Raw genomic sequence first — 56,179 nt, 5'->3', positions numbered from 1 at the left:
GCTGGCGTGCAATCAATATGTCGAAATTATAAACGACGGCGCGGCTTGCGGTGTGGCGGTGTGGCAGTGTTGGGTAAGCCGACCGAGGTTTATTCAGCGCCGTCGGTGGCGCGACGGGCGCGGCGACGCGCGGCCCAGCCAACCAGGCCCAGGCCGGCCAGCAGCATGGCCCAGGTGTCGGGCTCCGGTACCGGGCTGACTGCGCCTTCGCCTTCGCTGGCACCACCGCCACCGCCGCCACCGCCACCGTTGCGCAGGCTGCGCGCCTGATCATCCTGTTCTTGCGTCAGCGCTTGTGCCAGATTCTGGGCCTGCGCCAGTCGCCGCTTGGCGGCGCTCTCCGGGTCGAGGTCGTTCAAGTCGTCCGCCGACAGGGTTGGGTCGCGGCTTTCCGGATCTTCCAGGTGCATATCGGCAAACTGGGCGGGTTTTTGCTCGTCGCCCTCATGCCGTGCCGCGACTGCCGGCTTTTGCGCCGCGGCGGGGTCGATCTTGCTGATGCGGCTGACGTTGCCGCAAATTTTGGGGACCAGGATGCAATGCTCGCCCACGCAATAGACGGCGCCCGATTCATTGCGGGTTTCCGCCCATTTGTCGCGGGTCACGGTGCCACACACCGAGGCGGCACCGAAGTGCATGCTGCGGATGGTCGGGTTGTACTGGTTCTTGCCGCTGATGCTGTCGCGGGTGATGCTGACGGTGTCGTCCGACTGGTGCTCTTCCATGCGGCGCTTGAGCGTGCTGCGCACGGCGGCGGGAATGTCGGTATAGCGGTCGATGGCGGCCGCGGTGGTTCCAGTGTACGGATTGCGGCCGGGATGATCCCAGGAGCAGCTGGGTTGTATCGCGGCGGCTAAGGTTACTGCTAGTAATGCGGACATGATGGCGAACTTTCAAAAAGGGCGCTATCGCAGGGTTTGGGCGGCAAAGAATTTATTTATCGAAACTTGGATTTCCATATGATATTACAATTCGTAGATTGTTTGTTGAAAAAATAATGTAAGGCTCCGGGCTAGTGCATTGCAAGCAACACTTGCACCTTGGTAGTGCGTCGGTGACGGTATTGAGAAAACTTGCTCAAGTGGTTGTTTTCAGAGTAGAATCTCGGGTTGCTTGAATCTGATTTGAGCAATTCATCAGTTTTTATTTATTTTAAACACGCGAATCCGATCGACAAGGGTGCTCCTCCGGGAGTGACTGGTCGGATTCCAGAACTAACCCTGGAGTAAATTATGTCCGTAACTATGCGCGAAATGCTGGAAGCTGGTATCCACTTCGGTCACCAGACCCGTTTCTGGAACCCAAAGATGGCTCCTTTCATCTTCGGTCATCGCAACAAAATCCACATCATCAACCTGGAAAAAACCCTGGCGATGTATCAGGATGCGATGAAGCATGTTAAGCAAGTCGCCGCTTCCCGTGGCACCATCCTGATGGTCGGCACCAAGCGTCAAGCTCGCGAAATCATTGCTGCTGAAGCCCAGCGCGCAGGCGTTCCTTATGTTGACCAGCGTTGGCTGGGCGGCATGCTGACCAACTTCAAAACCATCAAAACCTCGATCAAGCGCCTGAAAGACATGGAAGCCGCTCTGGAGGACGGTTCGGTTGAGAAGCTGTCGAAAAAAGAAGCGCTGATGTTCCAACGCGAAATCGTCAAGCTGCAAAAATCGATCGGCGGCATCAAAGACATGGGCGGCGTTCCTGACGCTATCTTCGTCGTTGACGTTGGCTACCACAAAGGCGCCATCACCGAAGCCGCCAAACTGGGCATCCCAGTGATCGGCGTGGTCGATACCAACCACTCGCCAGAAGGCGTGCAGTACGTCATCCCAGGCAACGACGACTCGTCCAAAGCGATCACCCTGTACGCCCGCGGCGTGGCAGACGCGATCCTGGAAGGCCGTGCCGCTGCCGGTGCTGATGTGGTCGAAGCGATCAAAACCGCCGCTGGCGACGAATACGTCGAAGTCAGCGAACAGGCTTAATCGTTTCTGATTGGCTGTAAAAAAGGGGTGGCCCACAGCCCCCCTTTTTTTTGACATAACCACCCCCGAATACAGAATTACAGGAGAAACACATGGCAGCGATTACTGCAGCAATGGTAGGCGAACTGCGCGCGAAAACCGACGCGCCTATGATGGAATGCAAAAAAGCACTGACCGAAGCCGAAGGCGACATGGGTCGTGCGGAAGAGATCCTGCGCGTCAAGCTGGGCGGTAAAGCTGGTAAAGCAGCCAGCCGCATCACCGCTGAAGGCGTGGTGGCATCGTACATCGCCGGCGGCGTGGGCGCGCTGGTTGAAGTGAACTCGGAAACCGACTTCGTCGCGAAAAACGACGACTTCCTGAACCTGGCAGCGACCGCCGCCAAGCTGGTTGCCGAGCACAACCCTGCCGACGTGGCGGCCCTGCTGGCACTGCCAGCCGCCGACGGAAAAACCCTGGACGAAGTGCGTTCGGCCCTGATCGGTAAAATCGGCGAAAACATGTCGATCCGCCGCTTCCAGCGTTTCGAAACCACCGGCAAACTGGCTTCCTACCTGCACGGCGCGCGCATCGGCGTGATCGTCGAGTTCGAAGGCGCGGACGAGCAAGTTGGTAAAGACGTGGCGATGCACATCGCCGCGATGAAGCCAGTGTCGCTGTCGGCTGACCAGGTTCCTGCCGAACTGATCGAAAAAGAGCGTTCGGTTGCGCAACTGAAAGCCGACGAAGATGCGGCCGCCGCTGTCGCCGCTGGCAAACCAGTTCAGCCTGCCGACATCGTCGCCAAGCGTCTGGAAGGTTCGGTACAGAAGTACCTGAAAGAAGTGTCGCTGCTGAACCAGGCTTTCGTGAAAAACGACAAGCAATCGATCGAGCAGATGCTGAAAGAGAAATCGACCACCATCAAAGCCTTCACCATGTATGTGGTAGGCGAAGGTATCGAAAAGAAGGTAGACGACTTCGCCGCAGAAGTGGCCGCCCAGGTGGCCGCTTCCAAAGGAGCGTAATACAAGAAAACGGGCCGCGAGGCCCGTTTTTTTAAGCTGCCCAAGTAACACCCTGCAGTGCCCGGCGTTGGGCGAGGTATCATAAGCGCCGGCAAGCCTGACCCGAATTAACCCAACTTAGGAGCCCCGTCTCATGTCCAAACCAGCCTACAAGCGCGTACTCCTCAAATTATCCGGCGAAGCCCTGATGGGAGATGATCCTTACGGCATCAACCGCGGCACGATCGAACGGATGGTGGCCGATGTGGCCGAGGTCGCGAAACTGGGCGTGGAACTGGCGATCGTCATTGGCGGCGGCAATATCTTCCGTGGCGTCGCGCCCGGTGCGCAAGGGATGGACCGCGCCACCGCCGACTACATGGGTATGCTGGCCACCGTGATGAATGCGCTGGCCCTGGCCGACGCCATGCGCCATGTCGGCATCACCGCGCGCGTGATGTCGGCGATCGGCATCGAGCAGGTGGTCGAGCCGTATGTGCGCCCGAAAGCGTTGCAGTACCTGGAAGAAGGCAAGGTCGTGGTGTTTGCGGCCGGCACCGGCAACCCGTTCTTCACCACCGATACCGCAGCGGCCTTGCGCGGTTCGGAGATGAGCGCGGAAATCGTGCTGAAAGCCACCAAGGTGGACGGCGTCTACACCGCCGACCCGAAAAAAGACCCGAACGCCACGCTGTACAGCTCGATCAGCTTCGATGAAGCGATCGCCAAGCACCTGCAGGTCATGGACGCCACCGCGTTTGCGCTGTGCCGCGACCAGAAACTGCCGATCAAAGTGTTCTCCATCACCAAACCGGGCGCGCTGATGCGCGTCATCATGGGTGAGGATGAGGGTACACTGGTTCACGTTTAATCTAGAAATAACAGGAGAGCAGCAATGTCCGTAGCTGACGTTAAAAAGAGTGCCCAAGACCGCATGGTCAAATCGCTGGAAACCCTGCGCGCCGATCTGGCCAAGGTGCGTACCGGCCGCGCCCACACCGGCATCCTCGATCACGTGATGGTCGATTACTACGGTAACCCGACCCCGATCAACCAGGTCGCCAGCCTGACCCTGGTCGACGCCCGCACCATCGGCGTGCAACCGTTCGAGAAAAAGATGGCGGCCACCATCGAGAAGGCGATCCGTGACGCCGATCTGGGCCTGAATCCATCCTCGCAGGGCGACCATATCCGTGTGCCGACCCCGGCGCTGACCGAGGAACGCCGCAAGGAAATGGTCAAGCTGGTCAAGAGCGAAGGCGAAGACGCCAAGGTCGCGGTACGCAACATCCGCCGCGATGCCAACGAAGGTCTGAAAAAACTGGTCAAGGATAAAGCCATCTCGGAAGACGACGAGCGCCGCGGCACCGACGACATCCAGAAGCTGACCGACAAAGCCATCGTCGACATCGACAAGATGCTGGCCGAGAAAGAAAAAGAAGTTCTGACGGTGTAAAAACACGGGACGCCAGCATGGCAGCCCGCCGGTCATGCGTGTCGCGCAGGGCCGGCGGTGTCTGCTATGCTGGCGTCTTGTCTTTTTGCGTCACACCTGCAATACTTTACACTTTGGCACCAACGTTTTCATGAAATATACGAGTTCGACTACCGAGGTTCCAGACGCGCCCGCCGTGCCGCGCCATGTGGCCATCATCATGGATGGCAATGGCCGCTGGGCGACCAAACGCTTCCTGCCGCGTGTGGCCGGCCACGCCAAGGGCGTGGATGCGGTGCGCACCGTGGTTGAATCCTGCGCCCGCCGCGGCGTCGAGTACCTGACCCTGTTTGCCTTCAGCTCGGAAAACTGGCGCCGCCCCGAGGAAGAGGTGTCGCTGCTGATGCGCCTGTTCGTCAAGGCGCTGGAGGGCGAAGTCTCCAAACTGCACGCCAATAACATCCGGCTGCGCGTGGTTGGCGATCTCAGTCGCGCCGACCAGAAACTGCAGGACATGATCGCCGCCGCCGAGCGCAAGACCGCCGCCAACAGCCGCATGACGCTGACCATCTGCTTCAACTACGGCGGCCGCTGGGACATCATGCAGGCCATCGGCCAGATGGTGAAATCGCACCCGGGCGCCACCGACTTCTCCGAAGCGCAGCTGGCGCCGCACCTGGTCATGGCCTACGCGCCCGAGCCCGACCTGTTCATCCGCACCGGCGGTGAACAGCGCATCTCCAATTTCCTGCTGTGGCAGCTCGCGTATACCGAGCTGTTCTTCACCGACACCTACTGGCCGGACTTTTCCGCCGCGTGTCTCGACGAGGCGATCGCCTCCTACCAGCACCGTGAACGCCGCTTCGGCCGCACCGGTGCGCAACTGGCCGAGAAGGCAAGCTGATGCTGAAAACAAGGATTATTACCGCTGTGGTCTTGCTGGCGGTGCTGCTGCCGGTCCTGTTCTTCAACTATTTCCCTGCGTTTGCGCTGGTGGTCACGCTGTTTGTCGGCGCCGCCGTGTGGGAGGGGGCGCGCCTGTTCGGCCTGAAAGAGGGCACGGCGCGGGCGATCGGCTTTGTGGCCGGCCTGGCCTTTGTGGCGCTGATGTATTCCGCCAAGCCGGGCTCGGTCAACGCGCTGTACGGCGTGGCGGCGCTGCTGTGGATCATCCGCTACGCGCCGACGCTGGGCCTGGGCCTGCCGCCGCTGGGCGGCGCCGCCAACTGGTCGCTGGCGATCACGTTTACCTTCGCGCTGTTCGCCGCCTTCTTCGCGATTGTCGGCCTGTACCTGCATTCGCCGCTGTATTTGCTGTCGGTGATGGTGCTGGTGTGGATCGCCGACATCGGCGCCTATTTCTCCGGCAAGGCGTTCGGCAAGCGCAAGCTGGCGCCAACCATCTCGCCCGGCAAGTCGTGGGAAGGCGCGATTGGCGGCGCCATCGCGGTGCTGGCGATCGCCGTGCTGTCAGTGCTGGCCGCTGGCTCGGCCAGCTGGCTGCAAGACACCTTCGCCTACAAGCTGCACGCCCGTTTCGGCTGGGTGCCGACCCTGCTGATCCTGCTGGTGATCGTGATGTTCTCCGTCATCGGCGACCTGTTTGAATCCCAGCTCAAGCGCCGCGCCGGCATGAAAGACAGCAGCAATCTGCTGCCTGGCCACGGCGGCGTGCTGGACCGCGTGGACGCCTTGATCCCGGTGCTGCCGATGGCCGCGCTGGTCACGTCCTGGATCTGAAAGAATCATCATGCAACGTATTACCGTATTAGGCGCCACCGGATCGATCGGCGTATCCACGCTGGACGTGGTGGCGCGCCATGCCGACCGCTATGCCGTCTATGCGCTGTCGGCGCACAGCCGGGTTGACGAACTGGCCGCGCAATGCATCCAGTTCCGCCCGGCGCGCGCCGTGGTCGGCACCGCCGCCGCCGCCGACCGTCTGAGCGCGCTGCTGCGCGCGGCCGGCGTCAAGACCGAAGTGGAGTGGGGCGAGCAGGCGCTGTGCAGCATCGCCAGCGCCGCCGAAGTCGACAGCGTGATGGCCGCCATCGTCGGCGCCGCCGGCCTGGCGCCCACCCTGGCCGCGGCCCGCGCCGGCAAGAAGGTGCTGTTGGCGAACAAGGAAGCGCTGGTCATGTCCGGCCAGCTGTTCATGGACGCGGTGCACGCCTCGGGCGCGGTGCTGCTGCCGATCGACAGCGAACACAACGCCATCTTCCAGAGCATGCCGCAGTTTGGCGGCAAGATGCCGGCGGTGCGCGATCAAGCGGCCGGCGTCGCCAAGATTTTGCTGACCGCTTCCGGCGGCCCATTCCTGACCCGCGACGTCGCCACGCTGGACGCGGTGACGCCGGAGCAAGCCTGCAAGCATCCGAACTGGTCGATGGGCCGCAAGATTTCGGTCGACTCGGCCACCATGATGAACAAGGGGCTGGAAGTGATCGAGGCGCACTGGCTGTTCGGCGCCCCCGCCGAGCAGATCGACGTGGTGATCCATCCGCAGTCGGTGATTCACTCGATGGTGTCCTACGTCGACGGCTCGGTGCTGGCGCAGCTCGGCAATCCCGACATGCGCACCCCGATCGCCCACGCGCTGGCTTATCCGGAGCGCATCGCCTCCGGCGTGGCGCAGCTGGACCTGACCCAGATCGCCACGCTGCAATTTGAAAAGCCGGACTTCGAGCGCTTCCCGTGCCTGAAGCTGGCGTTCGACGCGCTGCGCGCCGGCGGCACCGCGCCGGCTTTGCTGAACGCCGCCAACGAGGTGGCGGTGCAAGCCTTCCTCGATTTGAAAATCGGCTTCCGCCAGATCGACCGCGTGATCGCACAAGTGGTCGACACGCTGCCGCACGGCGCCGCGCACAGCATCGAAGCGGTGATGGCGCAGGATGCCGCCGCCCGCGCCGCCGCCGAAGCCTGCATCGCCGGACTGTAATCATGAACTTCCTGTCCACCCCGCTGGCATTCATCCTGTGCATCGGCCCGCTGGTGGTATTCCACGAGCTGGGCCACTATCTGGTGGCGCGCTGGTGCGGAGTGAAGGTGCTGCGCTTCTCGGTGGGCTTCGGCAAGGTGCTGTGGTCGCGCCGCTTCGGCAAGGACCAGACCGAATGGGCGCTGTCGGCGCTGCCGCTGGGCGGCTACGTCAAGATGCTGGACGCCCGCGAAGGCAACCTCGGCGACCTGCCGGAGGCCGACCTCAAACGCGAGTTCACGCGCCAGAATGTATGGAAGCGGATTGCCATCGTGGCCGCCGGCCCGATCGCCAACTTCCTGGTGGCGATCGCGCTGTTTGCCGGCCTGTATATGCACGGCGTGGAAGAACCCAGCAGCAAGATCAGTGTGCTGACGCCCGACATGCCGCAAGCCGCCAAGGCCGGCCCGGCCGCCGGCACCGCTCACAGCGCCGGCCTGCACAGCGGCGATCTGGTGGTGGCGGTCAACGAGCAGCCGGTGCATGCCTGGTCCGAACTGCGCTGGCAGTTCATTCAGTCCGCCATCGACAAGCATGAAATCCGCCTGACGGTTGAGCGGCCGTCGCAGGGCCGGCTGGTGCTGACGCTGCCGGCCAGCGCCATGAGCGGCCTCGATCTGGAAGACGACGTGCCGGCCCAACTGGGCGTGGGCATTGCGCGGCTGGCGCCTATCGTCAACCGCGTGCTGCCGGGCAGTCCGGCCGAACGCGCCGGCTTGCGTTCCGAAGACGTGCTGCTGTCAATAGACGGCGCGCCGGTGACCGACGCCGGCGCCTTCATCGAAGCGGTGCAGGGCGCGCCTGAGCGCGCGGTCAAGGTCGAGGTGCAGCGCGATGGTCAACCGATCCTGGTCAGCGTGGTGCCGGAGGCGGCCAGCGCCGAGGCAAAAAGCGGCAAAGGAACTGTAACAGTCGGTAAGATCGGCGCCGAAATCGCAAACCGCCCGGATATGATCAAAGTGCCTTCTTCCCCTCTGGGCGCGCTGTCAAAAGGCGTGGTCCGGGTCTGGGATACTTGTACTATGACCTTGAAAATGCTGGGCAAAATGCTGACCGGCGAAGCCTCGCTGAAAAATGTCACCGGCCCACTGACCATCGCCGATTATGCCGGCCAGACCGCGCGGATGGGGGCGATCAGCTTCCTCAGCTTCGTCGCCTTCATTAGTGTCAGTCTTGGCATTATGAATTTGCTGCCAATTCCCGTTCTGGATGGCGGGCATTTGCTGTATTATTCGCTGGAAGTTTTAACTGGGCGTTCTGTGCCGGAGCGCGTCGGTGAAATTGCGCAGCGCCTGGGCATGGGGTTGTTACTGACTCTGATGCTGCTGGCGGTGTTCAATGACGTTGCCCGGCTGCTGTAGCTGTACTGTGTAGTTCTCGTTGATTGAGCCATTGAACCCGATGAAAAGATATTCTGACCGTATTACTTCAACTTCCTTGCGCCGCAGCCTGATTGGCGCCGCCGTCCTGGCACTGTGCAGCGGTAGCGCCATGGCGATCGATCCTTTCGTCATCAAAGATATCCGCGTCGAAGGGATCCAGCGTACGGAAGCCGGTACGGTCTTTAGCTATCTGCCGGTGCGCGTCGGCGAAACCTTCAACGACGACAAGTCGATCACCGCCATCAAGGCGCTGTATGCGACCGGTTTCTTCAAGGACGTCAAACTGGAGCAGGACGGCCAGGTGCTGGTGGTGCTGGTGGAAGAACGCCCGGCCATCGCCAAGGTCGACTTCAACGGCGCCAAGGAATTTGAAAAAGATACGCTGGTCAAGGCGCTGAAGGACATCGGCGTCGGCGAGACCAAGATTTTCGACAAGGCGTCGGTGGACCGCGCCGAGCAGGAACTGAAACGCCAATACCTGTCGCACGGCCTGTATGGCGTGAAAGTGGTGACCACGGTGACGCCGATCGAGCGTAACCGCGTCAACATCACCTTCGACGTCGACGAGGGCGACGTCGCCAAGATCAAAGAGATCAACATCGTCGGCAACAAGATCTTCTCGGACAAGGAACTGAAAGATCAACTGGCGCTGAACACCGGCGGCTGGTTCAGCTGGTACACCAAGGCCAATCAGTACTCCAAGACCAAGCTGACCGGCGACATCGAGTCGCTCAAGTCCTTCTATCTGAATCGCGGCTACATCGAGATGAACATCGATTCGACCCAGGTGTCGATCACGCCCGACAAGAAGGACATCTACATCACCATCAACATCACCGAGGGTGAGAAGTACAACGTCAAGGACATCAAGTTCGAGGGCGAGACCTTCGGCCGCGAGGACGAGCTGCGTTCGCTGGTGCTGCTGCACAAGGGCGAAGTCTACTCGGGCGAGCGCCTGACCGCCACCAACAAGCTGATCTCGGATCGCCTGGGCACCTTCGGCTACGCCTTCGCCAACGTCAACGCCAACCCGGACATCGACCGCGACAAGCGCGAAGTGTCGTTCACCTTCTTCATCGATCCGGGCAAGCGCGCCTACGTGCGCCACATGAACATCGCTGGCAACACCAGCACCCGCGACGAAGTGATCCGGCGCGAATTCCGCCAGTTCGAATCGAGCTGGTACGACGCCAACAAGATCAAGCTGTCGCGCGACCGCGTCGACCGTCTGGGCTACTTCAAGGACGTCACCGTCGACACCCCGGAAGCGCAGGGCACCTCCGACCAGGTGGACGTCAACCTGACCGTGACCGAACGTCCGACCGGTAACTTCCAGATCGGCGGCGCGTTCTCGCAGTCGGAGAAGTTCTCGTTCCAGGCCGCGATCCAGCAGGCCAACTTTGCCGGTTCGGGCACCACCGTCGGCATCGAGCTGAATACCTCGAAGTACAGCCGCACCATTTCGTTCTCGCAGACCGACCCGTACTACACCGACGATGGCGTCTCGCGCGGCTACGAAATCTATCTGCGCACCACCAAACCGCCGGCGGCCAACATCGGCAGTTACACCATTAAACAGACCGGCGGCCGCGTTACCTGGGGTGTGCCGTTCTCGGAAGTCGACACCGTGTTCTTCGGCGTCGGTGTGGAGCGTTCGAAGATCACCACCGACTCGACCTCGCCAACCCGCTTCCTGGAGTATGTGCGCAGCATCACCGGCATTTCCAGCGGCGTCGGCACCGCCGATGCGACCTCGATTCCGCTGACTGTGGCCTGGGCCCGCGACAGCCGCGACTCGGCGATGACGCCAACCATCGGCCGCTACCAGCGCGCCAACCTGGAACTGGACGTCATCGGCGACCAGAAATACTACCGCGCGGTGTATGAACACCAGTGGTACAAGCCGCTGACGCAGAAGATCACGCTGGCCCTGAAAGGCGAGTTTGACTACGGCCACGGCATCGGCAACAGCGATTATCCAGTGTTCAAAAACTTCTATGGCGGCGGTATCGGTTCGGTGCGCGGCTACGAAAGCTCGACGCTGGGCGCGGTCGACACCCGCTACGGCGACGCGCTGGGCGGCGCCTCGCGCCTGATCGGCAATGCCGAACTGCAGATGCCGTTCCCAGGCTCCGGCCAGGACCGCAGCCTGCGCTGGTTCGGTTTCCTCGACACCGGCCAGGTGTACCAGGAAGGCGAGAAAATGCGCGCTTCGCAGCTGCGCTATTCGACCGGTTTGGGCATCAGCTGGATTTCCCCGGTGGGTCCGCTGAAGTTGAGTTATGCTAAGCCTTTGAACGCCAAGTATGGCGACCGCCTGGAACGCTTCCAGTTCCAGATGGGCTCCGGCTTCTAATGCTGGAAAGTATCAATATTTACCTCGGAGAAATAAGTTGAAGACTGCATCCGCAACCCTGACCAAAACTCTTGCTGTACTTGCATTGGGCTGGTGTGCATTGGCGCCGGTGCAGGCCCAGACTTCGACGCCGACGTCGGCGTCGCGCATCGCCTGGATCAGCCCGGAGCGCATCTACAACGAATCCAAGCTGGCCAAGCTGGCCGAGGAAAAGTTGAAGGAAGAGTTCAAGAGCCGTGAAAAAGCCATGAACGAGATGGCCGGCCGCCTCAAAGCGGCATCGGAAAAGCTCGACAAGGATGCGCCGAGCCTGAACGAAATCGACCGCAACAAGCGCCAGCGCGACGTGATGGACCTGGACAAGGAATATCAGCGCCGCCAGCGCGAGTTTCGCGAAGACTTGAGCCAGCGCACCAACGAGGAGCGCCAGGCGATTTCGGAAAAGGCCACCAAGGTCATCAAGCAACTGGCGAATGTCGAAGGCTTTGACATCGTGCTGCAGGATGCGGTCTGGGCCAGCAACCGTATCGACATCACCGACAAGGTGCTGGCCGCGCTCGATAAAGATAAATAACATCGCATAGATTGGATCAACCCGATGGGCACTCGACTAGGAGCATTGGTCGAACGCCTCGGCGGTCAGCTGGCAGGCGACGCAAACCTGGAAGTCACCGGGATCGCGCCTCTGGCTGACGCTGGCGTTTCGCACATCAGCTTTCTCAGCAATAGCAAGCTGCGCGCGCAGGCGCTGCAGAGCAAGGCGGCGGCACTGATCGTGTCGGCCGCCGATGACGCATTTGTCGCCGCCGGTTACAGCGGCGCGCGCATCGTCGTCCCCAACCCCTACGTGTATTTCGCCCGCGCCGCGCAGTATTTCGAAGCGCTGACGGCGATCGTGCCTGCGGCTGGCGTACATGCCAGCGCCGTGGTGGCGGACAGCGCCCAGGTGGCGGCGTCGGCCCACGTCGGCCCGCGCGTGGTGATTGAAGACGGCGCCGTGATCGGCGAAGGCGCGGTGATTGGCGCCGGCTGCTTCATCGGCCGCGAGGCGGTGATCGGCGACGGCACGCAGTTGTTCGCCAACGTCACCTTCCATGCCTACTGCCAGATCGGCCAGCGCGGTATCATCCACTCCGGCGCGGTGATCGGCACCGACGGTTTCGGCTTCGCCAACGAGGGCGGCGTCTACATCAAGATTCCGCAGACTGGACGCGTGATGATCGGCGATGACGTCGACATCGGCGCCAACACCACGATCGATCGCGGCGCGCTGGCGGACACCATCATCGAAGACGGCGTCAAGCTGGACAACCAGATCCAGATTGGCCACAACTGCCACATCGGCGCGCACACGGCGATGGCCGGCTGCGTCGGCGTGGCGGGCAGCGCCAAAATCGGCAAGTACTGCACCTTTGGCGGCGCGGCCATGGTGCTGGGCCATCTGACCATCGTCGACAAGGTGCACGTCGGCTCCGGCTCGATGGTGTCGCGCTCGATCCTGGAGCCGGGGCAGTACACCGGCTTCTACCCATTGGCGAAAAACGCCGACTGGGAAAAATCGGCCGTGATTGTGCGCAATCTGTCGGCCATGCGCGATAAAATCCGCGCGCTGGAAAAAATCATCAAAACACGAACTGAAGACGAATCATGACCACTACCGAAACCTCCAAAACCATGGACATCTGCGAGATCAAGTCCTACCTGCCGCACCGCTATCCGCTGCTGCTGGTGGACCGCGTGCTCTCGTATGAAGAGGGCAAAACCATCACCGCCATCAAGAACGTGACCGTCAACGAAGAATTCTTCAACGGCCACTTCCCGCACAAGCCGGTGATGCCGGGCGTGCTGATGATCGAGGCGATGGCGCAAACCGCCGCGCTGCTGTCGTTCAAGACCATGAACCTGAAGCCGGACGAGAATTCGGTGGTGTACTTCGTCGGCATCGACGGCGCGCGCTTCAAGCGTCCGGTCGGTCCTGGCGACCAGCTGCGCATGGACGTCGAGATCCTGCGCAACGCGCGCGGCATCTGGAAATACAAGGCGGTCGGCACGGTCGACGGCCAGGTCGCGGTGGAAGCGGAACTGATGTGCACCATCCGCAGCGTGGCCGACGCTTCGCAGCCAGCGGGTCAGTAATCATGGCCAAGATCCACGCCACCGCCATCGTCGACAGCAAGGCCGAGTTGCACGAGAGCGTAGAAATTGGCCCGTACTCGGTGATCGGCCCGCATGTCAGCATTGGCTCCGGCACGGTGGTCGGTCCGCATGTGGTGATCGAAGGTCACACCACGATCGGCAGCGACAACAAGTTCTTCCAGTTCTCGTCGATCGGCGCCGCGCCGCAGGACAAGAAGTGGAACGGCGAGCCGACCCGCCTGACCATCGGCGACCGCAACACCATTCGTGAATTCTGCACATTCAACACCGGCACGGTGCAGGACAAGGGCGTGACTTCGCTCGGCAACGACAACTGGATCTCGGCCTACGTGCACCTGGCGCACGATTGCCAGGTCGGCAGCAACACCATCTTCTCGAACAACGCGCAGATCGCTGGGCACGTCGAGATTGGCGACTGGGTGATCATGAGCGGCTTCGCCAATGTGCACCAGTTCTGCAAGATCGGCGCCCATGCGTTTGTCGGCATGAGCACTTCGCTGACCCAGGACGTGCCGCCGTTCGTGCTGTTGAACGGGAATCCGGCCGCCGCGCACGGTGTGAATATCGAAGGCCTGAAGCGACGCGGCTTTACGCGCGAGCAGATCAACGGCATCCGCGCCGCCTACAAGATCATCTACCGCTCCGGTCTCACGCTGGAAGAAGCCAAGGAAGCGTTGATCGCTGAAGAGGCCAGCGTGCCGGCCGAGGTGGCGCTGCACATGCGCGCCATGCGCGAGTTCCTGGATACGGCGAGCCGTGGCATTGTCCGATAATCCAACCCCGGGCTGCGAGGGCGGCCTGGGGCTGTCCCTGGCCCTGGTGGCAGGCGAGCCGTCCGGCGATATGCTGGCGGCTCGTTTGCTTTCGGGCCTGCGTCCGCATCTGCCGCAAGCGCGCTTCCACGGCATCGGCGGCCCGAAGATGATCGAGCAGGGCCTGGAGTCGCACTGGCCGATGGACCAGCTGACGGTACGCGGCCTGCTGCCGGTGCTGCTGCGGTATCGCGAGCTGAAAGGGATTCAGAACCAGCTGCGCGACCAGTTGCTGGCCGAGCGTCCGGCCGCCTTCATCGGGGCCGACTATCCGGGCTTTAACCTCGGGCTGGAAGAGCAGCTGAAAGCGGCCGGCATCCCGACCGTGCATTACATCGGGCCGCAGATCTGGGCCTGGCGCGGTGGGCGCATCAAGAAAATCCAGCGCGCGGTGTCGCACATGCTGGTGGTGTTCCCGTTCGAGGAAGAGATTTACCGCAAGGCCGGCGTTCCGGTCAGCTATGTCGGCCATCCGCTGGCCGAGCTGATTCCGCTGACGCCGGACGTGGTGGCGGCGCGGCGCCAGCTTGGGCTGGCGGAAGACGCCAGCGTGGTCACCATCATGCCGGGCAGCCGCATGTCGGAGATCAAGTACAACACGGTGGCCTTCATGCAGGCGGCCAAACTGCTGCTGCAGCGCGATCGCACGCTGCGCTTCGTCGCGCCGATGGCCGGTGAGCGCCAGAAGCAGTACTTCCTGCAGTTGGTGGCGCAGGCCGGCCTGCAGGATATCGAGATCCAGCTGCTGGACGGCCAGTCGCATACCGCGATCGCCGCCGCCGACGCGGTGATGGTGGCCTCCGGCACCGCCTCGCTGGAGGTGGCGCTGTTCAAGAAGCCGATGGTGATCGCCTACCGCATGATGGAACTGGAATGGCAGATCCTGCGCCACTTCGGCTATCAGCCGTGGATTGGTCTGCCGAATATTCTGGCGCGCGAATTCCTGGTGCCGGAGCTGTTGCAGCACGACGCCAATCCACAGGCGCTGGCGGACGCGATGTGGAAGCAGCTGAGCGATGCGCCGCACCGCGAGCGTCTGGTGCAGCGCTTCACCGATATGCATCACAGCCTGCTGCGCAACAGCGCGGCGGAAAGCGCGGCCGCCGTGCTGAAAGTTATAGAGAGAACGAAGTGAAGAATCAAAACCTGGGCCTGTTCGATGACTTGCCGGAGTCGCCCGATGAAATCATCTGCGGCGTCGACGAAGCGGGACGCGGTCCCTTGGCCGGACCGGTGTTCGCGGCCGCCGTCATCCTCGATCCGACCCGTCCGATCGAAGGATTGCGCGACTCGAAAAAACTGAACGAGGCCAAGCGCGACATGCTGGCGCCGCTGATCAAGGCGCAGGCGCTGGCCTGGGCCATCGCGGAAGCGTCGGAAGAGGAAATCGACAAGTTGAATATTCTGCAGGCGTCGATGCTGGCGATGCGGCGCGCGGTCGAAGCGCTGAGCACTGTGCCGACGCTGGCCCTGATCGACGGTAACCGCTGCCCTGTGATGAAAATCCAGAGCATCGCCATCATCGGCGGCGACGACAAGGTCGAGGCCATCTCCGCCGCCTCCATTCTGGCCAAGACCGCGCGCGACGCCGCGCTGGTGACGCTGCACGGCCAATATCCGCAATACTGCTTCGACCAGCACAAGGGCTACGGCACCGCGCTGCACCTGGCGCGCCTGCGGGAGCATGGCGCCTCGCCGGTGCACCGCCGCTCGTTCGCGCCGGTGCGTGAGGTGATCGAAGTGTTCTCGCTGCGCGCAGGAGGACTGGCATGAAGACGATAAGCTCGCGCGACAACGCGCAATACAAGGAACTGGTCAAGCTGGCCGGCAGCCAGCAGGCGCGCCGCAAGGCCGGCCGCACGCTGCTGGACGGCGTGCATCTGTGCCAGTCCTACCTGCAATTGCGCGGCCTGCCGGAGCAGTGTGTGGTCGGCGAAAGCGCGCTGCAGAATCCGGAAGTGATGGACATCATCGGCCAGCTGGAAGCGCAGCGCGCGCACGTGCTGGCGCTGCCGGATGCGCTGTACAACGGCATCAGCCAGGTCGAGCATGGCGTTGGCGTGATGTTCCTGATCGCGACCCCGGAGCGCGTGGTCGACGCTCCGCTGAGCGTGTCGGCGGTGCTGCTGGATGGCGTGCAGGACCCCGGCAACGTCGGCTCTATTTTGCGCAGCGCGGCGGCGGCCGGCATCAAGCAGGTATATTGCAGTGCCGGTACGGCGTTCTGCTGGTCGCCCAAAGTGCTGCGCGCGGCCATGGGCGCGCACTTCGTGCTGGATATCTTTGAAAACGTCGATCTGGCGGACTTGATGCGCAATGCCCGCGTGCCAACGCTGGCTACCAGCGGCTATGCGGCGCAACGCCTGTACGACATCGACCTGCGTCAACCGGTGGCGTGGATTTTCGGCCACGAAGGCCAGGGCGTGGCGGACGATCTGCTGTCCGCCGCCACTCATAAAGTCGTGATTCCGCATCTGGGCCAGGTAGAGTCGCTGAACGTTGCCGCCTGTGCGGCAGTATGCTTTTTCGAACAAGTAAGGCAGAATCAGACGTAAATCACTACGGAGCCGTACATGGACATCGCGCAGTTGCACTTTCTGGTAGCCGAAGGAGATCAGGTACAGCGGCATGCGCTGGCCGATATCCTGGTCCACGTCGGCGTCGGACGGATCACGCAGGCGCCGGATGGCCACACCGCGCTGCGCTACTTCAACGCCGGCATCATGCCGGCGGTGGACATCGCCATCATCGATCTGGCGCTGCCTGGCATGGATGCACTGGAGCTGATACGCCGTCTGGGCGAGACGCGTTGCCGGGCTGGCGTAATCGTGGTCGGCGCGCAGTCGAACGCGGTGCTGTTCTCGGTGGAGACCATGGCCGCGGCCTACGGTGTGCGGGTGCTGGGCGCGATCGGCAAGCCGGTGATCGGCAGCCGCCTGGTCGCGCTGATCAACAACTATCTGCTACCGGACGACGGGCACGCGGCGCAAGAACAGGCGCCGTCCATGTCATTCGCCCAGGTGGGGCAGGGCTTGCAGGCGCGTGAATTCGATCCCTTCTTCCAGCCCAAGATTGAGCTGGAGACGGGGCAGGTCAAGGGACTGGAGATGTTCGCGCGCTGGCGTCATCCGCTGTATGGCGTGCTGGGACCGGCGTCCTTCATGCCGGCGCTGGAGGCGGCGCAGCGGGTCGATTTCCTCGACTGGACCATGATCGAAAAATCGGTGGCGGCTTGCCGCAAGCTGCACGACGAGGGCATACCGATTTCGTTCTCGATCAACGTCGATCAGGGCACGCTGGCGCATCCGCAGTTCATGGAGCAGATCACCAGCTGCCTGGCGCGCTATCAAATCATGGCCGACTACATCACCTTCGAGATGACCGAATCGGCGGTGCTGACCACTGATCCGCATTTCCTGGAACGGCTGCTGCGGCTGCGCATGAAGGGCTTTGGCCTGGCCATCGACGATTACGGCACCGGCCGCAGCAACCTGCAGCTGCTGGCGCGCATCCCGTTCTCCGAACTGAAGATCGATCGCAGCTTCGTCGACGGCGCCTCGCGCCGGCCGGCGATCAGCACCGTGCTGCGTTCCTGCCTCGGCCTGGCGCGCAGCCTGGACCGGCGTTCGGTGGCGGTCGGCGTCGAGACCAAGCAGGATTGGGACTTCCTGCAAGGGCTGGGCTGCACCTACGCCCAGGGCTATTACATCGCCAAGCCGATGCCGGTGGAAGAGTTCCCGACCTGGCTGGCCGACTGGCAGCACTTCTTCTGAGACCGATCAAACACCTGCCGCCGTAACCGTCGCAGACTAGCCCTCCAACCCAATGGAGGTGTGACATGGCTAAACGTAAATCCATGGGCGACAATGCCATCAACCGCCCACTGGACCGCGCGCGCGTGGATGACAGCGGCCGTGAACTGACCACCAATCAGGGTGTGCCGGTGGCCGATAACCAGAATTCCCTGAAGGCCGGCCTGCGCGGTCCGACGTTGATGGAAGACTTCATCCTGCGCGAGAAGATCACTCATTTCGACCACGAGCGCATTCCCGAGCGGGTGGTGCATGCGCGTGGCTCGGCGGCACACGGCTATTTCGAAAGCTATGAAGATCTGCGCGCCATCACGCGCGCCGCGCCATTCGGCGCAAAGGGCAAACGCACGCCGGTGTTCGTACGCTTCTCCACGGTGGCCGGCGAACGTGGCTCGGCCGACACCGTGCGCGATGTGCGCGGCTTCGCCACCAAGTTCTATACCGACGAGGGTAACTGGGATCTGGTGGGGAACAACATCCCGGTGTTCTTCATTCAGGATGCGATGAAATTCCCGGACCTGATCCACGCGGTCAAACCGGAGCCGCATAACGGCATGCCGCAAGCGGCCAGCGCGCACGATACCTTCTGGGACTTCGCCTCGCTCAGCCCCGAAACAGCGCACATGCTGCTGTGGCACATGTCCGACCGCGCCATCCCGCGCAGCTACCGCATGATGCAGGGCTTTGGCGTACACACCTTCCGGCTGGTGAATGCCAAGGGCGAATCAGTGTTCTGCAAATTCCACTGGATGCCGCTGGCCGGCACGCATTCGCTGGTGTGGGACGAGGCGGCGCGTCTGGCCGGCGCCGATCCGGATTATCACCGGCGCGACCTGTGGGAAGCCATCGACAGCGGCCAATTCCCCGAATATGAACTGGGCCTGCAGATCTTCAGCGAAGAACAGGCGGCGCAGTTCCCGTTCGATATCCTCGATCCGACCAAGATCGTACCGGAAGAGATGGTGGCGGTGCGCGCGGTCGGCAAGATGGTCCTGGATCGCAATCCGGATAACTTCTTCACCGAGACAGAGCAAGTCGCGTTCTGCGCCGCGCATGTGGTGCCGGGCATCGACTTCACCAACGACCCGCTGCTGCAAGGGCGGCTGCATTCATATATCGACACGCAGATCACGCGGCTGGGCGGTGCCAACTTCCACGAAATCCCCATCAACACCTCGCTGGCGCAGATCCACAACAACCAGCGCGACGGTTTGCATCGGCAGCAGATCAACCGTGGCCGCGTCAGTTATGAGCCTAACTCGCTGGCCGGCGGCTGCCCGTTCCAGGCCGGCGCGCGTGGTTTTGTCAGCGTGCCGGAACAGTCGCAGGGTAGGGAGGTGCGCGGCAAGCCGGAACTGTTTGCAGACCACTACGCGCAGGCACGCTTGTTCTGGATCAGTCAGAGCAACACCGAACAACGCCACATCGTCAACGCCTTCCGCTTTGAACTGACGCGCGTGCAGACGCCGGCCATCCGCGAGCGCGTGCTGGCCCTGTTGCTGAACGTGGATCGGGCGCTGGCTACTGCCGTGGCAGAAGGGCTGGGCATGTCGCTGCCGGCACCGCTGCCTCCCGCCACCGACCGGCCGCCATACGAGTATCCGCCATCGGCCGCGCTGTCGCTGTTCGCGCGGCCCGGCGCCGTTGGCATTCATACCCGCCGTGTGGCGCTGCTGGTGGCGCCTGGCGTGGATGGCACGCAGGTGCGCGCAATGTATGCCTCGCTGCTGGATGATGGTGCTGTGCCGCGCCTGGTGGGCGATCGTATCGGTCCGCTGGCCGCCGGTTCCGGCGCACCATTAGACGTCGAAATCAGCTTCGAGGCCGGACCGTCGGTGCTGTGGGACGGTGTGATCGTGCCGGACAGCGCCACTGCGCAAACCGAATGGCACGGCAACGTAGTGGCGCAGGAATTCGTCAAGCTGCAGTACCGCCACGCCAAGCCGCTGCTGGCCCTGGGCAGCGGCGGCGAGTTGCTGCGCGCCGCCAAAATCCCGCGCAAGCTGCCGCGCGGCGGCATTGCCGATCCAGGCGTGATCGAGGTCGAATCAGCCGATGCGGTGGAAGCGTTGGCGCGCTTCAAAGCGGTACTGGCCCAGCACCGCGTCTATGCCCGCGAAACCGACCCGCCGCGCGTTTAGCTGATCTTCAACTGGGCGATCGCCAGTGGAATGTAGCGGTCGCAAAATGCCTCCATGCTTTGAGTGCCGCTAAAGCGCTCAAACTGCCCATCCAGCGCCAGATGGGCGAAGCCATGCACCATCGACCACGCGGCCAGCATGGACGCCAGCAGTTCAGGGCTGATGTCATTGACGCCAGCCGCTGCGCACACCGCCTGCTGTAACGGCTCGAACGCCGCGATGGCCAGCGTCTTCAGATCGTCGGTGATGCGCAGCTTATCTTTGCGGAACATCAGGTGAAACAGCGCCGGATGATCGAACGCGAACTGGATGTAAGCGCGGCCGAGCACCTGCAGCTTGTCGGCTGGCGTGCGCGTGCCGGCGGCGCGCGCGACCAAGGTCTGCGTTAGCTCCGCAAAGCCCTGCATTGCCACGGCCGTCAGCAAACCCGAAGCGTCGCCGAAGTGATAGGCGGGAGCGGCCGGCGACACGCCTGCGCGCCGCGCCGCTTCGCGCAGGCTGAAGGCTTCGATACCTTGCTCCGTCAGCAGCGCGCGCGCACTGTCGATCAGCGCCAGACGCAGCTCGCCATGATGATATGTTTCGCGCGCCATGCAACGCTCCATTAATTTGACACTGTTTAGATTATACCTGTAGAATCATTTAAACAGTGTTTAAATAGGTGCATATGATGTCTCTTCGCTCGTTGTGGCTAGCCGCCTGCATGGTGTTTTCTCCGCTCGCATTCGCGACCGATTTTGACGCCTTGGACAAATACGTCCAGTCCGAACTTGAACGCGCGCACATGCCCGGCGGCGCGCTGGTGGTGGTGGACAGAACCGGCATCGTTCATCTGCAAGGCTTTGGCGTCAGCGGTCCGTCCGGTGCGCGGCCAGGGCCGGATACCATGTTCCAGATCGGCTCCAACGCCAAGTCGCTCACCGCGCTGGCCATCATGCAGCAGGTGGAGGCGGGAAAATTACAGCTCGATGCGCCGCTGCAGCGCTATCTGCCGTGGTTCCGCGTGGCCGATGCCTCAGCGTCGGCGCAGATCACTCTGCGCCATTTGCTGAACCAGACCAGCGGTCTGCCGCACAGCGAGGGGGAACAGGACTTTGCCGCCACCGATGACGGCGACGGCGTGCTGGAACGGCTCGTGCGCCAGCTGGCCGACGTCAAGCTGGCGTCGCCGCCAGGCCAGCGCTGGGCCTATTCGAACATCAACTTCGTGGTGCTGGGCTGCGTGCTGGAAGCCGTCTCCGGCGAGCGCTATGCCGACTACCTGCAACGTCACGTCTTCACGCCGCTGGGTATGGGGCACAGCGTCGCCAGCGAGCGTTTTCCGCCCGGCGCGGAGGTGGCGACCGGCCATCGTTACTGGTTCGGCCGTCCGGTGGCCGCCGATGGCTTGCCGTTTCCGCCGGTGCTGGCTCCTGCGGGCTATGTCTATTCGTCGGCGCGAGACATGGGCGGCTATCTGCGCGCGCACCTGGGCCGCAGCGCGGTGCTTGGGGTGGCGGGCCTGGACGAATTGCATCGCAAGGGCGCCAACACCGGTCAGCGCTACGGTTACGCCATGGGCTGGGCCACCGACAGCGAGCTCCCGGCCGTGCTGACGCACGAAGGCGGCACACCGGGCTACACCAGTGCCATGGGCATCAATGTGGAACAGGGGTGGGGCTATGCCTTGCTGCTGAACGGCTCGGACATCATGACCGGTGGTCTGGTCACCGACCTTGGCCCGCAGATTGCGAAGTTCATGAGCGGCCAGCAGCCATCCCCGCGTCCGGCCTCGCGCGCGCTGGCGCCGGCGGTGGCGATGCTGTGCGCACTGTTGGCGATACAAGTGATGGTCGCCTTGGTGATGCTGCACTTCCGCCGCTGGCTGGGGCGCGTCGCCTTCGCGGCGGCGGGGATCGCCGGCGTGGCGCTGGCTGGCGGGCTGCTGCTGGTGGTGCCGGCGCGGCAGCAAATCAGTCTGTCCGGCATCCTGCTGTTCGCGCCGGACGCCGGCTGGCTACTGGTCGCGAACGCGGTGCTGGCACTGGCCGGCGCCGCAGCGGCCATCCTTAGTATTCGCGCCGGTCGGGCTTGATTTCTTGCAGGATGGTGGTGGAGATCTCTTCGATCGACTTGGTGGTCGAGGACAGCCAGCGGATGCCTTCGCGCTTCATCATCGCTTCCGCTTCGTTGACCTCGTAGCGGCAGTTTGCTAGCGACGCGTATTTGCTGCCTGCGCGGCGTTCGTTGCGGATCTCGCTCAGGCGCTCGGGCGTGATGGTCAGGCCGAAAATCTTGTTCTTGAACTCGTACAGCGACGACGGCAGCTTGCCGCGCTCGAAATCGTCCGGAATCAGCGGGTAGTTGGCGGCCTTGATCCCGTACTGCATCGCCAGATACAGGCTGGTCGGCGTCTTGCCGGAGCGCGATACGCCAACCAAAATCACATCCGCCGAGGCCAGATTCTTGTGCGACTGGCCGTCATCGTGCGCCAGCGAGAAGTTGATGGCCTCGATGCGGTTCTTGTATTCCTCGCTGTCGACGATGTTGTGCGAACGGCCGATGGTGTGGGTCGACTTCACGCCCAACTCTTGTTCTAGCGGAGCAACAAAAGTCTGGAACATGTCCATATACATGCCCTTGCATTGCCGTATGACATCAGACAGCTCGGTATGCACCAGGGTGGAAAAAATGATCGGACGCTGACCATCAGTCGCAAACGCCTCGTTGATCTTGCGGACCGCGTCATACGCCTTGTCCAGCGTATCGATGAAAGGCAGCCGCACCTGGCGGAAGCGCAGCTCGAACTGGGTCAGCACCGAGTGACCAAAGGTTTCAGCAGTGATACCGGTGCCATCCGAGACGAAAAACACGGTTCGGGCAGAGGCAGGCAGGGTAGATCGTTGTTCTTGTGTCATGTAGAGTGGCTTATCGGTATTGTGAATCGTCAATTCGCGTCGCAGGCTGTAGAATGTGCGCCAACAGGATGCATTGTGCGTCACGACCACCAGAATAATCAAGAACATGGTTGTGCGCCCGCCGGAAAGATTTCTATCATCAAAAAGGTGTTTTTATGTCCAACGTAGCATTGAAGGAGCAAAACAACGAAGCGGTTTACGTTGCCTCGTTTGAAAACTTGCGGATGACGGATGTTGAATCCGTCGGCGGCAAGAACGCCTCGCTCGGCGAGATGATCAGCCAACTGGCAGGCGCCGGCGTGCGCGTGCCAGGCGGCTTCGCGACCACGGCCCAGGCGTTCCGCGACTTCCTGTCGCATAGCGTTGACGGCGGCAAGTCGCTGGCCGATCGCATCGCCGATCGCCTGGCCGATCTGAACATCGACGACGTCCGTTCGCTGGCGCAGGCCGGCGCCGAGATCCGTCAGTGGATCGTCGACACCCCGTTCCAGCCGCGCCTGGAACAAGAGATCCACGAGTACTACGCCAAGCTGGTGGCCGACTCGTCGACCGAAATGTCGTTCGCGGTGCGCTCGTCGGCGACCGCCGAAGACTTGCCGGACGCTTCGTTCGCCGGTCAGCAGGAGACCTTCCTGAACGTGGTCGGCATCGACAACGTGCTGGACGCGATGAAACACGTGTTCGCCTCGCTGTACAACGACCGCGCGATCTCGTACCGCGTGCACAAAGGCTTCACCCACGCCGAAGTCGCGCTGTCGGCTGGCGTGCAGCGCATGGTGCGCTCGGACCTGGGCGCCGCTGGCGTGATGTTCACCATCGATACCGAATCCGGTTTCAAGGATGTGGTATTCATCACCTCCAGCTACGGCCTGGGCGAGACGGTGGTGCAGGGCGCGGTGAATCCGGACGAGTTCTACGTCCACAAACCAATGCTGGAAAAAGGCAAATCGCCTGTGATCCGTCGTAACATCGGTTCGAAACTGATCAAGATGGAATTCACCGCCGAAGCCAAGGCTGGCCGCTCGGTGAAGACGGTTGACGTTCCGGTCGAACTGCGCAACCGTTACTCGCTGACCGACGACGAAGTGGTGGAACTGGCCAAATACGCCGTCATCATCGAGAACCACTACCAGCGTCCAATGGACATCGAGTGGGGCAAAGATGGCCGCGACGGCAAGCTGTACATCCTGCAGGCGCGTCCTGAAACCGTGAAGTCGCAGCAGAAGGCGACCGACGTGCAGCAGCGCTTCAAGCTGAAATCGTCCGGCACCGTGCTGGCCTCGGGCCGCGCGATCGGCCAGAAGATCGGCGCCGGTCCGGTACGCGTGATTCACGATCCGGCCGACATGGAGCGTGTGCAGCCTGGCGACGTGCTGGTGGCCGACATGACCGACCCTAACTGGGAACCGGTGATGAAGCGTGCTTCCGCCATCGTCACCAACCGTGGTGGCCGTACCTGCCACGCCGCGATCATCGCGCGTGAACTGGGCGTGCCTGCGGTGGTGGGTTGCGGCGATGCGACCGAGGTGCTGAAAGACGGCACCTTCGTGACCGTGTCCTGCGCTGAAGGCGATGAAGGCAAGATCTACGACGGCCTGCTGGAAACCGAAGTATCGGAAGTCTCGCGCGGCGAGCTGCCTAAGCTGCCGACCAAGATCATGCTGAACGTGGGTAACCCGCAGCTGGCGTTCGACTTCCAGGCCGTGCCTAACGGCGGCGTGGGTCTGGCGCGCCTGGAGTTCATCATCAATAACAACATTGGTGTGCACCCGAAAGCGATTCTGGAATACCCGAACATCGACGCGGATCTGAAAAAGGCCGTGGAGTCGGTGGCGCGTGGTCACGCTTCGCCGAAAGCCTTCTACGTCGACAAGCTGGCCGAAGGTATCGCCACCATCGCCGCCGCGTTCTGGCCAAAACCAGTAATCGTGCGTCTGTCGGACTTCAAGTCCAACGAGTACAAAAAACTGATCGGCGGTTCGCGCTACGAGCCGGATGAAGAAAACCCGATGCTGGGCTTCCGCGGCGCCGCACGTTACCTGGCCGACGACTTCGCCGGCGCATTCGAAATGGAATGCGCAGCGATGAAACGCGTGCGTAACGACATGGGCCTGACCAACGTCGAGATCATGGTGCCGTTCGTGCGTACCCTGGGCCAGGCCGAGAAGGTTGTGAACCTGCTGGGCAAGAACGGTCTGGTGCGCGGCGAGAACGGCCTGCGCCTGATCATGATGTGCGAAGTGCCATCCAACGCGATTCTGGCCGAGCGCTTCCTGGAGCACTTCGACGGCTTCTCGATCGGTTCCAACGACCTGACCCAGCTGACGCTGGGCCTGGACCGCGATTCCGGCATGGCGCTGCTGGCGGCCGATTTCGACGAGCGCGACGATGCGGTCAAAGCCCTGTTGTCGCAAGCCATCCAGGCTTGCCGCGCCCAAGGCAAGTACATCGGCATCTGCGGTCAGGGCCCATCAGATCACCCTGACTTCGCGGCGTGGCTGATGGAGCAGGGCATCGAATCGATGTCGCTGAATCCTGACTCGGTGATCGACACCTGGCAGAAACTGGCGTCGCTCCAGAAGTAATTGACGCACGCTGAAAATGGTATAGACTGGAGTTATCGAATTTAGTAGCAAAACACTCTATCAATACCATCTGTTCAGCAGTAAAAAAACCCTCGCAGCCCATACCGGGACGCGAGGGTTTTTTCATTTCGAAAGGAGAGCATCATGGCTGATTGGAGTTACTGGCTGGCGGCCGCCGGCGTGACAGTCATACTGGAACTGTTCAGCGGCACCTTCTACTTGTTGATGATCGCGATCGGGCTGACGGCCGGCGCCGTGGCCGCGCTGCTGGGATTCGGCGAGGCGGTACAACTGCTGGTGGCAGCCGTGGTCGGCGTGGCCGCCACGATCGCGCTGCGGCGCAGCCGTTATGGCCAACTGCAGCAGCGCGTGCAGGCCGAGCGCGATCCCAACGTCAACCTTGACATCGGCCAGACCGTGCATGTGCCGGCATGGCAGGATGGGGCGGCGCGCGTGATGTATCGCGGCGCGCTGTGGGATGTGGAACTGGAACCGGGTGCGCCCGCCGTGCCGGGGCCCTACACCATACGCGAGATACGCGGTAGCCGCCTGATCGTGGCGGCTTAAGATCAATCAACGGAGAATTACATGGACATCAGCATAGGCAACGTCACCTTCATTCTGTTTATTCTGGCATTGGTATTCGTTTTTAAAACCATCAACGTGGTGCCGCAGCAGCACGCGTGGGTGGTGGAACGGCTGGGCAAGTATCACGCCACGCTGGGGCCGGGGCTCAACATCGTGATCCCGTTTGTGGATCGCATCGCCTACAAGCATTTGCTGAAGGAGATTCCGCTGGACGTGCCGCCGCAGGTTTGCATCACGCGCGACAACACGCAGCTGCAGGTGGACGGCATCCTGTACTTTCAGGTGACGGATGCGATGCGCGCCTCGTACGGCTCATCCAACTACATCGCCGCGATCACCCAACTGGCGCAGACCACGCTGCGCTCGGTGATTGGCCGCATGGAGCTGGACAAAACGTTTGAAGAGCGTGAACACATCAACACCACCATCGTCAACGCGATCGACGAATCGGCCGCCAACTGGGGCGTGAAAGTGCTGCGCTACGAAATCAAAGACCTGACGCCACCAAAGGAAATCCTGCACGCGATGCAGGCACAGATCACCGCCGAGCGTGAAAAGCGCGCACTGATTGCCGCCTCGGAAGGCCGCAAGCAAGAACAGATCAACATCGCCAACGGCGAGCGCGAAGCGCAGATCGCGCGTTCGGAGGGCGACAAACAGGCCGCCATCAACCGTGCGCAGGGCCAGGCCGGCGCCATCGTCGCGCTGGCCGAAGCGAATGCGTCAGCGCTGCGTCAGGTCGGTGCCGCCATCCGCGAGCCGGGCGGCGACGAAGCGATGAATCTGAAAGTGGCGGAACAGTACGTGAACGCCTTCGGCCAGCTTGCCAAGACCAATAATTCGATTATCATACCGGCCAATCTGGGCGACATGAGTGGTCTGATCGCGACCGCCATGCAAGTCGTCAAACAGCAAAGCAAAATCATCAAGGAGTAGCACATGGGAACCTGGGCCGTAGACGCCTTCGGCAACGACTACGCTCAGGACTGGGCGCAAGATCTGCACGAAACCACCAACCTGGACGCGGTGGAAGACACCCTCAACACCGCGCTCGACACCCCGGGCGAACTGGAAGCGCCGTTCGCGGCCGAAGCGCTGGTAGCGATCGAAGTACTGGCGCGGCTGCAAGGCAAAGGCGGCCCGCAAACCGACGACAGCGCCGCCGTGGACCAATGGGTAGAAGCGCGCAAGCCGCGCTCCAAGCATCGCGCCGACCTGGAAGAAAAAGCCAGCCGCGCGCTGGAGCGCATCCTCGCCGCCGACAGCGAACTGCGCTAACTATGGGAAGAGAGCGAGCACTACAACGACTGGCGCGCCGCCGTCGAAGACCTGCGCACCCGCCTTTCCGCCTAACAATGTCCACTTCGGGGTCAGTTCCAAAAATCGGACATTGAATCGCGCGCGATTCAATGTCCGATTTTTGGAACTGACCCCGAAGTGGGGACACGGGCTCTTCTTTACTTGCGGCGGCGGCGGGCGATGAAGCCCATCAGGCCCAGGCCGGCCAGCAGCATGGCGTAGGTTTCTGGCTCTGGCACGGCGGTGGTCAGGGATACTTTGTCCAGCGAGGTGCCGTAGCTGTCGCTGGTGCCGATTGCTTTGAAGGTCAGCGCTTCGGTGCTGCCGTTGCCGATCAGGGTGTAGGTGACGGTGGTCCAGTTGGCTGCGTTGTTGACGCTGCCTACCACGGTGCCGCCCCACAGCACTTGCAGACCCTGCGATGAGATTGATACACCCGAGCGGTTTTCGTATTCGAAGGTCAGGGTGTAGGTCTTGCCGAGTACGGTGTTGACCGACTGGGTGATCGAGCTGTTGGCGGTGGTGTCCAGTTCGACGAAGTTGACGCCGTCCGCCGCCGTGCCGGCGACGTTGTTGCGCAGTTCGACGCCATAGGTGCCGGCGCTCCAGCCGGTCAGGCTGTTGTAGATGTGCCAGCTATTGGCGGCCTGGGTGTTGGCTTCGAAGCTGCCGTTGTTCAGCAGTTCGACGGTGGTGGCGGCTTGCGCGGCGCCGCTGGCCAGCAGGGTTGCAATGGCGATGGTCTGGAGCAGTTTGATGGCTTTCATGGCTTATCCCGGTATATTGATTGTTGGTAATTTGTATTTCTCTGAAGACATGCAAATCTTATCTTGCCGGGCATGTTCTCAACCAGAGACATTTGTCACTTTCTGATGTGTTGTACCATTCGGGATATGAACCTGAACCAGCAAATCGATCATCTGCAGACTTTTCTACACCAGCATCAGCGCGTGCTGGTGTTGACCGGCGCCGGCCTCAGCACGGCGTCCGGCATTCCCGATTACCGTGACAAGGATGGCGTGCGGCGCGGCCGCAATCCGATCCAGGGGCCGGATTTCCGCAAGTCGGAGGCGGTGCGGCGCCGTTACTGGGCGCGCAGCATGGCCGGCTATCCGACTCTGGCCGGGGCCGCACCCAACGTCGCGCATTACGCGCTGGCGGAGCTGGAAAAGGCCGGCCGCATCGATTGCATCATCACGCAGAACGTCGATGGTCTGCATACCCGCGCCGGCAGCGGCAAGCTGATTGAGCTGCACGGCAATATTCATGGCGTGGTGTGTCTGGATTGCCGCACCGTGCATCCGCGCGCGCAGATCCAGCACTGGCTGGCTGAGATGAATCCCGAGCTGGTGCCAACCGGTCCGGCCGGCGAGGTGGTGCCGGAAGCCCGTCCTGATGGCGATGCGGAGGTGGAGCTGGACGAGTTTCAGCACTTCCAGCTGCCGTACTGTTCAGCCTGCGGCGGCACGCTGCAGCCGGATGTCATTTTCTTTGGCGATAACATTCCGCCGCAACGCACCGCCGAGGCGCTGCAATGGGCGGAGCAGGCCGACGCCGTGCTGGTGGTCGGCTCATCGCTGATGGTGTTCTCGGGCTACCGCTTCGCCAAGCTGGCGGCGCAAGCCAACAAGCCGATCGCGGCCATCAACCTGGGCAAAACCCGGGCGGATGATCTGATCGGCTTGAAAGTCGAGGCGTCGGCGGTGGATGTACTGCCGTTGCTGCTTTAATTCCGCTGCAGCATGGACTTGACGATGGCTTCCTTGGCCAGCACGTAGTCGTGCGCGGCCAGCACGAAGTTGGTGTTCGGCTGGATCACCTTGATGTTGATGAACACCATGTCGCTGGTTTCGGCGTACGAGCCCACCACGATCGCTTGCGCGTTGTGGGTGTTGGCCACTTCGCCGATCTCGCGCGTCAGCATCAGCTCGCCCTGATTGCGTTTCAGGTAGACCGAATTGCGCAGCTTCATCTCCAGCATGCTCAGGCCGCCCTGTGCGAGGCGGGTCGACAGCTGTTCGGACACCAGCCGGCCCAGCGTGGTGGTCTGCTCCAGCGCGTCGATGTTGACCACGGTGGCCATGATCAGCGGCTTGTCGGTGCGCAGCTTGCCGTTCAGCTGCGCCAGCAGGGCGTCGGCGGCCTTGTAGTTGGCGTTGATGAACTGGTTGGAGGAAATGGTGGCGTAGTTGCCTTCTTCGTTCTTGGGCGAGGACGAGCACGCCATCAGCAGCAGCGGGGCTGCCAGCACGGCGGCGCGGGCCAGGGTTTTAATCAGCATTACATGTCTCCGCGTACCTGGAAGGTACGGGTCAGTTGAGGTTCTACCGGCTTGGGATCGATGATGCCGTACAGCTGGCGGTCGGTGTCGGCCACGTAGTAGGCCGAGGTGCTGCGCGCCAGATAGCGGTACTGATCGGACACCGAGACGGTGACGATGATCTCGGTCTTGGGCGTATCGCCCGGCGCGAATTGCGAGTTGAACCATTGGTAGGCATCGATGCCGCCCGCCGCCGCGCCCACGTTGAACAGGGCGCCGGCGTCAACCTCGCTCAGCAGCCAGACGCCGCCGGCCAGGATGGTCTTGTCGCCGTGGTAGCGGTATTGCGGACGGTCGGCGGTGAAGGTCACGGCTTGCACGTCCATCTCCACTTTCAGCGAACCGGCCGGCGAGCGCGACACCACATAGCCATCGTTCACCAGCGAGGTGGTCAGCTGAGCCGCCAGCGCGCGCTGGAACGGGGTCGGGTCCTTGACGTCAGCGATATAGACCGGACGCGGTGGGCTCTTCTTGAGCTCGGTCACCACGCGTTTTTCGATGCTGTCGGAAATCACGCCCCAGTGGTAAGCCGCTTGCAGCTTGGCTTGCTTGGTGGTGGCGAAGTTGGCCGGCAGCGGGGTCGGCGTGTAGCGTGACGCGCAGCCCGCCAGCAGAATGCCGGTTGCCACAGCCAGTGCAGTTTTCAGCGCCATAATTGCCTCGTCGTCAAAATTTCTGTGCGGATCACGGTCGCCATGGCAACCGCGAATGTGAAATCATTCTTCTGCCAGTTTAGCATGGATGTTTCTATTTAGAAATTCGCCGGGCAATAAAAAACCCGGTGCGGGACCGGGTTTGTACAGAGTGCGCAACAGTCGCGCTGTGCGCTTAGCGCTTGTGGGTCTTCATGGCGTTGGCGACTTCGCGCTTGTTGTCGCGATCTTTCTCTGTGGCACGTTTGTCATGCATTTTCTTGCCTTTGGCGAGGCCGATTTCACATTTGACGCGGCCGCCCTTGTAGTGCAGGTTGAGCGGCACCAGCGTATAGCCGGAGCGCGTGACCTTGCCGATCAGTTTGTCGATCTCGTTACGGTGCAGCAGCAGCTTGCGGGTGCGCACCATGTCGGGCGTGATGTGGGTGGAGGCGGTCGGCAGGGCGCTGATGTGGGCGCCAAACAGGAACAGCTCGTCGCCCTTGACGGTGACGTAGGCTTCCTTGATTTGCACGCGGGAGTCGCGGATCGCCTTGACTTCCCAGCCTTCCAGCACGATGCCCGCTTCAAAGCGGTCCTCGATGAAGTAGTCAAAAAAGGCTTTTTTGTTATCGGCTATGGTCATGAGTGGGTATCGGTTAAACTACTGCTGCGCGCCCTCGGACGCGAATAATTCAACATCATAGCAAATGGTTAGACAATGGCAGTAGTACACAAATCAGTTTTACTCGGTTATAGCGCGCAGCAAATGTTCGATCTGGTGGCCGCCATCGAGGACTATCCCAAATTTCTGCCTTGGTGCGGTGGTGTCGAAATCAAGGAGCGCAATGGCGAGACGGTGGTGGCCAGCGTCGGCATCAACTACCATGGCGTGAAACAGAGTTTTACCACGTCCAATGAAAACACGCCGGGCGTGACGATCAAGATGAAGCTGGTGGACGGTCCTTTCAAGTGCCTGGACGGGGTGTGGACCTTCAAGGCGCTGCGCGAGGATGCGTGCAAGATCGATCTGGACTTGCATTACGAGTTTTCCAGCGCGCTGCTGGCCAAGCTGGTGGGGCCGGTATTCGGCATGATCGCCAACAGCATGGTGGATTCGTTCTGCAAGCGGGCGGAAACGGTGTATGGCGGCTGAGACTTTTACCATTGAGGTGTGCTACGCCAGCGACGCGGTGCAGTTCCTGCGCGCCTTGCAGGTGCCGGCCGGCACCACCATCGAGCAGGCGCTGGCGCTGAGCGGCATCGCCCAGGAGGTGCCGGGGCTGGATCTGGCCGCGCTGCAGGTCGGCATCTACGCCAAGAAGAAAGAGCGCGACACGGTGCTGCGTCCGCACGACCGCATCGAACTCTACCGCCCCCTGATCGCCGACCCCAAGAACGCCCGCCGCCGCCGCAAGTCCCCGGCGTCCAGTTGAGATAAATCTCAGCCCAGATGCTTGAGCAGGAATGAGCTGGTGGCGGAATGCTGGAAAAATTCGGTATGCCAGACCTGGTTTTGTTTTCGCTCGACACTGCCGAAGTTAAGCATGTGGTCGGCGTCCGGTGTGGCTTGCGGCAGCAGCACGTTGTCGTAAGGGATAATCAGGTCGTTGGCGCCGGCCATCATGGCGTGGCTGAGCAGGGCGCCGGTGCGTTGCAGCGCCGAGTCACCATAGTCGAAATTGGCGCGGGCGTAGTAGTTGTCGGCGCTGGCCAGCAGCGAGGCGCTGCGGTCGAGGCGGCGGATCAGCGCTGATCCGCTGGCCAGCGCACGCACGCTGGGACGGCCGAAGCCCAGCGATACCACCATTCGCGCCAGCCCGATCACCAGATCCAATCCCATGCCCTTGTTGAACGAGGCCAGCATGGCGGCGACGTTGAGGAACTGTTGTATCTCATCGGCCGAGGCCAGCGGCGAACCCTGGTTGGCCGCCGCCACAAACATCACCTTGCCGACCCGCGCCACGCGCCGCCCCCGCAGACGGGCGATGCGGCCGAACAGCGCGTCATCGCCATCGGCCAGCAGCGCACGCACCAGCAGCCCGCCACGGCTGTGACACAGTATGTCCAGCTCCCAGTTGGCGTCGGTGGGCAGCAACATCAGCAGGTCCAGCGCGTTTTGCTGCGGCGTTTTGGCGATGGTCCAATGGTCATAGCCGAATACGCGGCCCTGATAGCGGTCCAGCAGCGGTTGCAGATCCAGCGCGCCAAACGCGCCTTCGCTTGAACTGAACACGCCGTGCACCAGCAGCAGCACCTTGCGCCCGCGCGTGGCCGCCAGTTCGTCCGGCGTTGCGGCCTGGCCGTAGCCGTGACGCAGCGCCAGCAGCCGCTCCGGCTTGCTGTGCGCCTCGATGCGTTCGATCATGGTTTGCGTCAGCCGCTCCCTGGCGTCCAGCGTCGCCTGCACGATCCAGTCCCACCCTTGCGGCGCCAGCGTTTTCGGTGGGGCCACACCCGGAAACACGAGCTGCACGCAGCCGCTGTCCTTGTGGCGCACGATGTGCAACTGGTTGTCGACGATGTGGGCGGTCGGCAACGGCGGCGTGCCGGCCAACGGCTGCAGACCGGGCGGGGCCGCCAGCAGCGCGCCATCGCCCAGCGCATCCCGCAGTGCGCGCTGCAATTCAGCCTGTTTGTCCAGAGTGAGCGCCATAGCGCCCAGTGTACGCCGCTTGATAGTCCTCCCTTTGCACCGTTGCAAACCGAATTGACGCTGCCGCCATGTATCGAAAAGAAACAGGGGATGTCGCCGGCAGCGCGCTTGCACTATGCTGGTGGCGTACTCTGTGCAAGGAGAGATCGTGAACGATTACCAGCCGATACTCAAACGCGCCGGCCTGCTGATGCTGTTGCTGGCGACGCTGCAGGTGGCTATTGCCGTTTGGAATTTTTTGCAGCATCAAGGGACGTCATTCAACATTGGCCTCACCGCACTGGTGTTTGGCGCGCTGCTGATGTGGGGCCGTCTGGGCGGTGCCGAGTTTGTGCGCTGGTTTGCATGGCTGACCTGGATGGCACCCTTGCTGACGCTGTACCTGATGCTGGCCCAGCCCTCCGGGCTGACGCTGGCCGAGCTGAGGTCCGATGCGGCGGCCTATCTGTGTACGATGACTTTGCTGCTGATCGAGACCGCGATCACTTTATGCGTGGCATTGCAGTTGGGCCAACCGGTGGTGCTGCAGGCGCGGGCTGCGGAAGGCCGCAAGCAGCGCAGGATATGGATCCCGCAAGCACTGGGCGTGGCTGGCGTGCTGGCGGGTGCGTTGTTCTCCACGCTGATGCTGGGCGGAGCGGATGCCCGTCATGCCGAGGCGCTGGCCGCCAGTCAGTTCGGTCCACAGTATCACTACCGCATCAACTCGCTGCACGTGATGAAAAGCCCGTCCGGCACGCAGGTGAACGCCACGGTCATGGCGTGGAACGATCAGTCGCTGCGTGCCTACAACGTCAATTGGCGCGAGTAGCGGCGGCGGTTGGCACCCTTGCCGTGACGCCGGCCATCGCCTCCGGATTGCCCAGACGCTGGTATAGCAGCACCAGCTCGCGCGCGCTGTCGATCACGTCCGGATGATCGGGGCCGTAGGCGGGCAGCAGCACCTCCAGCGCTTGCGCCTGTAGCGAGGCGGCGCGTTCGTTGTCGGCGCGGGCGCGGTACAGCATCGCCAGATCGCTCTTGACGGGCGCGAGCTCCAGCGCGTCGGCCTGGGCCTGGGTGTAGTTGAGCAGCGCCTGCTGGTACAGCGGCTCGGCCAGATCGTAGCGGCGCTGATGGTGATACAGCTCGGCGACGCGCACGCGCATCGCGGCCAGCTGCTTCTCCGACGCTTCCGCCGTGCTGCGCGCACGGTCGGCGACGGCGCTCAATTGCTCCATCTGGCTGGCGCTGGTTGCCGCTTCGCGCTCGCGCAGCGCTTTTTGCAGCGCGGCCGCATAGTTGTTGCTGGTCTGTTCCAGCGACTTCAGTTCCTGCTCGCCGCGCGTGATGGCGCCGCGCACGTCGCCGTTGCTGAACAGCTTGCGCATTTCGGCTTCCACGTCTTTCTGGCGGCCGCCCATGGCGCGCAGCGAATCCGGCGCGGCTTTGACGGCGATTGCCTTGGCACGCTGCGACAGTGCCGCGCCCTCGCTGTAACGCAGCTGGCCGTAGTAGATCACGGCCAGATCGTCCAGCCGCTCGACCAGCGCCGCCGCCTCCTTGCCGTGCGCCTGTTCGCCGTTTTTCAAATTGCGCAGCGCCAGCGGCTCCGCCTGCGCGTACTGCTGCTGACGATAGTAGTACTCGATCATCTTGCGATAGACCGGCGCGGCCTGCGCATCGGCCGGATCGCCATGCGCGGCCCATGCCGCCATCAGCCGCGCGCCATCCTGCGCCAGCGCGGTGTCGTCGCGCCGGCCGATGTCGGCGCGCACCAGATCGGCCAGCACGCCGATGGTGCGCGCGTCGTCGGCACCGACAGCTTTTTCTGAAATCGCCAGCGCGGTGCGCAGCAGTGGCACGGTCAGCGCGCAAGTGGACATGCCCATTTGTTGCGCGTGCTGCTGCAGCGTCGCCGCCAGTTCCGCAGTCGCGGGCGCGGCGCGCCACAGATCGTTGGCCTGGCCGGCCAGTTCGGCTGCGTAGGTTGCTTCGCGCGTGGCCGCCTTGCGCACGGACTGCACATGCAGCACTTCGGCGGCGGCCAGCGGGTCTTTGGTGCGCGCCAGCGCCAGATCTTGTTCCAGTTGCTCCCAGCTTCTGCTGACGGTTGCGCCGCAAGCTGGCTGCGTTGGCGACAGCGCATGGGCGAAAGAGGAGGCGGCCATCAGCATGGCCATGCTCAGGGTATGTTTGATCATTCGAGCGTCCACACGTATTGCATCATCGCCTGCGACTGTACCGGCTTGCCGTTGATGCTGCCGGGGATGAAGCGGCAGGCGCTCAACCCTTTCATCGCCGCTTCGTCCAGCGCCGGGTCGCCGGTGCTTTGCAGGACTTCCTGCTTCAGCAGACGGCCATCCGGCGCGATGGTGAAGCGCAGCGTGACTTTGCCGGTGTGGCCATTGCGCAGCGAGGCGCGCGGCCATTCCGGCTTGTTGCAATTGTCCAGCAGCGCTTCAGCCTTTTGCTGCGGACGGGCGAATTTGGGCGTGTAGGGAATGTCGTCCTGCGCAAAGACGACGAGAGACTGCAAACAAAGCGCAACGGCCAGGCAGCCGTTTCGGAATGATGGTTTCATGCGCAGCGGTAGTTGGTAAATTTATATTTTACCAACCGCGCTGCGCATGCGGCAATCACTTATCGGCCGTTGACGTCAACCGTCTTCGCTTCCAGCTTGACCTTGACGCTGGCCGCTGGCTTGGCGCCGGCCGAATCGGCCAGCGTCACCAGATATTCGCCGGCGGCGATCTTCCACGTTTTGCTGGCGCTGTCATACACGCCCAGCAGACGCGGATCGATCTTCAGCGTAGCCTGGCCGCTGGCGCCGGCCTTCAGATCCAGCTTGTCCCAGCCGCCCAGGCGTTTCGGCGCTTCCCAGCCGCCGGCCAGCGACGATACGTACACCTGGCCGACCGCCTTGCCATCGCGCTTGCCGGTGTTCTTGATGCTGAACGTGACCTCAATGCCGCTACCGGCCGGCTTGGCGCTCAGCTCACCCAGCGCGAAGCTAGTGTAGGACAGGCCGTAACCGAACGGGAACAACGGCTTGTGGCCTTTCAGATCAAACCACTTGTAGCCGACCGCCGCACCTTCGATGTTGTAGTCGGTGGCGACCTTCTCGATGATGTTTTCATCCTTGGTCTTGGCGTCGCCATCCAGCACTGGACGTGGCAGTTGCGCCAGCGAGGCAGGGAAGGTGGCCGGCAGGTGGCCGGATGGATTCACTTCGCCATTCAGCACGCGCGCGATCGCCGCGCCGCCGCTGGTGCCCGGATACCAGGCTTCCAGCACCGCGCCGACTTTATCCAGCCATGGCATCACCACCGGATTACCGGTCTGCAGCACCACCACGGTTTTCGGATTGGCCTTGGCCACCGCTTCAATCAGTGCATCCTGCTGGTTTGGCAGATTCAGGTCGTCGGCGTCGAAGCTCTCGGCCATCCACTGGGTGGCGAACACGATCACCACGTCGGCGCCGGCGGCCAGTTTGGCGGCGGCGGCGACATCCTTGCCGTCGTTGTAGCTCAGTTTAGCCTTGGTCAGCTTGGCCAGTTCGCCCATCGGCGACGAGCGGTGGTAGACGATCGGGCCAGGGAAGTAAGCCGGGCCTTCGTTCGGCACCGCCGAACCGCCGATCGGGTACACCTGCGCCGAGCCGCCGCCCGACAGCACGCCCTTGTCGGCATGGCCGCCGATGATGGCGACGCTGCGCACACTGGCCGCCAGCGGCAGCAGGTCGTTGTGGTTCTTCAGCAGCACGATGGCTTCTTCGGCGTCGGCCTGGCTGATCTTGCCGTGCGCGGCGAAGTCAATACCGGCATCGGCCGACTTGGGCGCGGACACTGGATGCTCGACCAAGCCGTTGGCGAACATGGTGCGGGTGATGCGCTTGACCATGTCGTCCAGACGCGCTTGCGGCACGTGGCGGTTGACCACCGCTTCCTTCAGCGCGCCGTTGAAGTAATCCGATTTATCGAACGGGAAGCCGGACTGCTGATCCAGCCCGCGCAGCGCGGCCGGAATGGTGGAGTGGGTCGCACCCCAGTCGGACATCACATAGCCCTGATACTTCCAGTCCTGCTTCAGCACCTGGTTCAGCAAATAGTCGTTTTCGCAGGCGTAGTCGCCGTTGATGCGGTTGTAGGCGCACATCACCGAGCCAGGCTGGCCGCGCTCGATGGCGAACTGCATCGCCAGCAGGTCCGACATGCGGCCGGCCTTGTCGTCGATCTTCACATTGATGTGATTGCGGTTGGTCTCCTGGTCGTTGAACGCGTAGTGCTTGACGGTGGAGATGATGTGATTCGATTGAATGCCGCGAATCTGCTCACCCACGATCACGCCGGCCAGCAGCGGATCTTCGCCGCCGTATTCGAAGTTGCGGCCATTGCGCGGCTCGCGCATCAGATTAACGCCGCCGGCCAGTTGCACATTGAAGCCGGTGCTGCGCGCTTCGCTGCCGATCATGGCGCCGCCGGCAAAGGCGACTTTCGGATTCCAGGTGGCGGCGGTGGCGATACCGGCCGGCAGCGAGGTACGCTCATACGGCTTCTTCGACACGGCCTGGGTGGCGACGCCGACGCCGGCGTCGGACTGCCATTGCGGCGGCAGGCCGAGACGCGCGATGCCCGGCACGTAGCCGGCCGAATCGGGACGGCCTTCCTTCGGCTGCTCAAATTTCTTGGGCGTGAATTCGGTGGAGAAGTAGGCGAACACGGTCTGGATTTTTTCGTCCAGCGTCATCGCTTTCACCAGTGCGTCGGCGCGCGCGTCGGGCGACTGTGCGGCGTCCAGCCAAGGTTGGGAGGCGTCTGCGGCGTGCGCGGCGCCGGTCAACATGAGTGGATAGGCCAGTGCCAGGGAAAGCCAGAGACGCTTCTTCATACGATTACGGTGTCCTTATAGTTATGCGTTGATCTTCAACGTGGAATTAAAACTTCCAGTGTGTATGCTCCGCCCGCAACGATACCGGTGAAAACGTTTTCAGTCAAACGTTGTCCCGCGTGCCAGACTTGAATCTGGTCGACGTCGGCGCGTTGTATAGACACGTTGAAGGTCGCATGGCGGAACTGGCGCACCACCTTGATGCCATCCCAATGCTTGGGCAGTTGCGGCTTGAAGGTCAGGCCGTCGGCGCTGCCTTTCAGGCCGCACAGTCCCTCGACAAAGCACTGGTAGACCCACGACACGGTGCCGGTGTTGAACAACTGGCTGGAGCGGCCGGCGGTGCGCGGATATTCGCGCCAGGCGCCGCGATAGTAGTTGGGGATGAACACCGGCAGTTGGCCGCGCTGCAGATAATCGGCTTCGCTCGGGCCGGGCAGCATGCGGCGCAGCAGGTCGTAGGCGCGGTCACCTTCGTTGGCGCTGTACAGGGCGTAGATGTAGAACACGGCGGCGTGGTTGTAGACCGCGCCGTTCTCCGCCGAGCCGGGATGTTTTTGCGTGACGCGGCCGACGTCGTCGCGCATGGCGCTGTACGGCGGCGCGAACATCTGCACGCCGTAGGGTGTGACCAGATGTTCATCGACCTGCGCCAGCATGGAGGCGCGCTGGCCGGCATTGGCGGCGCCGCCGAGTATCGCCCACGCCTGTGGATTGAGCCAGATGCGGCCTTCGACGTCCTTGCGGATGCCGAAGGTGACGTTGTCGTCGGTGATGCCGCGTGCGAACCAGTCGCCGTCCCACAGGTGTTCATTGGCGGCGCGGTTGACGGCGCGCGCGCCGGCGCGGAAGTGCTTGGCGCTTTCGAACAGCGAGGAGCTGGCGCCGGCGGTCTCGCAGATTTCCGCCCACAGATTCAGCGCGTAGGCGGTGGCCACGGTCAGCCAGCCGGACACGCCGCGGCCCTTGTAGCCGACCATATTCATCGGGTCGCACCAGTCGCCCTGGGCGATGTAGCTGAGGCCACGCTTGTCGCGCGCCTGCAGCAGCCAGTCCATGGCGCTGCTCACGCGCTCGGAGACAGTGAGGGCGATGCCGGTTTCGGTGCCGATCACGTCTTCGTTGAGAATGTCGTAGTCGCCGGTTTCATTGAGATAGACTTTGAGCGCCACCGGCAGCCACACGCAGTGATCGGTGTGCGGCACCTGGTTGATGTATTTGAGCTCCGCGCCTTCGGCCAGCAGGATCCCGTCCGGCATGGCGCCGCTGGCTTCCTGCTGCGACAGCGCGTGCAGGAAGGCCTGGCGCATCACACTGGGCTTGATGAAGCTCATGCCCATATTGTCCTGCAGGTAGTTGCGGGTTTGTGGATCGGTGCTGAGGCGATTGACGTCTCCGTGGTAGAACACCTGGCGCGGCAGCCAGTGGTTGACGAAGTTGTCCAGCTCCGCATCCGGCGTTTCGATGCGCAGGCAGCCGGCGCCGGCGGCGACGTAGGCAGCGTAGTCGGCGCGGGTGGCGGCAAACGCCTGCGCGCTCAGATATTTGTCGCGCACAGCGCGGATTTCGGCATCATCGAAGGCGGGGCCGAACAGGAAGCGGTAGTCGCGCGCTTCGTCATCCTGCAGCGACAGCCGATACTGCACGGCGGCCGTGGGCGTCTCGTAACGCGCGTCGCTGCCGCCCAACGTATCGGCGGCGATGGCGGCAGGGTAGTGCAGGCTGCCTTCGCCCTCAAATGCGGACTGGCGCACTTCCCACGCATCCGGTGCTTGCTCGCACAGGAAGTAGGTCTTGTCCTTGAAGTCCTTCTGCTTGAAGTAGTCCGCCACTTTCTGGTATGGCGTGACACTGCTGGCGACCACGCCGCCGAGGTCCGTGCGGTATTCGCCGGACTGGTTCATCCACGACATGTAACCGATCGGGAAGTAGGGGTAGACGCTGATCTTGCGCGCGCGGCCGGAGATGTTGGTGACTTTCAGCGACCACAGTTCCACCACGTCCGCCACCGGCACGCTGAGCGTCAGTTCGACGCGGATGCCGAGATGTTCGACGGTCCAGGCGAGATCGCTTTTACCGACCGAGAAGGCAAAGCTGTCCACCGGCGTGCGCACCGGTTCATATGGCGCCGAGAACAGCTGTCCGGTCTCCTCATCCTTGATGTAGAAGAAGCGGCCGGGATGATGCGCGTAGTAGTTCTGCTCCGGCTGCATGAAGGTCTTGGCCTCCAGATTGGGCGCGTGCGCGTACTTGGCGGGCTCCGGCTGCATGAACTGCGCGGTGGCGTAACCACGGCAGGTAATCTGTATCATCATCTTCTGATTCCACAGGAAGCCCGCCGCCTGCGGCATCGCCGTAGCGCTGGTCAGTTCGTAGCGGTCGCCGTTGTGGGTGGGACGCAGCATATCAATCTCTCCGTTCTTTTTTGCGCGCTTCCAGTTCGGACTGAATTTGCGTGAGTTTGTCGTTATCCAGGTTGTAGAGGAACATGATGGCCACCGCGAGCAACGCGAAGGCCGCCGGTATGAAAGACATCAGCCACACGATGCCGGCCTGCGAACCTTCGCTTTGCGCTGCGTTGGCGACGTAGCCCAGGCGGGTGAACAGCCAGCCGATCACCGCGACCGCGATCGCGGTCCCCAGCTTTTGCGAAAAGGTGGCGGCGGCGAAGGTCATGGCGGTGGCACGGCGGCCGGTGCGCCATTCGTTATAGTCGGCGGTGTCGGCGTACATCGAGAACGCCAGCGGCGACTTGGGGCCGAGCGCCAGGCCCATGCCGATCTGCAGCGTGAACATCAGCCAGATCTGATCGCGCGGCACAAAGAAGAAAGCCGAAGACAGCACGGCGGTGATGCTCATCAGGATCATCATCAGCTTCTTTTTGTCGACGTAGCGCGTCATCAACGGCGTCAGCGCGGCGCCGCCGGCGGCCGCCATCATGTAGGCCGGGACAAAGCCGGCCATCAGGTCCGGCCGCTGCACCACGTATTTGAAGTAGTAGGCCGCGCTGCTGGTGCGCAGCGTGATGGTGATCATGATGATCAGCGCCAGGAAGAACAGCGCCACCCACGGCCGGTTCTGCGACAGGTCGCGGATGTCTTGCCACACCTTGGTCTGTTGTGCGGCGGGCGGCGCGATGCGTTCGCGCGTGTTTAAAAAGGTCAGCACGAACAGCAGCGAGGCCAGTACGCTCCAGGCCAGCATGGTCAGCTGCCAGCCCTGTTTATCATCGCCACCGCCCAGCCAGTGCACCAGCGACGGCGTGGCGGCGGTCACCAGCGTGCCGCCGGCAAAGGCGAAGATGAAGCGCAGGCCGTTGACGGTGGAACGTTCCTGCGGATCGGCCGACAGCACGCCGGACAGCGCGTTGTAGGGAATGTTGATGCAGGTGTAGCACACCATCATGGCCAGATAGGTGCCGTAGGCCCAGACGATCTTGCCGTCGTCCGACAGTGACGGCGTGGTGTAGGTGAGGAAGGCGGCGCATGCCAGCGGCAGCGGCACCCACACCAGGTAAGGGCGGAACTTGCCCCAGCGGGTGCGGGTGCGGTCGGCCACCGCGCCTATCATCGGGTCGGTGAAGGCGTTGATGATTTTGATGGTGAACATCATCGAGGCGGCGGCGGCGGCCGAAATGCCGAAGACGTCGGTGTAGAAGATCAGCAGGAAGGTGGCGATATTGGTCCAATAAAAATTGAAACCCATATCGGCAATGCCGTAGCTGCATTTTTCCCGCCAGCTCAGTTGTTTATCCACGATCGTCTTCGTACGCTTGTAAAAGCAGGCAGCGTATCACTGCCTGAACGGAACAGGGGACTGTCCCGGGGAGAGCCTGGTTTTGATAGCGGTAACTATCATGTCCGTAAAATTTGCCGCACCAATTCCTGCGGCGGCTGGGCGATGTCGAGCACAATGCCAGCCTCGTCATCCTGCAGTGGTTCCAGCGTCGCTAATTGGCTGTCCAGCAGCGTGGGCGGCATGTAGTGATCCTTGCGCGCCGCCATGCGCTGGGCGATCAGTTCACGCGGGCCAGCCAGATGGGCAAAACGCAGTTCCGGATCGGCGCTGCGCAGCAGGTCGCGGTAATGCCGCTTCAGCGACGAGCAGGACAGCACCAGACCGCTGCGTTTCAGGCGGGCGTCGCGGATCTGCTGGTGCAGGGCCAGCAGCCAGTCGGCGCGGTCGGCGTCGGTGAGCGGCACGCCGGCCGTCATCTTGGCCACGTTGGCGTAGGAGTGGTAAGTGTCTCCCTCGATGAAGGGCACCTCCAGCGCGCCCGCCAGTTGCAGCCCGACCGAGCTCTTGCCGCAGCCGCTGACGCCCATCATGATCCAACGTGATTGTGTGCTTTTGCTCATTTAAATGATAGCGCTAACAGTTTCGGTGAGTGTAGTCGGATTATAAAATTTGTAAAGGACTATCGATGCTGCGGCGCAGCAGGCGCCTTGGCGGTGATTTATGCGCTTTCGCGGGCCATTAACGTGAAGCCGAGATCGATCTGTTTGTTGGGCGGATCGTCGCCCTTGATGACCGAGCGCAGCAGCGTCGCCGCTTCGAAACCGATGCGGTAGCGCGGTGTGCCGATGGTGGTCAGCGACGGATTCATCCAGGCCGAGGTCGGCAGATCGTTAAAGCCGCAAATGGCCAGCCGTGATGGCACCGGAATGCCGCGCCGCTGGCTCTGGTAAATGGCGCCGTGGGCCAAGTCATCGTTGCAGCAGAAGATGGCATCGCAGTCGGGCGCCTGCGCCAGCATGCGGCCCAGCAGCTCGGCGCCGAGCGCGATGGTGGAGGGCTCGCTGACCATCACTTCCAGCCGGCTGTCGGCCAGGCCGGCGTCCTGCATGGCTTTGCGGTAGCCTTCGGCGCGGCGCAGCGTGCGCTCGTCCAGCTGGGCACCGATGAAGCCGATGCGCTTGTGGCCCTTGTCCAGCAGGTAGCGGGTCATGGCGTGGCCGGCTTCGAATTGGGAGAAGCCGACTGTCAGCTGGCTGGGATCGGTCGACATGTCCATCATCGACACCACCGGCATGCGCAGGCTGGACAGGATTTGCTGCACGCGCGGGCTGTGCGTCAGGCCGGACAGCAGCATGCCGTCCGGCGCCGATTGCAGATAGGTGTTGATCAGCTTTTCCTCTTCCTTGTCGGAATAGCGGGTATTGCCGATCAGGATCTGGTAATCGTCCGGGCCGAGCGCGTCCTGGATGCCGGCCAGCACTTCGGTGAACACGGCGTTGGACAGCGACGGCACCAGCACCGCGATCACCTTCGATTGCGACGAGGCGAGGGCGCGGGCGGCGCGGTTAGGCACGTAGCCGAGTTCGACCACCGCCTTGTCGACGCGGTCGCGCAGCGCCTGCGACACCATCTCCGGCTGAGTGATGGCGCGCGAGGCGGTCATGGTGGCCACGCCGGCGTGTGCCGCCACCATGGCGAGGGTGATGCGACCGCTGGCGCGGCTCTTGCCCGCTTGAGTCTTCGTCATTGATGAAACTGGGTTGATCTTGATAGCGATATCATACGGCACCCAGGCCAAAAGGCAGAAGAGTCTATTTGCAATCGGCCAACAGTTTTTGCGTCTTTTTACGCAAATCGTCGCGCTGGGCATCGTCCATATAGCCGCGTTCGCCGTTTTGACCGTAGGTGCTGAGGCGCAGACCCTGGTCCAGTGCCTGCTGATTCTGACGCGCGGCGTCGCAATTGGCGGCCTGGTCGGCTTTGCGCTGCGCATCGGCGGCGGTGCGTTGAGCGTTTTCGGCGGCCTCGGTCTTGCGCTTGTTGTAGTCGGCGTTGCGCTCGGCCAGTGTGGTTGCCGGCTTCGGCGGCTTGGCATCGGCGGGCGTGTCCGCGTCGGCCGGGGCGTAGGGGTTGAAGATTGGCTTGCCGGGGGCTTTCAGAATGCGCTTGTCCGGCACATCGGGTGGGGGCGGGCGGTCGGACAGTTGCTTGACGCCTTTGTCATCGATCCAGATATATTGGGCTAACGCCAGCGAGGAGGTGGTCAGCAACAGTGTTGCCGCCAAAAGTTTGATGCGGTATTTCATGAAAAGGCGCTCCAGTTAGGCATGCGCTGATTTCGCCATGATTCATGGCAACTGTCAACTGGAGCGCCAGCCTGGCTTACGACTGTTTCTTGCTCTTGCGACGAGCAGCCAGACCCAGCAGGCCCAGGCCGCCGAGCATCATGCCGTAGGTAGCCGGTTCAGGCACGGCGGTCACGGTGATGTGGCCGCTGTAGGACGACAAGCTGTTAGCCGTGCCGGTCAGCACCAGTGTGAATGGCGAGCCAGTTTCGATCGTGATCGCGCCAAGGGTGTACGGAGTGGCCGAGTAGATCGTTGGGACACTTACCGAATTCAGCGTGATCGACGCGAAGGTCAGGTAGTTGGTGCTGTAGGACAGGTCTACCTTATACGTGCCGGCGGCGAGACCAGTGAACTTGATGGTGTCAACACCACCGTCGAGCGGAGTGTCCAGGTCCCAAAAGTCATAAGTGGCATTCAGCGTGATCGGCAGAGAATAATCACCAGCGCTGGCGGAGAATGCGGCGCCAGCGAGAAGTGCAGCGGCAAGTAGCTTCAGTTTCATCGTAGAACCCCTAAAACATAAAAGTTATAGTGACCGGCCAGTACCGCAGCCAGCGTTTTTGTTTGCCTTGAAGGCAAGCCACAATAACAACTTTCTTAGATTGGTGTTAAAACAACACCAATTCCGCGCGGCAACTTTTAACAAATTCAGGAAGCCTTCTTGTGGTCGAGCCCGCCACCACGCTGAACACCCTTGCGGGTGAACGGAGGGCTCACTTGCAGAGTAAAAAATATCATGCAATGTCGTCAACTGATGTTACAAAAATATTATTAACTATCAATATGGGATGAACTAATAACGACAGCTGGAGTACTTAATTTTTTCACTAAACCAACATTTGTGCGGTGCGCTCCCTTTTATTGTGAAAAAAACACCTATATTGAGATTTAATTAAATCTGCATCAAGGCAGATTGAGTCTTGACTGTGGCGCCGTGAATGATGGAAGTATGGGCTAGGTCTTGTTGTGGGATTGACGGCGCGCGGTACATCCAAGCAGTACTAGGCCGCCCAGCAACATGGCGTACGTTGATGGCTGAGGAACTGCAGACACATTGACATTGTCTATAACAAAGGAAAATGGATAGGTATTCGCCCCCTGGCTAACGTTGAATTCGAAGACGACTTTGTCAACAGCACGAAAATTAGCAGTCAGAGTCGACCAGTTAAATTGCGCACTTTGGGCAGAGGCTGACGCGACTTCGACGCCGTTTAGGTAACCAGTAGCCGTGAAGGTACCCTGACGGTCCTGGCTTGCAGTATCCCAAGACGAGAAAATTAGATTCTGCAACGAGAAAACGCCGCCGTCTTGCTTGGACAGTATGATCGGCGCATCGTCGAGAGCGTTAGCTCCGATATCCCCGCTCAGCGGGTATGGCACATTGTGGAACCTTACGTTGTAATAAAATTCATCGACTATCCACGTGTTGGCACTAAATACATAGCCATCCACCGGCCCGTCAATTGGGCCGGCGTACGTCGTCAATGTTGAGGCCAAAGACTCGAAGTCGATGGTTGTCGCTGAGGCGCACTGAGGCATCAAAGGCGCGGTGAGTGCGAGCAGTAAAGGTAGAGCAGTCCGAAGTTTCATGTCGCCTCCAATTTGTCATTGATGCCAGAATATATCAGCCGGCAAACCGGAAATTGCATAGTATTTTTGTATCAAAATTGTAGGAATTTCTTTCAGATATCCGCCGTTTTTAAACGGCAACGCTCACACAGGAACTGTGTAATCCGCCCCACCTGCCGAGGTTTTTGCGGCGGCGTGCAATCGCGCCGACGAGACCTGCGCCTGCGTTGCCGACGATTTGATCCACACTGGCGCGTGCAGTTTCGTTGAAAAATGACAGCGGAGCGCCCTGGTCGCCGAAAGAGGCTTACAGCGCGGCCATAGCCAACTCAGAATTCCTATGTACACCGGGTAATAATCCGAGCTCGTGGCGGAGGCACTCGCTCCAAAGAAGTTCCGGACAGAATGATCGATTTTCTGTATAATCTGCTTTTGCGCCTATAGGAAATGCTATGCGTCTACTCCAAAAAGCACTCACATTCGATGACGTGCTGCTCGTCCCAGCGTACTCCAACGTTCTTCCTGCGGATACGTCCCTCAAAACCCGTCTGACTCGCAATATCAGCCTGAACATTCCACTGCTGTCGGCAGCGATGGATACGGTCACCGAGGCCCGCCTGGCAATCGCCATGGCGCAAGAAGGCGGTATTGGTATCATTCACAAAAACCTGAATCCGAAGGATCAGGCGCGTGAAGTGGCGCGTGTCAAGCGTTTCGAGGCCGGTGTGTTGCGTGACCCGATCACCATCCCGCCAACCATGAAGATCCGCGACGTCATCAAGCTGACCGAGCAATATGGCATTTCCGGCTTCCCGGTAGTGGAAGGCAAAGAAGTGGTCGGCATCATCACCAACCGCGACCTGCGCTTCGAGCAGGAACTGGACGCCGAAGTGCGCGCCAAGATGACCCCGCGCGAAAAGCTGGTGTACGTCAAGGAAGACGCCGACACCACCGAAGCCAAGCGCCTGATGAACAAGCACCGCCTGGAGCGCGTGCTGGTGGTCAACGACGCCTTCGAACTGAAGGGTCTGATCACCGTCAAGGACATCCAGAAATCGCACGAGCACCCGCTGGCGTCGAAAGACTCGCAGGGCAAGCTGCTGGTTGGCGCCGCCGTTGGCGTGGGCGCTAAAGACGAAGAGCGGATCGACCTGCTGGTCGCCGCCGGCGTTGACGTGCTGGTGGTCGACACCGCCCACGGTCACTCGCAAGGCATTCTGGACCGCGTGAAGTGGATCAAGACCAAGTACCCGCAAGTGGACGTCATCGGCGGCAACATCGCTACCGCCGCCGCCGCCAAGGCGCTGGTGGAGTACGGCGCCGATGCGGTCAAGGTCGGCATCGGTCCTGGCTCGATTTGCACCACCCGTATCGTCGCTGGCGTCGGCGTGCCGCAGATCACCGCGATCTCGAACGTGGCCGAAGCACTGGAAGGCACCGGCGTGCCATGTATCGCTGACGGCGGCATCCGCTTCTCGGGCGATATCTCGAAAGCGCTGGCAGCCGGCGCCTCGACCGTGATGATGGGCTCGATGTTTGCCGGTACCGAAGAGGCACCAGGCGAAGTGATCCTGTATCAGGGCCGTTCGTACAAATCCTACCGCGGCATGGGCTCGCTGGGCGCGATGTCGGATGGTTCGGCCGACCGCTACTTCCAGGACGCCACCATGAAGGCCGACAAGTTCGTGCCGGAAGGTATCGAAGGTCGCGTGGCTTACAAAGGCTCGGTGCTGGCGATTATCTTCCAGCTGGTCGGCGGCGTGCGCCAGTCGATGGGTTACTGCGGCTGCGCCACCATCGAAGAACTGCGTAATAAAGCCGAGTTCGTCGAGATCACCTCGGCCGGCATGCGCGAATCGCACGTCCACGACGTACAAATCACCAAGGAAGCGCCGAACTACCGTTCCGGCGACTAAACCAGTCCTTGCCAACGCCGGCCGTCGTGCCGGCGTTTTTCTATTTCTTAGCTCTTCATCAGTACATATCCATGCACTCTAAAATCCTCATTCTCGATTTCGGCTCCCAGGTGACCCAGCTGATCGCGCGCCGCGTGCGCGACTCCGGCGTGTTCTCGGAAGTCTATCCGTATGACGTCAGCGACGAGTTCGTGCGCAACTACGGCGCCGCCGGCGTGATCCTGTCGGGCAGCCACAGCTCGACGCTGGAAGGTGACGCGCCACGCGCGCCGGACGCCGTGTTCGAACTGGGCGTGCCAGTGCTGGGTATCTGCTACGGCATGCAAACCATGGCCGCGCAGCTGGGCGGTAAAGTGGAAAACGGCAAGGTGCGTGAATTCGGCTACGCCGAAGTGCGCGCGCGCAACCACACCAAGCTGCTGGACGGCATTGTCGACTTCGTCACCGACGAAGGTCACGGCATGCAGAAAGTCTGGATGAGCCACGGCGACAAGGTGCTGGACATGCCGCCAGGCTTCGTGCTGATGGGCGACACCCCATCGTGCCCGATCGCGGCCATGGCCAATGAAGAGAAGGGCTTCTACGGCGTGCAGTGGCACCCGGAAGTGACCCACACCGTGCAGGGCAAGGTCATGCTGAGCCGCTTCGTGCACGAAATCTGCGGCTGCAAGTCGGACTGGAATATGCCTGACTACATCTCGGAAGCGGTGGAGAAAATCCGCGCTCAGGTCGGCACTGATGAAGTGATTCTGGGCCTGTCGGGCGGCGTCGACTCGTCGGTGGCGGCGGCGCTGATTCACCGCGCGATCGGCGATCAACTGACCTGCGTGTTCGTCGACCACGGCCTGCTGCGCCTGAACGAAGGCAAGATGGTCATGGACATGTTCGCCAACAACCTGGGCGTGAAAGTGATCCGCGTCGATGCGGAAGACCAGTTCATGGGCCACCTGGCCGGCGTCAGCGATCCTGAGCAGAAGCGCAAAATCATCGGCCGCGAATTCGTCGAAGTGTTCGACCGCGAGTCGGGCAAGCTGACCAACGCCAAATGGCTGGCACAGGGCACCATCTATCCGGACGTGATCGAATCGGCCGGCAAGGGCAAAAAAGGCCAGACCATCAAGTCGCACCACAACGTCGGCGGCCTGCCGGAGCACATGAAACTGTCGCTGCTGGAACCGCTGCGCGAACTGTTCAAGGACGAAGTGCGCAAGCTGGGCGTGGCGCTGGGCCTGCCGCATGACATGGTCTACCGTCATCCATTCCCAGGCCCGGGCCTGGGTGTACGGATTCTGGGCGAAGTGAAGAAGGACTACGCCGACCTGCTGCGCCAAGCCGACGCCATCTTCATCGAAGAACTGCGCAACACGCCGTACGAGGCGACCATTGTGCCGGGCTTCGATCAGGACAGCGAGCCGAAGAACTGGTACGAAGCGACCTCGCAAGCGTTTGCCGTGTTCCTGCCAGTGAAATCGGTGGGCGTGATGGGCGACGGCCGCACCTACGAATACGTGGTGGCGCTGCGCGCCGTGCAGACCCAGGACTTCATGACCGCACACTGGGCGCACCTACCGCATTCGCTGCTGGGCAAGGTAAGCAACCGCATCATTAACGAAGTGCGCGGTATCAACCGCGTCGTTTATGACATCAGCGGCAAGCCGCCAGCGACGATTGAGTGGGAGTAAGTTGCGTTTGGAAATATTGTAAATCGTAATTGATTGAAGTGATAAGGCCCTGTTTTACAGGGCTTTATTTTTTGGAACGCTGTAAAGTTTTATTCATATCTAAGCAGGGCTGCTGAGCGAAGCCGCGAAGCCGTTGTCACAATGTAGAATCTTTGGTAATACGATTGCCCCACGCACATCAAGCCAAATGAAGCCATCCACCGCGTTTCAAACACACCTCGACGCGATCCGCCGAATTGTAGTGGAGCATCGTGCCTGCAATCCTCGCGTGTTTGGTTCTGTGGTGCAGGGATGTTATACGGATCATAGCGACTTGGATTTACTTATTGATCCAACGCCGGAAACCACTGTGCTTACCCCGAACGCCTTGCCAGAGAAATTCAAGGCAGCCGTTCTCGCGCAAGCCGTGCCGGTATGAGTAAGGATAAGCAGCGCTTGCCATAACTGCCTGGAACCTACCTGCAACGTCAAAAGGGAAAAAATCAATACCTCGCGGGCACGCTACAGCTGGCTGCCGATACGCTTCGATGGTGCGCGACCATTCATCGACTGGCGGGAGAACTGGCGGTTGGATGAATTTGTTTGACGCCGCCCATGGCGCGACGTGATACGAGGTATTGGAATATTTGACTTTACGCCAGCAGGCTTTGCTTTCTATAGTCGTGGTTAGTGATGACCTACATGAAGGGGCGGCCCGGATGGATCAGCGGTGTGAGCGGGAGGTGGACGACGCGCGGGCGCGAGCCCGGGCGATCGCCCAAGCGGCGGCGGCCATGTGCGCCGACGGCGACACCATCATTCTTTGCGGCGCCACGGCCGCGACGATGGCCGAGTTCTTGCTCAGTAAACGCATGCGGATACTGACGAACTCACTGGGCGCGGCCGGCCGCCTGATGGCGGACAGCGATAACGAGGTGTTTTTCGCCGGCGGCGTGCTGCGGGTCAACGGTTCACCGTTGACGGCGACGCCCGATGTGGGTTTCGTCCGCGGTTTTTACGCCGACCGCATATTTGTCGGCGCCAGCGGGCTGTCCTCGCTGGGACTGACGGCGGGCGATAGCGAGGCGGAGGCGGCATATCACCTGCTGGGGCAGGCGCGGGAAGTGATCGTGCTGGCCGAGTCCGCGCAGTTGCGCGCCGGCGCCGGCTTGTATTTGTGCGGCCTTGAACAGGTTTCCTGCGTGATCACGGACGACCAGCTCGCGGTTGGCAGCTTGCAGACGCTGTTGCTAGCCGGCACGCTGGTGAAGCAGGTCAATCCCCGGGACCGCTCCTGTTCGACCTCATTGACCCGCGCTGGTAGCGCGTCCTGCGGCCGCAGCGGCGGCGTATCCACCTTCCACTAGTGGGCTGGATAAACAGACCGGCGGCGCTGCACACTTAGCTGCAATGCAGCAAATTGCCCCCCAACGTGCGCTGACGAACACAGGAATAGTGCCAGCAATGAAACAATAAGGCTTCCAAGATTATGGAAGCTTGCCATGCTGTCACGCCCATTCAAACTATCGCTGCGCGTCATTCTGCCGCTGGCCGTCCTGCTCAGCCTGTTCGCCTACATCGTCGTGCCGCTGATGGACAAACTGACCCTGACCTGGTCGGTACGCGATCTCGACAACCGTTCGCAGCTGTTGGCGTCCACGCTGCAACTGCCGCTGCGTGAATACGTCGAGGCCAACGACCGCGAACGCATCAAACGCCTGTTCGACAGCGCGATCCAGGACGAGCGCCTGTTCGCGCTGGCCTACTGCAACAACGACGGCAAGCTGCTGTACAAGACCGCCGCCTACCCGGCCTCGCTGGGTTGCTGGAACAAACCGGTCGACGGTAGCAAGCGCACCTCGATGGTCCAGCAGCCGCGCGGCCCGGTGCACGTGCACGACACACCGATCCAGGACGACGCCACCGTGCTCGGCCGCCTGATCTTGGTGCACGACATGAGCTTCATCGAGCGCCGCAGTGCCGAGACCAAGAAATATGTGCTGAGCTTCTTCGCCTTGCTGGCAGTGGCCATCTCGGCGCTGACGCTGGTGGTGTCGCACCTCAGCTGGCGCGGCTGGCTGGCCGGCCTGAACGATGTGTTGCGCGGTCAGTTGCTGGGCCGTGGCGCGCGCGCGCCGGATGCCGCGCCACCGCCGCCGGAAATGGAACCGCTGATCGGCGAACTGCGCGGCCTGCTGGAGGAATACCATCAGGACCGCCAGAACAGCAGCGGCGAGGCCGGCGCCGACTGGGCGCCAGAAAAACTCAAGTCGCTGCTGCAGCAAGACCTGGCCGGCGACGAGGTGCTAGTGGTGTCCAACCGCGAACCCTATATCCACGACAAGGCTGCGGACGGTGAAATTCGCGTGCGCCGTCCGGCCAGCGGCCTGGTGACCGCCGTCGAGGCGGTGATGCGGGCCTGCTCCGGCACCTGGATCGCCCACGGCGCCGGCAGCGCCGACAAGGAAACCGTCGACCGCAACGATCATGTGCCGGTGCCGCCGGCCAATCCGCGCTACACCTTGCGGCGGGTCTGGCTGAGCAAGGAAGAAGAGCAGGGCTACTACTACGGTTTCGCCAACGAGGGCCTGTGGCCGCTGTGTCACATCGCCCATGTGCGGCCGGTGTTCCGCAGCGCCGACTGGGCCGAATACGTCAAGGTCAACCGCCGCTTCGCCGATGCTGTGATCGCGGAGGCGCGCAGCGACAATCCGGTGGTGCTGGTACAGGACTATCACTTCGCCTTGTTGCCGCGCATGGTGCGCGAGGCGCTGCCGAAAGCCACCATCATTACCTTCTGGCACATCCCTTGGCCCAATTCGGAATCGTTCGGCATCTGCCCGTGGCGCGAAGAGATTTTGGACGGCATGCTGGGCAGCACCATCCTCGGCTTCCACACCCCTTTCCACCGCAAGAACTTCCTCGACACCGTCGACCGCTACCTGGAGACGCGCATCGAACAGGAAGCTTCGACCATCTCTTACGGCGGCGAACTGACGCAGGTGGAGGACTACCCGATCTCGATCGCGTGGCCGGACTACCCCAACATCGCCCCGGTGGAGCAATGCCGCAGCGAAATCCGCGACTATCTCGGCGTGCCGCAAGACCATCTGCTGGCCTTTGGCGTCGACCGCCTCGACTACACCAAGGGCATACTGGAGCGCTTCCAGGCGGTCGAGCGTATGCTGGAGCTGTACCCCGGCATGGTCGGCCATTTCAGCCTGGTGCAGATCGCCGCGCCAAGCCGCTCCGACCTGGAAGAGTACATGAGCTTTGAACAGCGCGTGCGCCGGCTGGCGGCGGCCATCAACGAGCGTTACGCCGGCGCCGGTGCGCTGCCCATCATCCTCAAGATCGAGCATCACGAACAGGAAGACTTGCAACGCTACTTCCGCGCCAGCGAGGTCTGCATGGTGACCAGCCTGCACGACGGCATGAACCTGGTGGCCAAGGAATACATCGCCGCCCGCGACGACGAAGGTGGCGCGCTGGTGCTGAGTCAGTTCACCGGCGCCGCGCGCGAGCTGCACGAGGCGCTGATTATCAATCCCTACCATATCGAACAAGGCGCCGAGGCGCTGTACCGTGGCCTCACCATGCCGGCCAGCGAACAGCGCGAACGCATGCGCGCCATGCGCGACCGGGTACGCCGCTTCAACGTCTACCGCTGGGCTGGCCATATGCTGCTGGATGCGGCACGCTTGCGCAAGCGTGAAAAAGTCATGCAGAAGATCCACGCCCACAGTCGCGGCGGACTGCGGTTGGTGAGCTGACCATGAGCGTCAGCGACTTTACGTTGCCCGACGACTGGCGCGACTGCGCGCTATTCCTCGACTTCGACGGTACCCTGGTCGAGCTGGCGGCCAGCCCCGATACGGTGCTGGTGCCACCTGGCCTGGCACGGCTGCTGGCCGCCGTCGCCGCGCAGCTGGACGGCCGGCTGGCCATCGTCAGCGGCCGTCCGGTGGCGCAGATTGACGCCATGCTGGCGCCATTGACGCTGGCGGCGGCTGGCGTCCACGGCGCCGAACGGCGCGATGCCAACGGCGTCTGGCACTACGCCAGCGCGCCGTCGCTGGAGCCGGCCCTGCCGCATCTGCGGCCGTTGGTGGAAGCCCACCACGGCCTGCTGTTGGAAGAGAAACGCGGCGCCGTGGCGCTGCACTACCGGTTGGCGCCGGCGTTGGAGCCGGCCTGCCTGGGGGCGATGCGCGCGGCGCAGGCGGCCTGTCCCGGCACCGTGCTATTGCACGGGAAAATGGTGCTGGAACTGAAGCCGGCCGACGTCAACAAGGGCACGGCGCTGGCCGAATTCCTGCAAGAGCCGCCATTCAAGGGCCATCGTCCGGTATTCATCGGCGATGACACCACCGACGAAGCGGCCATCATCTACGCCCAGCAACTCGGCGGCATCGGCGTCAAGATCGGCGCTGGCGTCAGCGCCGCCCATCACCGCGTGGCCACGCCGCAGGCGCTACACGCGCTGCTGGCGCAAGCCGCCATCCTGCAAGGAGACTACTCATGACCGCCACTTCCGCCACCGCCTTTCCGGCCGAAGCCTCGCTCAACTGCGGCGTGATCGGCAATTGCTCGTACAACGCGCTGGTCGACCAAAGCGGCAGCATCGTCTGGTGCTGCCTGCCGCGCTTCGACGGCGACCCGGTGTTCAACGCGCTGCTCGACGATACGGAACAGGGCGGCGTCTGGAGCATCGAACTGGAAGACTGCGTCAAGACCGAGCAGTTCTACGATCCCAACACCGCCGTGCTGCGCACCCGGCTGAGCGACGCGCGCGGCGCCGGCATCGAGATCAGCGACTTCGCGCCGCGCTTCACCAGCCGCGACCGCATGTTCCGGCCGCTGATGCTGATCCGCCGCATCCGCCTGCTGAACAGCGCGGTGCGCATCCGCATTAAGCTGCGGCCGCGCTTCAACTGGGGCAAGGAAGCGCCGGTTGTCACCCGTGGCAGCCACCACATCCGCTACGTCGGCGAGGAACAGACGCTGCGCCTGAACACCGACGCCTCGCTCAGCCACCTGTTGTCGGAATCCTGGTTCCTGGTCAACGGCGGCCTGAATTTCACGCTCGGCCCCGACGAAACGCTGAACGACGGCATCGAGGACATCTGCCGCCGCTTCGAAAAAGAGACCATCAACTACTGGCGCGCCTGGAGCCGCCGGCTGGCGCTGCCCTATGAGTGGCAGGATGTGGTGATCCGCGCCGCCATCACGCTCAAGCTGTCGCTGTACGAGGACACCGGCGCCATCATCGCCGCCATGACCACCAGCGTGCCGGAAGCGCCGGGCAGCGCGCGCAACTGGGACTACCGCTACTGCTGGCTGCGCGACGCCTTCTTCGTGGTGCGCGCGCTCAACAGCCTGTCCGAGGTCGGCACCATGGAAGAGTACTTGCGCTGGCTGAGCAACATCGTGGCGCGTTCCAAGGGCGGCCATATCCAGCCGCTGTACGGCATCGGACTGGAGGAGTTGCTGCCGGAATCGACGGTCGACAATCTGCCCGGCTACCGTGGCCACCGCCCGGTACGGGTCGGCAACCAGGCGCAGGAGCACTTCCAGCACGATGTGTATGGCAATGTGGTGCTGGGCGCGGCGCAAGCCTTCCTCGATCACCGTCTGTTGAACCGCGCCGGCGTGGCCGAATTCCGCCACCTGGAAGCGGTGGGCGAACAGGCGTTCCGGGTGCACGACCAGCCGGACGCCGGCATGTGGGAGCTGCGCACCCGCGCCCGCGTCCACACCTCGTCGATGCTGATGAGCTGGGCCGCCTGCGACCGCTTGGCCAAGATCGCGCTGGCGCTGGGTTTGCCCGACCGTCACGAATACTGGCAGCAACGCGCGGAACAGATCCGCGTGCCGCTGCTGCGCGATGCATGGAGCGAGGAGCGTCAGGCGTTCGCCGAAAGCCTGGGCGGGCGCGACCTTGACGCCAGCGTGCTGCTGATGGCCGAGGTCAATTTAATCGACCCGAAAGACCCGCGCTTCATCGCCACCGTCAAGGCGCTGGAGGAAACGCTGTGCGACGGTCCCTATATGCGCCGCTACGAAGCGCCGGACGATTTCGGCAAGCCGGAAACCGCGTTCAACATCTGCACCTTCTGGCGCATCGACGCGCTGGCGCGCATCGGCCGCAAGGACGAGGCGCGCGCCATCTTCGAGACTATGCTGAAGGCCCGCAACCACCTGGGCCTGCTGTCCGAAGACACCCATCCGGTGACCGGTGAAATGTGGGGCAACTTCCCGCAGACTTACTCGATGGTGGGACTGATCAACTGCGCCATGCGGCTGTCGGTGCCGTGGGACAGCGTGGTGTAAGCCTCTGACAGGGCCACCTCACTTCAATAGTGATGGCGGCACGAAATGATGATGAGTTCCTCATCGTGTACTTCGTAGACTAGCCGGTCCGTTTCGTCAATTCGTCTCGACCAGCAGCCGCTAAGACTATGTTTCAATGCTTCAGGTTTGCCCAGACCAGCAAAAGGCTCTCTGGGGGCGGCCTGGATCAGATCGTTAATCCGTCTGAGCGTTTTTCTATCTTGCGTTTGCCAGTAGACATAGCTTTCCCAAGCCTCATCCGTGAACTTCAGGTTGCGCATGTTGTGGCTCCTCTGCGTCGGAAAGGGCGATTAATTCCCGATGCGTCACTTGGCCTGAACGTGCTTGGGCGATGGATTTGGCAAGGTGAGCGGCGTTAGCCGGCGAGCTCAACAGATGTACAGTCTCCATCAGGCTGCTGTAATAATCGAAGGACATGACTACCGCATCTGGCGCATCTCTGCGCGAGATAATGGTTACGTCCGCATCCTCAACAACTTGGTCGATAACAGCTCGAAGGCTGTTGCGCGCTTCAGAAAAGTTGATGATTCTCATTGTTACTCCGGGTATCGTAAACGGCCAAAGTTGTACGATCAATTGTACAAGTTTGAGTGTGTCCCAATTTTTGCGAAGAGCGCAACTTCCGGTCAGCCGGCCTGCCAGCCGCCGCCGAGGGCTTTGTACAGCGATACCGTGGCTTGCAGGCGTTTGAGTTTCAGTATTCC

The 56,179-nt window shown here is 62.1% G+C and carries 56 protein-coding genes (1 of these 56 cut by a window edge); 34 read left to right on the top strand and 22 right to left on the bottom strand.

The window, feature by feature from the left end; genetic code table 11:
- Positions 1 to 89 precede the first annotated feature (89 nt).
- The gene (locus GJ699_RS08495) at positions 90 to 881 is read right to left on the bottom strand and encodes an MHFG family PEP-CTERM protein (protein ID WP_154375011.1); all 792 of its coding nucleotides are present in this window, start codon (positions 879 to 881) and stop codon (positions 90 to 92) included.
- 351 nt (positions 882 to 1,232) lie between these two features.
- Here GJ699_RS08495 and rpsB point away from each other — a divergent pair, with 351 nt between their 5' ends.
- From rpsB to GJ699_RS08405, 18 genes are all read left to right on the top strand, one after another.
- Complete coding sequence (gene rpsB, locus GJ699_RS08490) at positions 1,233 to 1,985, top strand: 30S ribosomal protein S2 (RefSeq protein WP_154375009.1); 753 nt, start codon at positions 1,233 to 1,235, stop codon at positions 1,983 to 1,985.
- 92 nt (positions 1,986 to 2,077) lie between these two features.
- Positions 2,078 to 2,992 carry a translation elongation factor Ts gene (gene tsf / locus GJ699_RS08485; RefSeq protein ID WP_154375007.1) on the top strand — a complete coding sequence of 305 codons (915 nt, stop codon included), beginning with the start codon at positions 2,078 to 2,080 and terminating at the stop codon, positions 2,990 to 2,992.
- 133 nt (positions 2,993 to 3,125) lie between these two features.
- A complete protein-coding gene (gene pyrH, locus GJ699_RS08480; RefSeq protein WP_154375005.1) occupies positions 3,126 to 3,842 on the top strand; it encodes a UMP kinase in 717 nt (238 codons plus the stop codon).
- 24 nt (positions 3,843 to 3,866) lie between these two features.
- Positions 3,867 to 4,427 carry a ribosome recycling factor gene (gene frr, locus GJ699_RS08475; RefSeq protein WP_154375003.1) on the top strand — a complete coding sequence of 187 codons (561 nt, stop codon included), beginning with the start codon at positions 3,867 to 3,869 and terminating at the stop codon, positions 4,425 to 4,427.
- A 130-nt stretch (positions 4,428 to 4,557) separates the two neighbouring features.
- On the top strand, positions 4,558 to 5,310 hold the full coding sequence (uppS, locus tag GJ699_RS08470) for a polyprenyl diphosphate synthase (RefSeq protein ID WP_154375001.1): 753 nt from the start codon (positions 4,558 to 4,560) through the stop codon (positions 5,308 to 5,310).
- Positions 5,310 to 6,146: a phosphatidate cytidylyltransferase gene (locus tag GJ699_RS08465; RefSeq protein ID WP_154374999.1), complete on the top strand. Its 837-nt coding sequence runs from the start codon at positions 5,310 to 5,312 to the stop codon at positions 6,144 to 6,146. The genes uppS and GJ699_RS08465 overlap by 1 nt, the downstream gene beginning before the upstream one ends.
- Before the next feature lie 10 nt (positions 6,147 to 6,156).
- Positions 6,157 to 7,344 carry a 1-deoxy-D-xylulose-5-phosphate reductoisomerase gene (gene ispC / locus GJ699_RS08460; protein ID WP_154374997.1) on the top strand — a complete coding sequence of 396 codons (1,188 nt, stop codon included), beginning with the start codon at positions 6,157 to 6,159 and terminating at the stop codon, positions 7,342 to 7,344.
- A gap of 2 nt (positions 7,345 to 7,346) precedes the next feature.
- Positions 7,347 to 8,744, top strand: a complete 1,398-nt coding sequence (gene rseP, locus GJ699_RS08455; RefSeq protein WP_154374996.1) for an RIP metalloprotease RseP — start codon at positions 7,347 to 7,349, stop codon at positions 8,742 to 8,744.
- Between the two features lie 40 nt (positions 8,745 to 8,784).
- Entirely contained in the window at positions 8,785 to 11,121 is a 2,337-nt protein-coding gene (gene bamA, locus GJ699_RS08450; protein ID WP_154374994.1) for an outer membrane protein assembly factor BamA, read from the top strand.
- A gap of 37 nt (positions 11,122 to 11,158) precedes the next feature.
- On the top strand, positions 11,159 to 11,695 hold the full coding sequence (locus tag GJ699_RS08445) for an OmpH/Skp family outer membrane protein (RefSeq protein ID WP_229261998.1): 537 nt from the start codon (positions 11,159 to 11,161) through the stop codon (positions 11,693 to 11,695).
- Between the two features lie 24 nt (positions 11,696 to 11,719).
- Positions 11,720 to 12,772, top strand: a complete 1,053-nt coding sequence (gene lpxD / locus GJ699_RS08440) for a UDP-3-O-(3-hydroxymyristoyl)glucosamine N-acyltransferase (RefSeq protein WP_154374990.1) — start codon at positions 11,720 to 11,722, stop codon at positions 12,770 to 12,772.
- Entirely contained in the window at positions 12,769 to 13,257 is a 489-nt protein-coding gene (fabZ, locus tag GJ699_RS08435; RefSeq protein WP_195763499.1) for a 3-hydroxyacyl-ACP dehydratase FabZ, read from the top strand. Before lpxD ends, fabZ begins: the two co-directional genes overlap by 4 nt.
- Positions 13,258 to 13,259: 2 nt before the next feature.
- Positions 13,260 to 14,051 carry an acyl-ACP--UDP-N-acetylglucosamine O-acyltransferase gene (gene lpxA / locus GJ699_RS08430; RefSeq protein WP_154374988.1) on the top strand — a complete coding sequence of 264 codons (792 nt, stop codon included), beginning with the start codon at positions 13,260 to 13,262 and terminating at the stop codon, positions 14,049 to 14,051.
- Positions 14,052 to 14,121: 70 nt separating this feature from the next.
- Positions 14,122 to 15,225: a lipid-A-disaccharide synthase gene (gene lpxB, locus GJ699_RS08425; RefSeq protein WP_229262019.1), complete on the top strand. Its 1,104-nt coding sequence runs from the start codon at positions 14,122 to 14,124 to the stop codon at positions 15,223 to 15,225.
- Positions 15,222 to 15,863: a ribonuclease HII gene (gene rnhB, locus GJ699_RS08420; protein ID WP_371867495.1), complete on the top strand. Its 642-nt coding sequence runs from the start codon at positions 15,222 to 15,224 to the stop codon at positions 15,861 to 15,863. Before lpxB ends, rnhB begins: the two co-directional genes overlap by 4 nt.
- On the top strand, positions 15,860 to 16,645 hold the full coding sequence (locus GJ699_RS08415) for a TrmH family RNA methyltransferase (RefSeq protein WP_154374986.1): 786 nt from the start codon (positions 15,860 to 15,862) through the stop codon (positions 16,643 to 16,645). Before rnhB ends, GJ699_RS08415 begins: the two co-directional genes overlap by 4 nt.
- An 18-nt stretch (positions 16,646 to 16,663) precedes the next feature.
- A complete protein-coding gene (locus GJ699_RS08410) occupies positions 16,664 to 17,863 on the top strand; it encodes an EAL domain-containing response regulator (protein WP_154374984.1) in 1,200 nt (399 codons plus the stop codon).
- Positions 17,864 to 17,928: 65 nt separating this feature from the next.
- A complete protein-coding gene (locus GJ699_RS08405; protein ID WP_154374982.1) occupies positions 17,929 to 20,043 on the top strand; it encodes a catalase in 2,115 nt (704 codons plus the stop codon).
- Here GJ699_RS08405 and GJ699_RS08400 read toward each other — a convergent pair.
- Positions 20,040 to 20,636, bottom strand: a complete 597-nt coding sequence (locus GJ699_RS08400; protein ID WP_195763498.1) for a TetR/AcrR family transcriptional regulator — start codon at positions 20,634 to 20,636, stop codon at positions 20,040 to 20,042. The two genes, GJ699_RS08405 and GJ699_RS08400, sit on opposite strands and share 4 nt — an antisense overlap.
- Positions 20,637 to 20,788: 152 nt before the next feature.
- Between GJ699_RS08400 and GJ699_RS08395 the strand changes: the two genes are divergently transcribed.
- Positions 20,789 to 22,117: a serine hydrolase domain-containing protein gene (locus GJ699_RS08395; protein ID WP_195763497.1), complete on the top strand. Its 1,329-nt coding sequence runs from the start codon at positions 20,789 to 20,791 to the stop codon at positions 22,115 to 22,117.
- Here GJ699_RS08395 and ppsR read toward each other — a convergent pair.
- Positions 22,092 to 22,940 carry a posphoenolpyruvate synthetase regulatory kinase/phosphorylase PpsR gene (gene ppsR / locus GJ699_RS08390; protein WP_154375138.1) on the bottom strand — a complete coding sequence of 283 codons (849 nt, stop codon included), beginning with the start codon at positions 22,938 to 22,940 and terminating at the stop codon, positions 22,092 to 22,094. The genes GJ699_RS08395 and ppsR overlap by 26 nt on opposite strands.
- A 224-nt stretch (positions 22,941 to 23,164) precedes the next feature.
- Between ppsR and ppsA the strand changes: the two genes are divergently transcribed.
- The 4 genes from ppsA (at position 23,165) to GJ699_RS08370 (ending at position 27,391) form a co-directional block, all read left to right on the top strand.
- Complete coding sequence (gene ppsA, locus GJ699_RS08385; protein WP_229262018.1) at positions 23,165 to 25,525, top strand: phosphoenolpyruvate synthase; 2,361 nt, start codon at positions 23,165 to 23,167, stop codon at positions 25,523 to 25,525.
- Between the two features lie 144 nt (positions 25,526 to 25,669).
- A complete protein-coding gene (locus GJ699_RS08380) occupies positions 25,670 to 26,092 on the top strand; it encodes an NfeD family protein (protein WP_154374974.1) in 423 nt (140 codons plus the stop codon).
- 21 nt (positions 26,093 to 26,113) lie between these two features.
- Entirely contained in the window at positions 26,114 to 27,049 is a 936-nt protein-coding gene (locus tag GJ699_RS08375) for an SPFH domain-containing protein (protein WP_154374972.1), read from the top strand.
- A 3-nt stretch (positions 27,050 to 27,052) separates the two neighbouring features.
- The gene (locus tag GJ699_RS08370) at positions 27,053 to 27,391 is read left to right on the top strand and encodes a DUF4259 domain-containing protein (protein ID WP_229261997.1); all 339 of its coding nucleotides are present in this window, start codon (positions 27,053 to 27,055) and stop codon (positions 27,389 to 27,391) included.
- Between the two features lie 179 nt (positions 27,392 to 27,570).
- On the opposite strand, the gene GJ699_RS08365 is transcribed toward GJ699_RS08370, so the two are convergent.
- A complete protein-coding gene (locus tag GJ699_RS08365; protein ID WP_154374970.1) occupies positions 27,571 to 28,179 on the bottom strand; it encodes a PEP-CTERM sorting domain-containing protein in 609 nt (202 codons plus the stop codon).
- 126 nt (positions 28,180 to 28,305) lie between these two features.
- Between GJ699_RS08365 and GJ699_RS08360 the strand changes: the two genes are divergently transcribed.
- On the top strand, positions 28,306 to 29,142 hold the full coding sequence (locus GJ699_RS08360) for an NAD-dependent protein deacetylase (protein ID WP_154374968.1): 837 nt from the start codon (positions 28,306 to 28,308) through the stop codon (positions 29,140 to 29,142).
- On the opposite strand, the gene GJ699_RS08355 is transcribed toward GJ699_RS08360, so the two are convergent.
- From GJ699_RS08355 to smpB, 3 genes are all read right to left on the bottom strand, one after another.
- Complete coding sequence (locus tag GJ699_RS08355; protein WP_154374966.1) at positions 29,139 to 29,693, bottom strand: FlgO family outer membrane protein; 555 nt, start codon at positions 29,691 to 29,693, stop codon at positions 29,139 to 29,141. The genes GJ699_RS08360 and GJ699_RS08355 overlap by 4 nt on opposite strands.
- Positions 29,693 to 30,385, bottom strand: a complete 693-nt coding sequence (locus GJ699_RS08350) for a hypothetical protein (RefSeq protein ID WP_154374964.1) — start codon at positions 30,383 to 30,385, stop codon at positions 29,693 to 29,695. Before GJ699_RS08350 ends, GJ699_RS08355 begins: the two co-directional genes overlap by 1 nt.
- Positions 30,386 to 30,560: 175 nt before the next feature.
- Complete coding sequence (gene smpB / locus GJ699_RS08345) at positions 30,561 to 31,010, bottom strand: SsrA-binding protein SmpB (RefSeq protein ID WP_154374962.1); 450 nt, start codon at positions 31,008 to 31,010, stop codon at positions 30,561 to 30,563.
- A gap of 75 nt (positions 31,011 to 31,085) precedes the next feature.
- Here smpB and GJ699_RS08340 point away from each other — a divergent pair, with 75 nt between their 5' ends.
- Both GJ699_RS08340 and GJ699_RS08335 read left to right on the top strand, forming a co-directional pair.
- Positions 31,086 to 31,520: a type II toxin-antitoxin system RatA family toxin gene (locus GJ699_RS08340; protein WP_154374960.1), complete on the top strand. Its 435-nt coding sequence runs from the start codon at positions 31,086 to 31,088 to the stop codon at positions 31,518 to 31,520.
- Positions 31,510 to 31,800: an RnfH family protein gene (locus GJ699_RS08335; protein WP_154374958.1), complete on the top strand. Its 291-nt coding sequence runs from the start codon at positions 31,510 to 31,512 to the stop codon at positions 31,798 to 31,800. Before GJ699_RS08340 ends, GJ699_RS08335 begins: the two co-directional genes overlap by 11 nt.
- An 8-nt stretch (positions 31,801 to 31,808) precedes the next feature.
- Here the strand turns inward: GJ699_RS08335 and GJ699_RS08330 are convergent, their stop codons facing one another.
- Positions 31,809 to 33,020: a DUF7379 domain-containing protein gene (locus GJ699_RS08330; protein ID WP_154374956.1), complete on the bottom strand. Its 1,212-nt coding sequence runs from the start codon at positions 33,018 to 33,020 to the stop codon at positions 31,809 to 31,811.
- 148 nt (positions 33,021 to 33,168) lie between these two features.
- On the opposite strand from GJ699_RS08330, the gene GJ699_RS08325 reads away from it, so the two are divergent.
- Positions 33,169 to 33,831 carry a hypothetical protein gene (locus tag GJ699_RS08325; RefSeq protein WP_154374954.1) on the top strand — a complete coding sequence of 221 codons (663 nt, stop codon included), beginning with the start codon at positions 33,169 to 33,171 and terminating at the stop codon, positions 33,829 to 33,831.
- Here GJ699_RS08325 and GJ699_RS08320 read toward each other — a convergent pair.
- From GJ699_RS08320 to GJ699_RS34145, 10 genes are all read right to left on the bottom strand, one after another.
- Positions 33,815 to 35,203 (bottom strand): tetratricopeptide repeat protein, encoded by a 1,389-nt coding sequence (locus GJ699_RS08320; protein WP_154374952.1) that lies wholly within the window; start codon positions 35,201 to 35,203, stop codon positions 33,815 to 33,817. The genes GJ699_RS08325 and GJ699_RS08320 overlap by 17 nt on opposite strands.
- Positions 35,200 to 35,538, bottom strand: a complete 339-nt coding sequence (locus GJ699_RS08315; protein WP_229261996.1) for an energy transducer TonB — start codon at positions 35,536 to 35,538, stop codon at positions 35,200 to 35,202. Before GJ699_RS08315 ends, GJ699_RS08320 begins: the two co-directional genes overlap by 4 nt.
- 104 nt (positions 35,539 to 35,642) lie before the next feature.
- The gene (locus GJ699_RS08310; RefSeq protein WP_154374951.1) at positions 35,643 to 37,889 is read right to left on the bottom strand and encodes a beta-glucosidase; all 2,247 of its coding nucleotides are present in this window, start codon (positions 37,887 to 37,889) and stop codon (positions 35,643 to 35,645) included.
- 35 nt (positions 37,890 to 37,924) lie between these two features.
- Positions 37,925 to 40,294 carry a GH36-type glycosyl hydrolase domain-containing protein gene (locus GJ699_RS08305; protein WP_154374949.1) on the bottom strand — a complete coding sequence of 790 codons (2,370 nt, stop codon included), beginning with the start codon at positions 40,292 to 40,294 and terminating at the stop codon, positions 37,925 to 37,927.
- A 1-nt stretch (position 40,295) separates the two neighbouring features.
- The gene (locus GJ699_RS08300; protein WP_371867494.1) at positions 40,296 to 41,645 is read right to left on the bottom strand and encodes an MFS transporter; all 1,350 of its coding nucleotides are present in this window, start codon (positions 41,643 to 41,645) and stop codon (positions 40,296 to 40,298) included.
- Between the two features lie 98 nt (positions 41,646 to 41,743).
- Complete coding sequence (locus GJ699_RS08295) at positions 41,744 to 42,247, bottom strand: gluconokinase (protein WP_229261995.1); 504 nt, start codon at positions 42,245 to 42,247, stop codon at positions 41,744 to 41,746.
- A gap of 98 nt (positions 42,248 to 42,345) precedes the next feature.
- Positions 42,346 to 43,374: an HTH-type transcriptional regulator GntR gene (gene gntR / locus GJ699_RS08290; protein ID WP_154374947.1), complete on the bottom strand. Its 1,029-nt coding sequence runs from the start codon at positions 43,372 to 43,374 to the stop codon at positions 42,346 to 42,348.
- 64 nt (positions 43,375 to 43,438) lie between these two features.
- Positions 43,439 to 43,933 (bottom strand): DUF4124 domain-containing protein, encoded by a 495-nt coding sequence (locus GJ699_RS08285; protein ID WP_154374945.1) that lies wholly within the window; start codon positions 43,931 to 43,933, stop codon positions 43,439 to 43,441.
- Between the two features lie 76 nt (positions 43,934 to 44,009).
- Entirely contained in the window at positions 44,010 to 44,477 is a 468-nt protein-coding gene (locus GJ699_RS08280) for an FxDxF family PEP-CTERM protein (RefSeq protein ID WP_154374943.1), read from the bottom strand.
- Between the two features lie 452 nt (positions 44,478 to 44,929).
- Positions 44,930 to 45,565, bottom strand: coding sequence for a PEP-CTERM sorting domain-containing protein (locus tag GJ699_RS34145; RefSeq protein ID WP_195763496.1), 636 nt, complete (start codon positions 45,563 to 45,565; stop codon positions 44,930 to 44,932).
- Between the two features lie 431 nt (positions 45,566 to 45,996).
- Here GJ699_RS34145 and guaB point away from each other — a divergent pair, with 431 nt between their 5' ends.
- The 3 genes from guaB to GJ699_RS08260 all read left to right on the top strand — a co-directional run bounded on the left by guaB (position 45,997) and on the right by GJ699_RS08260 (position 49,560).
- On the top strand, positions 45,997 to 47,460 hold the full coding sequence (gene guaB, locus GJ699_RS08270; protein ID WP_154374941.1) for an IMP dehydrogenase: 1,464 nt from the start codon (positions 45,997 to 45,999) through the stop codon (positions 47,458 to 47,460).
- 71 nt (positions 47,461 to 47,531) lie between these two features.
- Entirely contained in the window at positions 47,532 to 49,142 is a 1,611-nt protein-coding gene (gene guaA, locus GJ699_RS08265) for a glutamine-hydrolyzing GMP synthase (protein WP_154374939.1), read from the top strand.
- Positions 49,143 to 49,329: 187 nt separating this feature from the next.
- Positions 49,330 to 49,560 (top strand): nucleotidyltransferase family protein, encoded by a 231-nt coding sequence (locus GJ699_RS08260; protein WP_154374938.1) that lies wholly within the window; start codon positions 49,330 to 49,332, stop codon positions 49,558 to 49,560.
- Between the two features lie 285 nt (positions 49,561 to 49,845).
- On the opposite strand, the gene GJ699_RS35280 is transcribed toward GJ699_RS08260, so the two are convergent.
- The gene (locus GJ699_RS35280; protein ID WP_371867504.1) at positions 49,846 to 49,995 is read right to left on the bottom strand and encodes a hypothetical protein; all 150 of its coding nucleotides are present in this window, start codon (positions 49,993 to 49,995) and stop codon (positions 49,846 to 49,848) included.
- Here GJ699_RS35280 and GJ699_RS08255 point away from each other — a divergent pair.
- The 4 genes from GJ699_RS08255 (at position 49,937) to GJ699_RS08240 (ending at position 55,454) form a co-directional block, all read left to right on the top strand.
- Positions 49,937 to 50,488: a DeoR/GlpR family DNA-binding transcription regulator gene (locus tag GJ699_RS08255; RefSeq protein WP_371867503.1), complete on the top strand. Its 552-nt coding sequence runs from the start codon at positions 49,937 to 49,939 to the stop codon at positions 50,486 to 50,488. The genes GJ699_RS35280 and GJ699_RS08255 overlap by 59 nt on opposite strands.
- Positions 50,489 to 50,623: 135 nt before the next feature.
- A complete protein-coding gene (locus GJ699_RS08250; RefSeq protein ID WP_154374934.1) occupies positions 50,624 to 52,894 on the top strand; it encodes an alpha,alpha-trehalose-phosphate synthase (UDP-forming) in 2,271 nt (756 codons plus the stop codon).
- A 2-nt stretch (positions 52,895 to 52,896) separates the two neighbouring features.
- Entirely contained in the window at positions 52,897 to 53,646 is a 750-nt protein-coding gene (gene otsB / locus GJ699_RS08245; protein WP_154374931.1) for a trehalose-phosphatase, read from the top strand.
- Entirely contained in the window at positions 53,643 to 55,454 is a 1,812-nt protein-coding gene (locus GJ699_RS08240) for a glycoside hydrolase family 15 protein (protein ID WP_154374929.1), read from the top strand. The genes otsB and GJ699_RS08240 overlap by 4 nt, the downstream gene beginning before the upstream one ends.
- A gap of 23 nt (positions 55,455 to 55,477) precedes the next feature.
- Here the strand turns inward: GJ699_RS08240 and GJ699_RS08235 are convergent, their stop codons facing one another.
- The 3 genes from GJ699_RS08235 to GJ699_RS08225 all read right to left on the bottom strand — a co-directional run.
- Complete coding sequence (locus tag GJ699_RS08235; RefSeq protein ID WP_154374927.1) at positions 55,478 to 55,735, bottom strand: Txe/YoeB family addiction module toxin; 258 nt, start codon at positions 55,733 to 55,735, stop codon at positions 55,478 to 55,480.
- A complete protein-coding gene (locus GJ699_RS08230) occupies positions 55,710 to 56,009 on the bottom strand; it encodes a type II toxin-antitoxin system Phd/YefM family antitoxin (RefSeq protein ID WP_154374925.1) in 300 nt (99 codons plus the stop codon). Before GJ699_RS08230 ends, GJ699_RS08235 begins: the two co-directional genes overlap by 26 nt.
- Before the next feature lie 92 nt (positions 56,010 to 56,101).
- Positions 56,102 to 56,179, bottom strand: partial view of an efflux transporter outer membrane subunit gene (locus tag GJ699_RS08225; RefSeq protein WP_154374923.1) — the end only. The gene runs 1,323 nt beyond the window's last position; only the last 78 of its 1,401 coding nucleotides appear in the window; its start codon lies beyond the right edge, outside the window; the stop codon is at positions 56,102 to 56,104.

It is taken from the genome of Duganella guangzhouensis, assembly GCF_009674535.1.
Classification (GTDB): domain Bacteria; phylum Pseudomonadota; class Gammaproteobacteria; order Burkholderiales; family Burkholderiaceae_D; genus Rugamonas; species Rugamonas guangzhouensis.
Note: the sequence above shows the minus strand (reverse complement) of the source record. Positions and strands in the feature narration are given on the sequence as shown.

Bases quoted from the DNA above. Each gene is read 5' to 3' on its own strand.
- pyrH (WP_154375005.1), top strand. From the start codon at position 3,126: ATGTCCAAACCAGCCTACAAGCGCGTACTCCTCAAATTATCCGGCGAA.
- GJ699_RS08340 (WP_154374960.1), top strand. From the start codon at position 31,086: ATGGCAGTAGTACACAAATCAGTTTTACTCGGTTATAGCGCGCAGCAA.
- fabZ (WP_195763499.1), top strand. From the start codon at position 12,769: ATGACCACTACCGAAACCTCCAAAACCATGGACATCTGCGAGATCAAG.
- GJ699_RS08355 (WP_154374966.1), bottom strand. From the start codon at position 29,693: ATGCTGATTAAAACCCTGGCCCGCGCCGCCGTGCTGGCAGCCCCGCTG.
- GJ699_RS08235 (WP_154374927.1), bottom strand. From the start codon at position 55,735: ATGCGCAACCTGAAGTTCACGGATGAGGCTTGGGAAAGCTATGTCTAC.
- tsf (WP_154375007.1), top strand. From the start codon at position 2,078: ATGGCAGCGATTACTGCAGCAATGGTAGGCGAACTGCGCGCGAAAACC.
- GJ699_RS08295 (WP_229261995.1), bottom strand. From the start codon at position 42,247: ATGAGCAAAAGCACACAATCACGTTGGATCATGATGGGCGTCAGCGGC.
- ispC (WP_154374997.1), top strand. From the start codon at position 6,157: ATGCAACGTATTACCGTATTAGGCGCCACCGGATCGATCGGCGTATCC.
- GJ699_RS08380 (WP_154374974.1), top strand. From the start codon at position 25,670: ATGGCTGATTGGAGTTACTGGCTGGCGGCCGCCGGCGTGACAGTCATA.
- frr (WP_154375003.1), top strand. From the start codon at position 3,867: ATGTCCGTAGCTGACGTTAAAAAGAGTGCCCAAGACCGCATGGTCAAA.
- lpxD (WP_154374990.1), top strand. From the start codon at position 11,720: ATGGGCACTCGACTAGGAGCATTGGTCGAACGCCTCGGCGGTCAGCTG.
- GJ699_RS08335 (WP_154374958.1), top strand. From the start codon at position 31,510: ATGGCGGCTGAGACTTTTACCATTGAGGTGTGCTACGCCAGCGACGCG.
- GJ699_RS08410 (WP_154374984.1), top strand. From the start codon at position 16,664: ATGGACATCGCGCAGTTGCACTTTCTGGTAGCCGAAGGAGATCAGGTA.
- guaB (WP_154374941.1), top strand. From the start codon at position 45,997: ATGCGTCTACTCCAAAAAGCACTCACATTCGATGACGTGCTGCTCGTC.
- GJ699_RS08305 (WP_154374949.1), bottom strand. From the start codon at position 40,294: ATGCTGCGTCCCACCCACAACGGCGACCGCTACGAACTGACCAGCGCT.
- GJ699_RS08365 (WP_154374970.1), bottom strand. From the start codon at position 28,179: ATGAAAGCCATCAAACTGCTCCAGACCATCGCCATTGCAACCCTGCTG.
- GJ699_RS08350 (WP_154374964.1), bottom strand. From the start codon at position 30,385: ATGGCGCTGAAAACTGCACTGGCTGTGGCAACCGGCATTCTGCTGGCG.
- GJ699_RS08260 (WP_154374938.1), top strand. From the start codon at position 49,330: ATGAAGCCATCCACCGCGTTTCAAACACACCTCGACGCGATCCGCCGA.
- lpxB (WP_229262019.1), top strand. From the start codon at position 14,122: ATGCTGGCGGCTCGTTTGCTTTCGGGCCTGCGTCCGCATCTGCCGCAA.
- GJ699_RS08330 (WP_154374956.1), bottom strand. From the start codon at position 33,020: ATGGCGCTCACTCTGGACAAACAGGCTGAATTGCAGCGCGCACTGCGG.
- rpsB (WP_154375009.1), top strand. From the start codon at position 1,233: ATGTCCGTAACTATGCGCGAAATGCTGGAAGCTGGTATCCACTTCGGT.
- GJ699_RS08465 (WP_154374999.1), top strand. From the start codon at position 5,310: ATGCTGAAAACAAGGATTATTACCGCTGTGGTCTTGCTGGCGGTGCTG.
- GJ699_RS08285 (WP_154374945.1), bottom strand. From the start codon at position 43,933: ATGAAATACCGCATCAAACTTTTGGCGGCAACACTGTTGCTGACCACC.
- GJ699_RS34145 (WP_195763496.1), bottom strand. From the start codon at position 45,565: ATGAAACTTCGGACTGCTCTACCTTTACTGCTCGCACTCACCGCGCCT.
- otsB (WP_154374931.1), top strand. From the start codon at position 52,897: ATGAGCGTCAGCGACTTTACGTTGCCCGACGACTGGCGCGACTGCGCG.
- GJ699_RS08360 (WP_154374968.1), top strand. From the start codon at position 28,306: ATGAACCTGAACCAGCAAATCGATCATCTGCAGACTTTTCTACACCAG.
- GJ699_RS08370 (WP_229261997.1), top strand. From the start codon at position 27,053: ATGGGAACCTGGGCCGTAGACGCCTTCGGCAACGACTACGCTCAGGAC.
- GJ699_RS08240 (WP_154374929.1), top strand. From the start codon at position 53,643: ATGACCGCCACTTCCGCCACCGCCTTTCCGGCCGAAGCCTCGCTCAAC.
- GJ699_RS08495 (WP_154375011.1), bottom strand. From the start codon at position 881: ATGTCCGCATTACTAGCAGTAACCTTAGCCGCCGCGATACAACCCAGC.
- GJ699_RS08230 (WP_154374925.1), bottom strand. From the start codon at position 56,009: ATGAGAATCATCAACTTTTCTGAAGCGCGCAACAGCCTTCGAGCTGTT.
- gntR (WP_154374947.1), bottom strand. From the start codon at position 43,374: ATGACGAAGACTCAAGCGGGCAAGAGCCGCGCCAGCGGTCGCATCACC.
- GJ699_RS35280 (WP_371867504.1), bottom strand. From the start codon at position 49,995: ATGCGTTTACTGAGCAAGAACTCGGCCATCGTCGCGGCCGTGGCGCCG.
- GJ699_RS08375 (WP_154374972.1), top strand. From the start codon at position 26,114: ATGGACATCAGCATAGGCAACGTCACCTTCATTCTGTTTATTCTGGCA.
- uppS (WP_154375001.1), top strand. From the start codon at position 4,558: ATGAAATATACGAGTTCGACTACCGAGGTTCCAGACGCGCCCGCCGTG.
- GJ699_RS08320 (WP_154374952.1), bottom strand. From the start codon at position 35,203: ATGATCAAACATACCCTGAGCATGGCCATGCTGATGGCCGCCTCCTCT.
- guaA (WP_154374939.1), top strand. From the start codon at position 47,532: ATGCACTCTAAAATCCTCATTCTCGATTTCGGCTCCCAGGTGACCCAG.
- GJ699_RS08280 (WP_154374943.1), bottom strand. From the start codon at position 44,477: ATGAAACTGAAGCTACTTGCCGCTGCACTTCTCGCTGGCGCCGCATTC.
- smpB (WP_154374962.1), bottom strand. From the start codon at position 31,010: ATGACCATAGCCGATAACAAAAAAGCCTTTTTTGACTACTTCATCGAG.
- ppsA (WP_229262018.1), top strand. From the start codon at position 23,165: ATGACGGATGTTGAATCCGTCGGCGGCAAGAACGCCTCGCTCGGCGAG.
- bamA (WP_154374994.1), top strand. From the start codon at position 8,785: ATGAAAAGATATTCTGACCGTATTACTTCAACTTCCTTGCGCCGCAGC.
- GJ699_RS08400 (WP_195763498.1), bottom strand. From the start codon at position 20,636: ATGGCGCGCGAAACATATCATCATGGCGAGCTGCGTCTGGCGCTGATC.
- lpxA (WP_154374988.1), top strand. From the start codon at position 13,260: ATGGCCAAGATCCACGCCACCGCCATCGTCGACAGCAAGGCCGAGTTG.
- GJ699_RS08405 (WP_154374982.1), top strand. From the start codon at position 17,929: ATGGCTAAACGTAAATCCATGGGCGACAATGCCATCAACCGCCCACTG.
- GJ699_RS08310 (WP_154374951.1), bottom strand. From the start codon at position 37,889: ATGAAGAAGCGTCTCTGGCTTTCCCTGGCACTGGCCTATCCACTCATG.
- rseP (WP_154374996.1), top strand. From the start codon at position 7,347: ATGAACTTCCTGTCCACCCCGCTGGCATTCATCCTGTGCATCGGCCCG.
- ppsR (WP_154375138.1), bottom strand. From the start codon at position 22,940: ATGACACAAGAACAACGATCTACCCTGCCTGCCTCTGCCCGAACCGTG.
- GJ699_RS08250 (WP_154374934.1), top strand. From the start codon at position 50,624: ATGCTGTCACGCCCATTCAAACTATCGCTGCGCGTCATTCTGCCGCTG.
- GJ699_RS08415 (WP_154374986.1), top strand. From the start codon at position 15,860: ATGAAGACGATAAGCTCGCGCGACAACGCGCAATACAAGGAACTGGTC.